Here is a 42,061-nt window from a genome sequence, read left to right on the forward strand (position 1 = left end):
ACGTGCCGCAGGCTCTGCAGCGCTTTGGTGAAGCGAAACACCTTGGTAAGATTGTGATCACGATCGCGCCGCAAGAGCGTCCGCTGGAGTGTTCAACGGTGCCATGAGCAAATTGGGATGGCGCAAGAACCTAACTTTTAAAGGAATGTAGAGAACGGAGGATGCGGGAGCATTCTCCGTTCTTTGCATTCAGGGGTTGAACAACGGCAGGGGGGGGGGAATGCTTTTAAAATAGGCCTGCGGACTCGAGTTCATTCAGGCGCTTATTATCGTGTTCATCGACGATTTCTTTGATATTGGGGAGTTCGACAAGGATCGTGAGGCACATGGCGGGGATTTCGTCGGTGCCGGGGAAACTCGTAGTTTCTATGGCGTGACGGTCTTTGGTGAGGTAGGCCCAGGCAAAGTCTTCCCCGTTGGAAATCCGGAATGAATAACTGGTGTCGGATGCTATTTCTTCAACAGACGTAATGATCTTGGTGGCACCCTCAGCGACATCGGGCAGGACTTGCTCGACCTGGTCGAATCTCCCCAGCCAAAGTCCCACAATGTCGGATATGACGGCCTCGGTCAGGGGATGGGCGAAAATAGCGACGTAACCGCGGTGATCTAAATTTGACATGTCAGATATTCATCCAGATTTAAGAAAAGATTACCAATGTTATTTTGTGGTGGGTCATGACGGGCCATGATCGGCGGAAGCCAGTTTAAATTCATTTTTTAGCCGGACTATACTGTCCGGGAGAATTTTGCAGCCTGGTTTTTCTGGAGGTATTCATCAAAGGGCATGCAGATATTACGGATGAGTAGGCGGCCCATCGGGGTGACGCGCAATTTGTCCTGATCCCAGTCGAGCAGACCATCCGCCCGCATCTCGCCAAGTGCATCAAAAGCTGGGGCGAAATATTTCTGGAAATCGATCCCGAACTCCGCAGAGATCTGTGTAAAGGAAAGTTCATAATGGCACAGGAGATTCATGATGAGGGTATGCCTGAGGTAATCCTCGTCAGTGAGTAAAATACCGCGTTGGGTAGCCATGCCTGTGAGAGCGATTTGTTTTTCGTAATCGTGGATATTCTTGAGGTTTTGTGAATAGGAGCGTCCGATCTGGCTGATGGATGACACCCCGAAAGCGAAGAGGTCACAGCCTTTGTGGGTGGTGTAACCCTGGAAATTCCGGTACAGTGTGCCCGCGTCCTGGGCTAGGCACATGGGATCATCGGGTTTAGCAAAATGATCCATGCCGATATAACGGTATCCGCCTTCTGTAAATTTACCAATCGCCATCCGGAGAATCTCAAGCTTTACCTCGGGCGAGGGGAGGGCCTCCGCTTTGATGGCCTTTTGGTGTTTAATCATCTCGGGCAGGTAAGCGAAGTTAAAGAGTGCAATACGGTCAGGGTCCAGGGTGAGGACTTTGTCCACAGTGGACTCGAAGCTGGAAACACTCTGGTAGGGTAGTCCGTAGATGAGGTCGACGGATACACTTTTAAAGCCACGTTCACGCCCTTCATCGATTACCCGTTTGGTCATGTCGTAGGGCTGGATACGGTTGACGGCCTTTTGGACTGCGGGGTCAAAGTCCTGGAGTCCCATCGAGAGTCGGTTAAATCCCGCTTTGCCCAGGGCGTCCATGTGTGCGGTGCTTGTTTCCCGGGGATCGACCTCGAGCCCGATTTCGGCATTTTCAGAAAAGTTAAAACGTTTCCGGATCCCTTCCCACAGGAAAGCAAGTTGCTCAGGGTCAAAAAAAGTGGGGGTACCACCTCCCCAGTGGAGCTGCTCGACCTTACGTCCCGGCGCAATTTGCGCGGCGATCGTATCCATTTCCTTAAAGAGCCAGTCGATATAAGGGACTGGGCGTTTACGGTCGGCGGTAAAGGTGACATTACACCCGCAGAAAAAGCAGACGGACTCGCAGAAGGGCAGGTGGAAATACAGGGAAAGGGGTTTGTCCGGATGGGCGGCATTTTCACGGGCGATTTCAGACCGGAGCTGGGTTTCGGTAAAGTCCGGGGTGAATTGGGGCGCAGTGGGATAACTGGTGTACCGGGGCCCGGCCTTATCGTATTTCGCGATGATGCCCGCATCTACGATGGGAATAACGGCTTTATTCATAACGCCAAGCTTTGATCGTGTCGATAAATGCCCGGGCATTTTCCACAGGGGTGTCAGGCAGGATCCCATGGCCGAGATTGGCGATGTAACCGGGGTTTTTGTGTTGCAAAAGCATTTTGCGCGTGCGGTCCTGGATAATCGACGGAGGACAATAAAGGATAGACGGATCGAGGTTACCTTGGATCGCGACATGCATACCGGCATTCCTCCGGGCTTCCTGCAAGGGGGTGCGCCAATCGATAGAAAGGACATCGGCCCCGGTGTAGCTGAGGCTTTCGATCAGGTGGTGCGAGTTTTTGACATACAGAATGATGGGAACGGAGTGTTTTTGTTGAACCATGGAGATGGTTTTCTGGATCGAGCCCGCGACATATTGGTCAAAGTCACGGCGGCTGAGAATACCCGCCCAAGTGTCGAAAATCTGAACAGCACCTGCCCCGGCTTCGATCTGGGCGATGAGATGCTCGGCCACGGCCTCCGCGAGGCGGTCGAGGATCCGGGTGAATTCACTGGGTTGCGTGCGCATGAGCTTGCGGATGGCGAGGAATTCACGGCTGGTTTTCCCTTCGATAGCGTAAGCAGCTAGGGTAAAGGGGGCTCCGGCAAACCCGAGCACCGGTATATTACGGGGATTAAGTTCTTTCGTCACCATGCGGATGGATTCACCGACGTAAGAGAGGCTTTCAGCAATTTGCCCGTGGGCGAGGGGCACGAAGTCGGAAGCTTGGTTAATCGTGCGGGACAGGCGTGGGCCGGCGTGCTCCTCGAAAGTGACTTCCAGGCCGAGGGCCTCTAAGACCACGAGAATGTCCGAAAAGATGACGGCGGCGTCTACCCCGAGGATATCGACGGGCTGTAAGGTGACCTCCGCGGCGAGCTCAGGCGTACGGCAGAGGGTGAGGAAGTCCACTTTAGAACGGATTGCCCGGTATTCAGGCAGGTAACGTCCGGCTTGTCTCATCATCCAGACGGGGGGGCGCTCGACCTGCTCGATGCGGCATGCTTTTATAAAAAGAGAATTCTTAATCGATTTATTCACATCACAACGTTATCATTTTCGGCTCAATGGACAATCCACAAATTCAAAAAGCCGTCATAAACCCTGACGGACGCCAATATCCCCTCTGGGCGGAGTCTTGGTGGGTGCAGGAATTCCTTGGCGGACATAAGGAGGTTTATCGCCGGGGATATGATTTCGCGCCCCCGGGATCAGAGGCGGGAGTCACGCCAGAAAAACTTTCGGAAGGCCGCAGTCTTACCCAGCTGCGCGAGCGGGTGGATGGATTAAGCGATCTCTTTACGAAAGAACGGGTGGAAGGTTTTGGACAATATGCCCGTGACCGCAAATTGCTCCAGGCGTATGGTTTATTTTATTTTCCCCAGACATTTATCCGGACCCGGATGGTTTTATCGGAAATAGTAAAATCCGGGAAATGGGTGGCGCCCACGGAGAAGATCTCGATCCTAGATTGTGGGGCGGGAACGGGTGCGGCGGGGCTGTCAGCGGCCGATTTCCTTAATCAAACGGGTGCGCGGGATATTTTCCTCCACGCGATCGATGACTCCATCCAGAGTATGAAACTCATCCAGGAATTCGTCAGCGGTACCCGCAAAGACTGGAGGGGGCCCTCAGTAAAGACGACGGTAGCGGATTTGTCTTTGCCGGAGCAATTTGCGCGGCATGGGCGGCGGAAGTATGATGTGGTGATCGCTAGTTTTGTCATGAATGAGATTTATCAAGGTGGGGAACCTCAAAAGGCGCTGGAATGGTGCCGCAATTTGCTCCGGCTGGTATCCCCAAACGGGGTATTACTCCTGATGGAGCCAGCACTCAAAGAGTCTGCTGAAAGGATCGAATGGATCCGGGATCAATTTGCCCTGGAAGGTGTCGGAATATTAGGGCCCTGCCTGCACCGGGACAAGTGCCCGCTACTCTCCGAGGGGAAATACCACTGTCACGAAGTGAGGACATGGAAACCGCCCGAATCCCTCCAGCTCATTAACCGGAAGCTCAAACGTTCTGTCGAACAAACCCTGAAATTCAGCTTCTTAGCCCTGCAACCCGGGCAAATTGCGCGGGAAAAAGGGGGATTCGAACATTCTTTCCGGATGATTTCTCCTTGGGCACGGGGGAAAGGAAAATGGTTCACGACAGGATGTAATGATCAGGGGGTAAAGGCTATTTACGAAATCCAATCGAGGGATTTACCTGAAAAACCTGAAAAGCAATTTGCTCGTATTGAGCGTGGAGACATTGTTTGCCTCACCGCAGAAGGGGTGGAGCGTAAAGGGGATATCTACAGGATTGAGAATATCGAAGCGATGAAGATCATCAAACCCTGAGCAAAAGGTTCTGGCTCCAAAAAACTAGGGAATATTCTTTTTTTCTATGATATTGATAAAGACTTTTGCCCGGTAATCATCGTTCTTATCCGTGGGCACAACGGCATTTGGGAGATTAATCCAAGTCTCGAAGATATAATCGCCGGGTTTCGTAATCAGCGAAAGGTCGACAGGAACTGTGTCTATGTGTTGGCTACTTTTCCAGGATGAGGTCATGACTTTGATTTTCTTCTTATTCGGTTCAGCTCTCATCAAGGCGATTTCAAACCGGGGATCTAATCCGGATACGAGGGGTTTGACCGGAGCGTCAATGGTTCGTACACGGGCGAGGCGAACCGTGATTTTAGAGGGGTCGAACCATAATACCTGATACTTTGAGGGGAGTCCTGTGATCATATCCGGACTAAGCTCGATAGGGTTACTGCCTTCCTTCATTTTGTCGCCATCGACTTGAATAGCCCACTCACGGTTTTTGGCCAGAACGATATTTCGGGGGGTACGGACCATGAATTCCACAATGGGACTGGTAATATTATCGACGTAGATATTATCTTCGAGGTTGAGGACTTTGACGGATGCTTGTTGGGAAATGATCATCTCCTGTTTACCAAAGAGCCTGTCGCTAATAGTGCCGATATTATATGAGCCGACGGAGGCGAGGATCACGGCTAATATCCATAAGGCAGGGGAGAGGACGGAAATCCGGCGTGAGGACTCGGATTCTTTGGAGATAAAAATCTTAGTGAGGGCGATCCGGAGCTCTTCAACGGTTCCTGACGGGAGAATGTGGCACAGGCCTTCTTTGAACCAAGTGATACTCCCGCGTTCCTCCGAGACGACGAGGACATCGGCGTCGCATCTCTCGGACAAACCTAAGGCGGCCAAATGCCGTGTGCCCCATTCATCATGATCCTGGATCCTGTCAGACAGGGGGAGGACAGCCCCGACATGCATAATGCGGTTTGCAGTCAGGATGATGGCCCCGTCGTGGCGTGGGCTTTCCGGATTAAATAAGGAAACACAAAGGGACTTCGTGAATTTTGCGTCATACATTTCCCCGCCGACGATGAGGTCTTCGAGGGAGTCATTATGGGAGAGCACCATGATGGCCCCTTCCCTGCGGGATTTGAGTTCGATTAAGGAGTGGGTGATCTCTTGGATCAGCTCGGGGGTCTGGGATTTCCCCCGGTGTAAAATATTTTGGATGCTGATCCTCTGGATAATGACTTTTAATTCAGGCAAGGCTTGTATGAGGGATATAATCAGGAAAGGAACGGCGATAGCCATACTGATAAAGGAGGCCAAAGGTAATCCCAAGAGGGTGAAAACAATGACGACGAAAAGCAGTGAGAGAAAGGAAGCCGAAATATAAAGAAACCGTTTATTCGTCACAGCAAGGCCCATCAGTAGTCGCAAGACAACTGTGCAAACAGCGATATCGATGAGATGGAGCCAGAGATTTGACATGATCAGATGCCTTCAGGGAAAGGCTCTTACTTTTGTATCCTATCAAGCACAGGAAAACAATAGGAGTTTCATCCAAAGATCATGTTTTTTTGGGTCTTGGCGGTTGTGTAGGTTTCAGGCAGGTTACACCCTGATGAAATCCCCCATTTTGATTACTTGTGCCGTTCCGGATGAATTAGCCTTTTTTGTCGGGCGTTTAAGCGGTCGTAAACAAATATTAGTAGGTAAAAGAAAGCTGATCCAAGGGCAATTAATAGGGGTCAAGAAAACCTTGGACATCTATATCCTATTCACAGGGATGGGTGGGGAGGTTGCTGGAGAAGCTTTAATCCGAATTTTGCAGGAGATTCAGCCAGGAACCGTGATTATCAGTGGTACAGCCGGGGGATTGACTAAAGGGATCAAGACCGGGGATCTGTTTATTGCCCAAAATTATGGGGAGGAGGGACTTCGGGCTGGATTCAGTAACAGGCTGGACCTTGTCGCATTACCGGGAAAGGTCTGGAGGGAAACTCTCGTGACGGTGGAAACTGTGACATCAGGGAGAGATGCTAAGACAATGCTTCACGAGAAAACGGGCGCGGGCGCTGTCGATATGGAAAGTTCTTTTCTCGCTCGGATAACCGGGGAGCGGGGGATCCCCTCGATTGTTATCCGTGTCATTAGTGATGGATTAAATGATCAAATGCCAGTGCCATTTGGGGAATTCATGAGGGCAGACGGGTTTCTCTCCCTTCCAAGGTTGATTGTCTATGTCTTGATACGCCCTTGGAAAATACCGGCCCTCGTGGTTTTTGGCTGTCGGGTACGGAGGGCCTGCGACCAGCTGGGGGTGGCCCTGGAGAAATTATTACTTTACGAGGCTTGAGCTTTTCACATTCAATGGTTATTGAAGACTCATGAAATTCCGAAGGCGAATCTTTTTGAAATGCGTTTTTTATATCGCCGCATCCGCCCTGATTATCTACTGCGCGGGATTGGTGTTTGTATCCTATATTAAAGCTAACTTCCGGCAGATTGCTAATGACTGGATGATCGACCAGAATATCAAAGCGGAAATCGACTATGAATCGATCCATTTTGGGGGCCTTCACAGTGTGACATTTAAGGGGGTGACGATCTACCCCAAAAACATGAAAGATAAACCGATTATTGAAATTGCCAATCTCCGGTTCAGGTATACGATTTTTAAATTACTCAAAAAGAGGATGGAGTTAATTTCCATTGAGTCTCCGCGTTTCCGGTTGGCAAAGGAAATAGACCAGGTGATCGACCTTCAGCATGATGTGGCTGCCGCAGATCCAGCCGCCCCGAAGATAAAGCCGTGGTTTGTGGAAAAGATGCGCGTGTCGGATGGGAGCATTCATCTGGATGACCTCGGTGACGCTATCCCACCGGTTGTTTTTGATTTTGAGACAAGCATGGATAATGTCTGGCTGGGGGATAATGAGGAGGAAGACGAGCCTATAGCTGTGGCATATATCAGGAGGTTAAAGATTTATTCACCTTGGGATTTATTCACACCCGTTTTGGATTTTCCTGAAATTAAAATCCGCTACAGGGTATCGAACTTATTGAGAAAGAAGCTGGATGGGTTGGATATCCTCACGCCTATCATTTACATTGGGGAAGACCTGTTTTGGTTGTCGAATTACGCCGATAACATGAATAAAAAAAGACCCACCAATCAAAAAAAGAATATCCCTTGGACGATTGGCGAGTTTCGTGTGGTGGATGGGAAGATTGGGCTCCAATATTTCGGAAAAATGCAGTTCATGCTGCCCCTAAAGTTCCAAGCAAATTCGGAGAATATCATGGTGGGCAGTTTTGATAATTTGCAGCTCAAGACATCTTTTGTCTTCGAGAAGTCATCTTTTTATTACCCGGAATACAATCTAAGTATTGAAGATGTGGAAGGAAGCTTAGACTTCTCAATGCCACCAAATGTCGATGCGGATAATATCGTTCAGGTGGTCAAAGTGCGTGGATTCCGCTGGAAGGATTTTACAGCGAAGGATCTTTGGGTGTCCGTGACGTTTGATGCTAAGGGTATTTATTTGGAGTTTGGGGGAAATTCGTATGGAGGGTATTTGAATGGTGCCGGGGATCTGAGTTTAAAGGGTGTGTTGCCTTGGAATGCTTCGCTGGCGGTCTCGAAAATCGATCTGGGCAGTTTGACGAAGTCAGTGGCAGTAGACCGTTTTATTATGACCGGTAAAGCGAATTTGAAAACCGTGGTCAAAGCCGAAGGGAAATATGTGAAAGAGGTCAAAGGCAGTCTGCTTTTGGCAAACTCGGGGAAAATGACTATTCCCGCCTTGGAAGCTTTTTTACCAAAAATCGAACAAGAAAAATGGGATCAGATTAGGAAGGATCTCGCTGAGATTTTTGTGAGAAGTTTTAGTGATTATCACTATACTCACGGGAGTTTATTATTTGATTATACCCCGAAGGGTGGCAAGATTGATCTCAAGATGGATGGTGACGGAGGCAAAAGAAATATCAGCATCATTTTAAAAGAAGACGTGTTTAATCAAAAAATAACAAAGTAACTTATGCCAAAGAATATTTTATTAAAAGGGTTTATCTGCTGTGGATTCGGGCTTTTCCTGACCTCGGGCTGTACGCCGACGGTCCAGCTTGCTGCCCCAAAAGATGCGGTTAAAATCGATGTGAATATGAAGGTGGAGGTAGTTACCCGTAAAGAAGGCGGGGATCCGATTGTTGTCACCACGACATCCTCAAACCAGTCACCCGCCTCGGTGGTTTCGGAGCCGAGCGACGCCCGCAGGGATAGGATATCCGAGTACAAAGCACTTTTGAACCGGGGGGTGGCCGGTGTGAACCGCAAGGGGTTATTAGAGATCCTCCCTGTAGGTAATAAAGCCACTGATAAGCAGTATATTGAGAAGATTATTACTCATGAGAATACAGATCGAATTAATTTGTTGCAGGCTCAGGCAAAAAGTGAAGGTCAACCCTTAGACCGTGTGGAAGGCGAATTTTACAATCGCCAAAAACAGGCCGTCGAAAATGGGTTAAGCCCTGTTTGGGTTGAGGTCAAAAATGATGCGGATCAATGGGCCTGGAAAAAAATTCCTTAGTATCGTGGATTCCCTAAGTTGTTGATATTAAAGACTTATCAGGGGTATTGTTTATTGAGAGCGATTTGTTTTTTCATGCGCTCACCCTATCGAGGATGAGGAGAAAATGACCCGGTTTATGCAGTTAGGGGATAAATAGTCTTTTTCGAAACAGCGAAAATTCCTACTTGGCAAGGTGGCAGTGATCGAATAATGTCCTCCACCTTATGCTTCACACGATATCAGTACTGGTAGAGAATAAGTTCGGCGTGCTCACGCGCGTGACTGGGCTATTCAGTGGCCGTGGTTATAATATAGACTCCCTGAATGTCGGTCCCACCAATGATCCCAAGACATCACGTATGACGATTGTTGTCCGTGGTGATGATAAAGTCTTGGAACAAGTCGTAAAACAACTTTACAAGCTTGTTGATGTTATTGAAGTCAATGATTTTAAGGCTGATGAATACGTTGACCGTGAGCTGGTGCTTGTAAAGATCAAGGTCGACTCAAAGAGCCGGGCTGATGTCATGCAGATTTGTGATATTTTCCGGGCGAAAATCGTGGATGTACAATCAAAGAATTTGACCATTGAGATTACAGGTAGTGTAGGAAAGATTGAGAAATTCCTGGGGCTCATGTCCTCATACGGGATTATTGATTTGACCCGCACGGGCAAAGTAGCCATGCCCAGGAATTAAAAAAAAGACTGCTCAAGAAATTTATAAACATTAAATAAAAAGAGGAAATACTATGCCAGCGAAGGTCTATACGGACAAAGATGCCGACTTGAAAGTGCTCAAAGGAAAGACTTTAGCCGTTCTTGGATTCGGTTCACAGGGCCATGCCCATGCTCTCAATCTTAAAGAGAGTGGATGCAATGTCATCATTGGTCTTTATAAAGGGAGCAAATCGGCCGAGGTCGCCAAGAAAAAGGGATTTAAGGTTTATGAAACCGCGGAAGCCGTTCGTTTGGCTGATGTGATCATGGTTGCTATTCCTGACACAAAACAACCCAAAGCCTACAAACAGGATATTGAACCAAACCTAAAAAAAGGGAAAACCCTTCTTTTCTCACACGGTTTCGCCATTCATTTCAAAACCGTCGTACCACCGAAAAATATTGATGTCATCATGGTCGCTCCTAAAGGGCCCGGACACATTGTCCGCCGTCAATACTTGGAAGGCAAAGGGGTTCCTTCATTGATCGCCATTTATCAGAATCCCAGCAAACAGGCTAAAAAGGTCGCTCTTGCTTGGGCAAAGGGAATCGGTGGCACACGTGGGGGTGTCATTGAGACAACCTTCAAAGAAGAGACAGAAACAGATCTTTTTGGTGAACAAACGGTGCTCTGCGGTGGCGCGAGTGCCCTAGTGCTGGCCGGATATGAAACCCTCGTCGAGGCTGGATACCAACCTGAGATGGCTTATTTCGAATGCCTACATGAACTCAAACTCTTGGTTGATTTGATGAATGAGGCCGGTATTGCCGGTATGCGTTTCTCCATCTCTGAGACCGCAAAGTGGGGTGACGTGACTGTTGGTCCGAAAATTATTGATGCCAGCGTAAAAAATCGCATGAAAGCGGCACTCAAAGATATCCAAACAGGGAAATTCGCCAAGGATTGGGCCAAAGAATACGAGACTGGCTACAAGAAATATAACGCACTACTCAAAAAAGGTGAAAATCATCCCATTGAGAAAACCGGTGCTCGCCTTCGTGGTTTGATGCCCTGGCTCCAAAAGCGTAATCTCAAAGGGGCGCAAGCCGCTTACTAACCAAGCTAAAAAAGCAATTTGTTTTTATTCAGCGGCCTCAAGAATCACTTGAGGCCGCTTTTTTTGTCCCATCAGCGAGTGTACAAGGAGATAAATTCTGGACAGGGGCTCTCCTCGCGATGTAAAAAGAATATTCTCAAAGCTTGATGATCGGCCAATAAATTGGCTAAATAGCCGGAAATGTCTTCAGAAAAGTTTATTTTTCGCGGTCGGTATTGGATTCCTCTCATCCCCCGGTGGGAAAGGGTAATAATTCTTCTGGTTATTGATGCCGCCTTGATATTTTTAGCGTTGAATTTTAGCTTTTTAGTCCGATTGGGATTTCCTATTCCGCAGACTTATTTAGATAATTTTTATGTTAGCCTGCTTCCCTTCTTCTTTATTGTGCGCTTAGGGGTATTTGCCTTGTTCGGTCTATATAATTGGAGTTTTCGTTATGCCAGTGTGCATGAACTCATGAGGGTGGTTTATGCCGTATTGACGGGTACAGTGATACTTTATGGGCTGCAGTTTTTTAAGGCATTCGATGTTTCGCGTATTGTCCTGCTTAATGAAGCAATGCTCTCCGTTGTGCTTGTCGGGGGCATCCGCTTTTCCGGGCGTATTTATCATATTCTTTCCCGGCGTTCGAGTGAAAAGACTACAAAAACCATCATTGCAGGTCCCTACCAGCAGGTTGATCTCTACATCAGGTCGTTGATTACGAATCCAGAGGAAGAAACTTTTGCGGTGGCCGTTGTCGATCTTACTGGGAATAGGATCGGGCAGAAACTCCACGGGGTACGGGTCATCCATGAAAAAATGATTTCCCAACTTATCGCTGAGGGGAAAGCGAATACATTGATTCTGGTGGGGAATCTCACCGGAGAGGAAACCCGAGGGCTTATTGATGTCTGTCGGACTCACTCCATAGCGTTCCGCCGGGCTGAAGTCGTTAGCGACCGAGATACGGGTCAACAGGTGAGTTTGAGGGATATTAATCCCGAAGATTTGCTGGCACGTGCTCCTGTGAATTTTGATATAGTGATGTTGAAAAGTCAGATCGCGGGGAAAAATGTTTTGGTCACGGGGGCTGCCGGTTCGATCGGTTCAGAGCTAGTACGACAAGTGGCCAGACTCCAGCCCGAGACATTGGTCTTGCTGGATTTTAATGAGAATGACCTCTATTTAATGGAGCGGGAGTGCGAGCAGCTTTACCCGGGGGTAAAGATCGTGAGTGAATTTTGCGATTTGAAAGCAGAGGGACGGTTGCGCGAGGTATTTTCTCGACATAAACCTCACATTGTTTTTCACGCGGCAGCACACAAACACGTTCCCATGCTGGAAAGATATCCCGCTGAGGCAGTCCTAAATAATGTTTCAGCATTTCAGATACTCGCGAGCATTTCGATCGAGATGAATGTGGAGCGTGTCGTCTATATTTCCACGGATAAGGCGGTGGATCCGGTGAATAACCTCGGATACAGCAAAAGGTTGGGGGAATTACTCGCTTTGGCCCATGCACGGCAGTCAAAAACGAAATTCTTGGGTGTCCGTTTTGGAAATGTCCTCGGTAGTAACGGCAGTGTTATCCATATATTTTTAAAACAAATTGCCCAAGGTGGCCCGGTGACAGTGACTCACCCGGAGATGACCCGCTTTTTTATGACGATCCGGGAGGCTGTTCAATTGGTGATCCAAGCAGGACTTTTGGGTTCTTCAGGGGAAATTTTTGTTCTGGATATGGGTAAACCGGTGAAACTGGTTGATTTTGCACGGGAACTGATCACGATTTCTGGGCATTTGCCCGACCAAGAAATAGCCATCAGTTTTATGGGATTACGTCCCGGTGAAAAAATGCATGAGGAACTCCATACCGATCATGAACCACTTGAAGCATTTTCTGAGCGGATATCGCGTATTTCCGGTAAGAGGTCTGTCGCGGAAGATTGTATTGAAATCGTAAACCGTCTCACGCAAATTGCCCGGTCGGCTCCCAGCCTTGAAGTCGCCCATGAGCTCCAGAAAGCGGTAAGTACCTGTGAAGGGATGCCTGTATCAGGCGTGCCGGTACAAGATGGAAAAACCAAACAACAAAATATCATTTGAGTCTCGCATGGCATCCAGACTATTAATCACCGGGGGGAGCGGGTTTATCGGGAGTCATTTACTTCCCTTTATCCCCGAGGACTTTGAAACGGTGCTTTTAACCAGTCGTACAGCGGGGGCTTTCCGCCAGTTACCCTCTGGCCATACATTGGTGGTTCACGGGGATATTAGCCGTCAAGGGGCATGGCAGAATGAAATTGGTCCCTGTGACTCCGTGATCCATATGGCCGTTTACCATCATGCCCGCGAGCTTGATGCCGCTGAAATGGCTTATATTGATGCGGTGAATATTTCCGGGATGAATCATTTGATTAAGGCTTTATCGGCCTCGCCACCCAAACGATTTATTTATCTGAGTTCTGTGAAGGTTTCTGAATGGGAGAAGTTAGACGATATTGATAAAAGTAGTTTCTCTTGGACATACGCCCGGAGTAAAGCCCAAGCAGAAAAATCGCTTGAAAAATGGGCTAAAGATAATGGGGTCGAGCTAATTATTCTGAGGGCCGCGCCTGTGTATGGCCGGGGTAATGTCGCCAATCTTGGTGAGCTTTTTGCTCAAGTCGCACAAAAAAAATTCAAATTCATCGGGTCCGGTGAACAGCGTAAATCGCTTTGTTCCGTCGAGAATTTAGTGGCGATTCTTATTTATTTATTACAGGTTCCCGGAGAGGGCGTGGCCGTCCGGAAACTTACTCTCAGTGATGGAGCTGCATATCCAGTCAGCCAAATTGTCCGGTGGATAGCCGCCGCCGCGAGGGTTCGCCCCCCCATGAGGATTCTTAATAACGATTTTTGGTGGGCGATGCTCGGGTTTGGGGAAAAATACTTTTACAATCAAAAGACCAGTCGTTATTTCAGGTTGATTAGGAGTTGGCTTACGGAAACCGTCCATGATCCGGATGAACTCACCGCGATGGGCTTGCAGATGCCCTACACCACTGAAGAGGGCATTAAAAGGGTTTTTGATAAAACAATATGAATCAGGGTGATTACATTATTATCGCCTTATGTTCGATTGTTTGTTCGTTTTTTGCGACACGGGCCAGTATCAGCATTGCTCATTTGGTAAAAATCCATGCCTCGCCGAATGAACGGACAATGCATCAGGGGAGGATTCCCCGTTTAGGTGGCGTTGGTATCGGGTTTGCCGTCTTACTCGCTCTTATGGTGTCATGGTTTTTGAATCAGGATATGAAGATTATTTATTGTATTTCTTCGATCATGGTTTTGGCGGCAGCCGGACTTTTAGATGATTGGATATCCTCAAAGGGTGGTGACAACCATAAGCTTCCAGCCCTTTTGAAGCTCATGGCGCAAATGGCCGTTTCCATTTATGTGGCTATTTACGTATTCCATTTTGATTCGGTCATACTGCCGGGGTTCCTACAGTTCAAAGTCGGATTTTTGGGTATCCCCCTGACATTTTTTTGGTTGGTCGGAATGACGAATTTTTTTAATTTCATGGACGGATCAAATGGCCTTGCTGGAGGTACCGCCGTGATCATCAGTATATTCTCGGGGTTTTGGTGTTTCCAGTCCGGGCAAGTCTGGGCGATTGTCCTATGTCTGATTATCGGGCTTTCTGCATTGGGTTTTCTGCCGTTTAATTTTCCACGGGCAAAAACGTTTATGGGCGATTGTGGTTCCCTCGTTTTAGGTTTTTCACTGGCACTGGTTTCCCTGCCTGCGGCTCAAGGAATGATGGTTGGCCAGCTTAATCCGGTATTATTAATGCTGATTTGGTCCCCTTTTATCATCGATTCAGGCTTCACGCTGGTTAAAAGAGTCCTCAAACGGGAAAATATATTTCACGCCCATAATGCGCATCTATACCAGCGTATGATCAAATCAGGGTATTCCCATGTCGAAGTCGCCTTACTTTACTGGAATCTAGCAGTTTTCTTTAACCTCTTGGCCCTCTGGTTATACCGTTAGTGATTTGTTTTTATTCTTCCTGTCGGGCCAGTCATCGATAGATTATACAAGCCTGTGCAAATTGCTAAACTACTCATCCGCGATTTTCGCTGCCACGGGGAGTTCCTTGTGGACTTGTCCCCGGGGTTTAATATTTTCTTGGGGGCTAATGCTCAAGGTAAAACTTCTATTTTGGAGGCGGTACATTACCTTTCGGTATTTAGCAGCTTTAGGACCTCAAAACCTTTGGAGTTGATCCGGCATGGCTGTCCATCGGCCTTGGTCGCCGCAAAACTGGGGGATCATTCCTTGCGTGTGTCATTTTCAAAGGAAGGACGCACGTGCTTGCTCGACCGGAAAAAAGTCGATGACCGTAGCGCATGGCGCAAATTGCTCCAGACAGTTCCATTTACCACGGAGGATAATCAGATTGCCAAAGCTGGAGGAGTCGTGAGACGGAAATTTCTGGATTCTATCGTCGCTGGTCAACAACCCGGCCATGCGAAGGAGTTACTGGAGTTTAAGAAGCTCCTGCGTTCACGCAATTTGCTCTTAAAAAAGGGCGTTGATAAAATGAATCAAGAACTCTTTTCTACTATTACTGGCCAATTTGCCCATGCATCAGGCAAAATTGCCCGGGCCCGCCAGGAATGGATGCGAAAACTCTCTCCTCTTGCGAGGCTGGCTCACCGGAAAATCTCTGACGGGAAGGAGGATTTGCAATTGGCTTATCTCGATACTGGTGAAGGAGATGTGGGGGCGAAATTTATACGGTTGTCCGGTGAGGAACGTCGTTTCCGCCAGACCCTTGCCGGGGCTCAACTCGATGATATGATTTTAACGCTGGATGGGCGTTCTGTTACCCAGTTTGCCAGTGAAGGCCAGCAGCGGAGTGTTGCTTTGGCGTTGCGGCTTGCCCAAGTGGATTTACTCAAGGGCTTACACGGTTCATGGCCAGTAATCCTTTTGGATGATGTCATGGGTGAGCTTGATGAGGGACGGCGTAATCGCTTGATTGAGCTTGGAAATCAAGGGGCACAGGTTCTCCTGACTGCCACAGAAGAATCTTGGAGTGCTGCTGGAGTAGCTGACATCAAGAAATTCCAGATTATCAAACAATAATTTTTAAAGAAATTTCTCCCTCACTTATTTTTTTGAGAGGGGATTTCGTGAGAGTGTTTCTGTCAGATAATTACCGCGGCGGTAAGCCTCGGCTAGAAGACTCACGGGATGCATGATTTTAGTTTCTTTACCGCATTTGCGCATCCCAGCACTGAGCTGGACATTACATCCGGGGTTCCCCGATGCGACAATTGTGGCTCCAGTGCTTTCTATATGGCGAAGTTTGCGCTCGAGCAGCTTGGCGGACATTTCTGGCTGGGTGATATTATAGACGCCCGCACTTCCGCAACACCAATTCGATTCCGGCAATTCCTTAAGTTCCAGTCCGGGAATACTTTTGAGCAATTTGCGCGGCTGGGCAGTGATTTTTTGTCCATGGCAAAGGTGGCAGGATTCGTGATAAGTCACCGGTCCATCGAGATCCAGGGAGGCGTGGGGGATACGTAAATCGATTTCGACCAACCATTCGCTGATGTCTTTGACTTTACGCGACCATTCCTTGGCTTTTTCCGCATAGGCAGGATCGTCTTCGAGCAAATGGTCGTAATGCTTCAGGTGTGAGCCACACCCACCAGCATTTGTGATGATCGCGTCAAGTTCACCAAGCGGAAAGGAATCGATATTTTTACGGGCAAGTTGTTTGGCGAGTTCCCATTCGCCATTATGGCCATGGAGCGAGCCGCAGCAATGTTGGTCCCGGGGAGTGATCACTTCACAATCATTAGCCAAGAGCACGTCTACGGTATCGCGGTTGATATCGGAGTAGATCAAGTCCTGGACACAACCGGTGAGCATGCCGACTTTATGACGTGTTTTCAGGGGGCGCTCATGCTCATGGATTAAATCATCAGAGAAGGAGGCTTTAATTTCAGGGGTGAGGGGTTCAAGTTCACGCAATTTGCGCGGGGCGAGGGCCATCAGTCCTGTTTTTCGGACAAAGGTTTGTAATCCGGTGACTTGGTAAATCCAGAGGAGGCGTCCTAAAAGCTTGAGTGACCATGGGCGCATGAAGAGGAATTTGACCGTCATGCTACGGACAAAATCACGGATAGGATTATCGAGGACTTTGGTGCGTTCGATCTCCGCGCGGGCCATCTCGAAAAGCTCGGTGTAATTCACCCCGGCCGGGCAGGCTGTCTGGCAGGCGAGGCATCCGAGGCAGAAATACATTTCATCGCCGAAAGCCTCATTGACATCCAGTCGGCCGTCGGCAACAGCGCGCATCAGGGAGATACGACCGCGCGGGCTGTGCTTTTCGAGCAGTGTCGCCTCATAAGTCGGACAAGTCGGCAGGCACATTCCGCAGTGCATACATTGTTGTACGACGGAATAGTCTAAGCCTTTGAGATAATTTTCACTGTGGGCGGCAGACATGGGATGATCTCGTATTAATCGAACATTTTTCCAGGGTTTAATATGTTATTCGGGTCAAAGGCAGCCTTGAGATGTTTCATCACACGGACATTGAGTTCGCCGACGGCATCTTCTAAGAAAGGTTTTTTTGCCAAGCCGACCCCGTGTTCCCCGGTGATTGTCCCACCGAGTTTGACGGCATAATGAAATATCTCGACCATTGCTTTTTCGATTTTTTCCATTTCCTCGTGGTCTTTTTCATCAGTAAGGAAGGTCGGGTGCAAATTGCCATCGCCCATGTGACCGAATGTACCGATCTGGAGGTTGTAACGTTTGGCGATGTCTTGGATGAAATTAACCATTTTGGATAACTCACTCCGGGGGACAGTAGCGTCCTCAAGGATCGTAGTAGGCCTCATCCGGGCTAAGGCACTAAAGGCTGTACGTCGGGCGGCTGTCAGTCTATTGGCTTCATCAGTGTCTTTGGCGAGAATGACCTCTTGAGCCCCCCGGGACTGCGCGATTTGAGTCATTTTCCGGGCTTCATCATCGACAGCGGCAGGATGACCGTCCGTTTCCATGAGTAGGATGGCTTCCGCATTCACCGGGAGCCCGATTTTAGCGTAATCTTCGACACATCGAATCGTGATGTTATCTAAGAACTCCAAGGTGCAAGGAATGATTTTGTTTTCAATGATGGCAGAAACAGTTTCAGCGGCTTGGTCCATCCGATTAAAAACAGCCAGCATAGTTTTTTTCGTCTGGGGTTTTGGAATCAGCTTGAGCAAGACTTTGGTGATGACCCCGAGGGTGCCTTCGCTGCCAATAAAAATATCTTTCAGGGAATAACCAGCGACATCTTTCACGCATTTATTACCCATCCAGATGATTTCCCCAGTGGGGAGGACCACTTCTAAGCCCATCACATAATCCCGGGTCACCCCGTATTTGAGTCCACGCAGGCCACCTGAGTTTTCCGCGACATTCCCCCCGATTGTGGAGATTTTCATGGAACCGGGATCCGGTGGATAAAATAATCCTACTTTGTCTGCTTCTTCGGCTATTTTGAGTGTAATGACCCCTGGCTCGACCATCATCGTGAGGTTTTTAGTGTCTACCTCCAGCACTTGGTTAAATTTAACGGTGCAAAGAACGATACATTCACTCACGGGGATGCTTCCGCCACTTAAACCGGTTCCTGATCCACGTGTGACAACAGGGATTTTTTCGGTATTTGCTAAGGCAAGGATTTCACTGACTTGCGCCCGTGTTGAGGCAAAAACTACACATCCCGGGTATTGGTTGAGTACGGCAGTTCCGTCAAATGAATAGGGGATGAGGTCTTCTTTTTTTGTTAAGACATTTTCGGCACCCAGTATGGTCGAAATTTTCTCAAGGGTAGAGGCATTCATTGGGAGGATTGTAACAATCCATGAAAAGGCAGCAAGCTTAGATATCTCTCTCAATATAGAGTTTAGTACCATTATTCACCTTTTTATCTTTAAGGACAGGGCAGCAATGAAAAAGTTAAAATTTATAATCCATGGTGAAAATAGAAAATAAACCTTGAAGTATTGTTAAATTATGTGAACTTTATCCAAAAATTAACTGACACACATATTATGTTAAAAGAAACAGCTCTGCAGGTTTTACAAATTGAAGGCGAAATTCCGCAAGAAGTGCGCCAAATTTCCCTTTCACTCCTTTTTATTACTCCGGGTTCCTTGGGGAAAATGCACCGTTCAAATGCACATAATATCGATCAATTTTTGAATTTTCCTCCTTCTAACCTTCTTTTACAGCAGGGAATAGGTTTACGCACAGTGTCCGCAATTCTCCATGAAATCCGGACCCTAAGGGACAAGGCTAGTTTATTGAATTATCACTTTAATGACGGGATTATCCCTCAAGATCCAAAGGAATTTGCCAACCAATTAATTAATACCCTAGAGAAGGATGAATCCGAAGTGATGGTTTTCCGTTATGGTTTGGGTATTCCCCGTAAACATACACTGGCCGCCATTGGACAAATCAAAGATATTACCCGCGAACGTGTCCGCCAACGTGAAAATAAGAACCTTCAATATGTATATCGTATTTATGGGCCTTATGTGACCGATTTTATTGAAAAATTAAGACAGCCCGATGCTCCACAATTTGATGATGCCATTGGCCGTTATATTGATTTTATTATGGCAGTCGCAGATAGTCCAAACCAAGATTAAGTTATTCTCCACACAGATCCCGCCTGTAGGCGGGATTTTTTTTAGACTGAAGCCTTTACGGGGGAACTAGAAATTTTTTGATTTCCACTTTGGGTTGGTAAAGGTCCCGTCAGCTTCATATTCAAAGAGCTTGCTCATGAGGAATGTAATCGCTCCAAAAATCCCTCGGACATTGATGCGTGCATCCATTTTGAGATGATCCTGAGGGATGTCGTAGAATCCGCTGCAAATCAGGGCCCACCCACCGCCACTCATATCGAGTTGGTCTGTTTTTACGACCCCATTTTCCATGGTGAAATCACAGGTGGCCTTATTCGCTTGTAAGGAAGCGAAACCGGGGATGACGGCATCGGCTAGGGTGGATAGAGGTCCGAGAAATGGCAGGCTAACCAGGTTTCCATTGGTGACATCCATGTGCCCTTTGCCATCGACTTTTGCCCAATTACCGAGCCCCCCATTGAATTTTCCATGGGCATTCAGCGAGCCGGTGGATTTTCCATAATTAAAAAGGGCCATATTCAAAAGCTGGAAACTCATTGATTTAATTGTCATATCCATGTCAAAGATCGTGTCCTGACCGGGGATAAATTTGAAATTAGCATTTCCCTCTAGAGTACCTTTATAGATATCGCTTTTGAACCCGGTGAGCTGGCATTTTCCTTGGGTGATCCGAAGTTTTGTCTGGATCCGGTCAAATTTTAAAGTTGCTTTTGTCATCGGATAATCGATTTTTTGCCCATTGATCGAAATCAGAACATCCGTTTTGTCACCTGTTACGTAATCGACATAACCATTGACAGTCGCTTGGGGTGGTTGGTGAAAAATATAGGGTTTTACAGCATCAACAGACTTAGGCCCGAGGACTGTAGCGATCGGTAGGGGGTAGAGTTGGGATTTAAAGTTGATGATCTGGAGGAGTTGGTCTTTGAATGTGTAAATTATTTCCCCATTTCCCCGTCCTTCTTTCCTCACCACAAGCGCGTTATAACAACGCAATTTGCCCCCCGAAATATCAAGATCAGTGGAGATTTGTTGGAAGGATTGGTTGACTAAATAGCAATTTTTAATAATAGCAGTTCCCGAAATTTTGAAGCTAGGGTCTTTCTGGGTGGTGCCTGCTGCCTTTACATCGAGTAATAATGGCGTGTTTACCTTTGTGAACATCATGAAGTATTTTTGATAATTTTCAGGCACCAAATTCACAAAATTCAGCGGGTTAATCGCTCCCTGCAGTTCCCCCGTGAGCTCAGTAGATGCGAGATTATAAAGGATTTTCGCCTTGGTTTCACCAAATGAGTCTTTCAGGAAAAACTGGGGGATGAGGAGTTCACCATTCTGCAGTGCAAACGGGATATCTAACTTTTCAAAATAGGTGCCTGCATAAGTAAAAGACGTAAATCCTAAACGGCCATAGACACTCCAATTACCGATTTGACTTCCACTTTGTGTTGCCGTGAGGCTGAATTGAGGGCGTTGGAAAAACTCGAACGAGCTGAGCACCCGTTTGAGGTGAGGATTTAACTCAAAAGAGAACAGAGTAAAATCAAAGTCGCTGACTACGTTTAATTGAGCATAAGGCTCTTCGAGATGTTTATAGCCTGTTGCAGAAAAAGATCCTGAGGATGTCGAAAATGAAAACTTTTCCAATGTAAGGACTGAATCTTGGAGTTTGAGCAGAAAATCAACAGAGTCGATATTGACATTTTGAAGTATTAAATTATTTGCACGCAGGACTGCCTCGGCTTTCCATGAATGGATATTTGATAAATCACCGGAAACAATCACTTTCAGATCCGGTTCATGGTTGAATTTTATCTGTTTAAGTATGCCAAAGATTTTTTTTCGGAGGATTAGACGTGATTTTTTATCTTCTTCAGAGAGAACCTTCTTTTTAAAGGGAAGGGGGTTGAGGATGAGCTTGGCTTCCAGATTGAATCGTACACCGGCGGCGATACCATTGAGTGAATCAATGACTAAGGTGTTTTTACCAGTGAAATGTCCGATAGCATGGGTGTCTGTGATCGAGAAAACCCCTTCAGAGGGATGCTCGGGGTCTATTGGAAAGCTGAGTTCGACATTTTTAGCTTCCAAAGATGTAACGGGGTTCTCTCTTTTTATTAAACGCCAAATGGAAAATGATAATTGAACCTCTGAGACGCTGGTTAAGGTCCTGCCTGTGAGTGGATCCAGAAAGTATACATCTTCTGCGATCAAACCTCTAAGTGGGTTAAGATAAAGCTTGCTGATTCTGGCTTGCATGCCGTGCTCGGCAAGCGCGGACTGGAGTTTATTAGTGATTCCCGGAGGAAATCCGGCAAAATAGAGATAACAAAGGACAAGGATGACGATGATCGATATCAACAATAAAGTTGAACGCGATATCATCATGGTCCCCCGTAATATCAGGGATTTAATAGTCCTTTTGAGTGGCATCGGGTCAGTTTATGTCTTTGTTGTTGTTAGTTCTTTTTCAATGAGTTGGAAAATGCTTTCATCGATATAATAGATATACTTTTGTCCTTCCACAGTCATTGGGCGCCCGAGTTTTTTATCTTGTTTTCCGAATGATAGCTTTATCTTTTTACCGTCATTCAAGGAGATGATGAGTTCCAATGCGGGATTTAAAAGGTCTTTAGGCAGATTTGTATATTTATTGACTGAGATTGCCCGCAGATTTTGTACGGCGCTCAAGAGTGTGGATAACCTTTCATTACTAATGACTCCTTGGTTATTACCTGCCAGAAGCCAACTTTGGCTCGTCGGATCCTTGGAGACAATGGCATAACTTTTCCCGTTTTTAATGACTTCCAATCCGGTGATTGTATCTGGCTCGATACTCACCGCGATATGATTCAGATAAAAACTAGGATCTGGATTCAGGAAATTGATAATATCTGGATTTACCCGGTAAATGAATATTTCATCGGAGCGTTTAACATAAACACCACCTTTATCGGTTTTACCGAAATCAAATCTGATTGTTGCCGGGGAGTTTGTGGGGGCATTATCTGTATTTGCGTTGAGTGACAAACTGTGGAGGGCAGGTTCTAATCCAAAAGTCTTGAGGGATTCAGGGGCATCGGATACATATTGGGAAATTTGCGATTTCATTAAGGTGTCCAGAAGTTGTATGATGATTGCTGTGTCGGCCGGTGACCCTTCTGCATCATCGATCTTCCATTCATTATCTTTTTTGAGCAATACGACCTTCTTGCTGCCAGACTGGATAACTAATGAATTCAATTCATTAGAATATCGGTCAATTAAATGTTTATCACGGTATTCTGCGAGCGGTTTTGTTAATTCCTTAAACAATTCTGCTGTAATGGTAATCACGCTGTTGGAATCTTTGAGTTTCGCGTAATATTTCTGGGGTGTATTGGGAACTGGTTGTCCGATCAAAAGTGTCTGGGGCTTGTCTGATTCTGAAGAGCGGATCGAGACTTCCATATCGGGTTCACTTAATCCATAGTTTTTAAGGTCTGCGGAACCTTCGGCAATAAAATCCATGGCACGGGCATCAGTAAGAAACAACGTCAGGTCAGTGACTTTATCGGTGGCAGCCCGTGCATCGATCGGCTTAGTGATCCGGGGAATATTATTAGTGAAGGTGAATTGAATTTGATAAAGATTTGTAGGAGACAAACTCCTGATATCTACTTGTTGGACGGATTTAGCTTGAAAGGGGAAAATACTCCTGTCCCGCAAATGGCTTAAATCACGGGCAAGAGTTTCCCTTGCATATTGAGGGATAATATAGACATCAGCATTTTCTTCTTTTTGAACAAACAAACCATTACCCATGGGAGTATCAGCACCTAAGCGCAAGGAATACCGTTGATCGGGTGTTGACCAGCTCAGAATATGAGTAGGTTTTTTCAGGTGGTATTCCTTGTCCAATGTATCGGGATTAATATCAGAAAATTTGATTTTTCTTTGAAAATTTATTGAGTTCAGTGATTGGATAATCGTATCAATCTCAAACTGGTCTGCTTTTGTTTCCAGCGGCTCCACAATGCTCCATTGATCCTTTTCCTTTTTGGCGACAATAGCCCCCTCAGCATTGAGAATTACTAACTCGACTACGTTAGTAGGAGTAAAATCATATATCTTCTCGTCAGCATCTGATCGTTGTTGATAAGTGTTCCCATGCCTTTCCTTGAACCAAATAAAACCACCCAGAATGGACAAGACGATTAAAAGTATAAGTGTATTACGAACTTTCATGTGATTACTTTACCTCGATTTTTAAATGGATATTTCAAAGGCAGACTTTGAGTGTTTCAATAGCCTGAATTCCCAGAAAAGATTCCACGACATGGTCTATTTTCCGGGGGAGATCCGTGACAAACAGGGCTGTACGCCCGGGGGTATGATCAGGATTTGATAAATGGAACTTTTCCAACAGTGATACAGTGGCTTTTGCACTTGCTTCAGCTGAATCCACAAGCCGTACTTTTTCGTTCACTACTTGGCTGATCAATGACTTTAACAAAGGATAATGTGTGCATCCTAAAACGAGGGAGTCGATGTTATCCTGTAGCATGGGATCCAGGTATTCTCTGAGTATTTCCAATGTGATTTTGTGTTCCAGCCATCCTTCTTCGACGAGTGGTACCAGTAAAGGACAGGCTTTTGAGCTCACACGGACAAAAGGTGCTTTAGCCCTGATGGCAGCAGTATAGGCACCTGATTCTATTGTCGCAGACGTTCCAATGATACCAATATGTTTTGCCGTTGAATCTTGAAGGGCAGCATCGGCCCCTGAGGAGATCATACCCAAGATAGGGATGGGAAAATCCTTTTCTAGGAGGGGTAAGGAAAGCGCGGAAGCAGTATTACAGGCTACGACAATCATTTTAACATTATGGGAAATTAAGAATCTGCATACCTCGTGCGAAAAACGGGTGACAGTATCCGCCGTTTTATTTCCATAAGGAACACGGGCAGTATCCCCCAGATAAATAAAATCCTCATAGGGCAACACTTCCCTCAAAGCCTTGACGACAGTCAAGCCCCCAATACCAGAGTCAAATACACCAATGGGATTTTTTGCATTCATAATCAGTATGAGCTAATTTCCGGCAGGTTTATCGCCTGTTTTTGCAGGTGGTGAATTTGTAGCCATTTCTAAGAGTTTTGAGACAGATATTTCAGTTGGAATATTTTGTGAGCGTTGACCAGATGTTTCATCGGGCTGAGAGACGATAACAATGTCCTTTTGCTCGATTACAACCACTTCATCTTTAGATGTGGGAGTTTGGGGTGTCAGTGTTTTTACAGGGGGCGTATCCGCTTCTGCAGATGGTACATTGTTTTTGGCTGGAGCGTTGTTTTTTGGTGCCGTTGTTTCCTGGGATTTAGCCGATTTTTCTTTTTGTTTTTTAGGGGGCTCAGGGGTTTCTACCTTTTTGGGTGGGAGCTTGCTTTCTTCTTTTTCCTTTTTGGAAGGGGTAGGATTAGTTTCCTTCTGAGGTTCTGGTGTTTTGACTATCACTTCAGCTTCTAGGGATGGCTCTCGCTCAGTGACTGGTTCGGGTTTGACTGCTTGTTTGGAAGTTAATCCACGCCCCATCTGTTTGTTTGGCGTAGAGTTTTTCTGAGGGGCTTGTTTGGGTTTTTCCTTTGGTTCATCAGGAGATGATTCAGGAGCTACATCAATGACTGGCTTCTTAGATGGTTTCGTTTCTTCGTCATCATTATTTCTTACTGTATCTTGCCTGATTTCAGGCAAGTTATTTCCTCCACCTTCCATAAGACGGTTATAGGCAATAATCCCCTCCGCAATAGATCTTGCAAAGGTTTCACGATAGGATTCACGGCTAATATTTCTGGCTTCTTGAGGATTTGATAGGAATCCGCCTTCTACCAAAATGGCAGGAATGGTGTTATATCTGAGTACCCAGAAACGGGCTCTTTTTACTCCACGGTCAATTGTATTTGTGTTTTTCATTGTCGCGCGATGAACAGCCGTAGCTAAAATGATATTTTGTTCATCAGTACGGTTTCCAGACTGACCCTGAAAATCGGCAACTCTTACTTGATCTGTGCCTGTCGAGGGTGAACCGCGTGGGGCCAAAGCGAATGTTTCAATACCAGATGCACGCGATTGTCCTTTATTAAAGTGGATACTGACAAAAATAGTATTTCCTTTTCCCGCTCCAGCCCGGGTCCTCCTATCCAGAGGGATAAATGTATCGGTTGTCCTCGTCAGATAGGTTCGATATCCCAGTTTTTCAAGTATTCTTTTCAGTCGGAAAGCTGTATCCATAGTGAATTGCTTTTCTGTGCCGATGCGTCCAATGGCACCTGAGTCACTGCCTCCATGCCCGGCATCAATGATCACTGTGGTCGCCCGTTCCTTTCTCCTCACCTTATGGGGCCTCAAAATTGGTTCAAAAAGGGCATTAACGTCAGTCTTCGCAATGATAAAATCATTTCCATTAGAACTAATCGGGAATGAGAGAGTATATTTGACCCCGTTTATTTCCGCATCCTTTGACTCCAAGGATAATTTAATTCGCCCCCTCTGGCCGTGGAGAATAGTCGTGCTTCTTTCGGCAAGTGGTTCGTAACGCAAACCATAGAAATCACAAAAACTTCTCATGGTCACATATTCACGATTTTTGTATTTTACAACTTGCCACTGGGCTAGCGCAGAAACGCTACTCAGGCATAATAAACAAAAGATAATTGTGAAAAGGAACTTGCGACTGAACATTGGTATAGAAAAATTGCCGAAATGGTGATGGTTAGGCAAGGGAAAAGGTCTCATTATTAGATAATAATCGCGACTAGAAGAGTTCGTCGATTTTCCCGGAGATGATATCCTTGCGTAACATAATGCAGGATAAATAGATGGACGTGCAACCTGCTAGGATGCCACTAATGGGAATATAATAACCTAAACGGAATAGGAAATACCCTATTCCAATCAGGAAAAGGAGACAAAAGATGGGAATCGAATGTAGCTCAAGCGGAAAATAGAGTAAAGCAAAGGCCAGTCCCACACTCGTGACAAATCCGAGTAAGTAAATGCCCCAACCCCGTTTTTCAATGAGATAATCCATATTCATAATACTCGAAATAACAGCACCCATTTTTAGAGCACTGTCTCTTGAGACACCCTGAGGGTTGAAAACGATCACTATTTTTTCCATAAGCGCATTCAATTTCGGTGTTTCCAGCCCACTTTCACCCGAAGTGGTATATTCTGTCATGAGCTCATCATACATAACAGTATTGAATTCAACATCTTGCGGAAATCTTTTCAGGTAGAATCCGCCATGCATGTCAATATTTATCTTCCTTGTTTTTTCGAGTGCTATCCAATCAATCTGTGATCCGCTTTGGATGCGTACGAGCCTTTCAAAAATGCGGTCATGGATAATCAGGGCTTCTAGTTCGATTGATGGAACCACCCTATTCTGGCAGTTATAAATCAGATTTACCCGTAATCCATTTTCATTATTTAAGGGGCCAATGCTGTATGTCGCACACTTGATGAATATCGAGGCGGGTGCTTTTTCGATTTTTATTTCAGGTAAATCATGAAGTGCTCCCGTAACATTAACGAAGTGGGGCAAGAATGATGGAAAGCTGTTCGTATTTGTTTGGCCATGGGATTCAAGGGTGGGAGTCAGGGGAACAATCACATTTCCCGCATAATCCATTGCCTCGGCAAGACGAATGTCGAACATCCCGGTATTTTCGTCAGAAGTATTCAAGTCATAGTTTAGGATAGTCAGGCGGGGTGGCCGCCGGGAGAGCGCCCTCATGAGGAGACTGAGATTCAAACGGTTATCCTCCACAGGGATCAGGACAATTTGATCGTTGGCTTTAGCTTTTCCGGAATATGATGCGTAGATTTCTGCCAAGGACAAATCGACTTTTTCCAGCAATCGTGTGTATGTCACGACGCTGGCCACGAGACAGGCGCAGAGCCCAAGGATCAGGGCTATTATCCAACGTTTGGATTTCATTGGGCACTAAACTAAACACCCCCGAGGTGATTGAAAAGACCTTATTAAAACAAAAATTCACTCTTGCCTTGATCGCTTGAGTCACGAATATAGTCCGTCCATGGAAGAAATTTTACAGCCTGAGGTCGTGATCATCGGAGCGGGGGCTGCCGGTTTAATGTGTGCGATAGAAGCAGGCAAACGCGGGAGAAAAGTCCTTGTGCTGGAACACAACCAAAGTGCCGGCAAAAAAATCCTGATTTCTGGTGGAGGCCGGTGTAATTTCACCAATCTTAATGCCGGTCCGGGGAATTATCTCTCCCAAAATCCTGACTTTTGCCGTTCAGCCCTTGCCCGATATACACCCACTGACTTTCTCAAGCTGGTTGAGGCACATGGGATCGGCTACCATGAAAAAAAACTTGGCCAACAATTCTGTGATACGAGCGCACGGGAGATTCTGGATTTACTCCTGAGTGAATGCGCGGAAGCCGGGGTACGAGTGATCTATGGTGTCCATGTTGCGGCGATGAGCAAGGGAGATCGGTTTCGGGTGGATACTTCACGAGGAACGGTTTCTGCTGAAACCTGCGTAATCGCCTGTGGTGGCCTTTCCCTGCCGAAAATCGGTGCCACGGATTTTGCCTACCGGATCGCCGAGCAATTTGGTCACCGGCTGGTCGAAACGAGGGCGGGACTTGTACCGCTGACTTTCCAAGGCCGGATGCGCTCGTTTTGTTCGGGTTTAAGCGGTGTATCCGTGGATGTGGAAGCAAATTGCGCAGGGAAAACCTTCCGGGAGAATCTTCTTTTTACCCACCGAGGATTAAGTGGCCCGTCGATTTTACAAATCTCCTCCTTTTGGCAGACGGGGGAGGAACTTTCGATTGACCTGATGCCGGATCAAAATGCCGTGGATTTACTCGAAGATGCCAAAGCACGTGATATCCGCATGGACAATTTACTTTCACAGAAACTGCCTTCCCGTTTTGCCGGACAATTTGCCTTGGAATTCGGTCCCTTGCGCCCGCTCAAACAGTATAACTCGAAGGAACGCGCACAAATTGCTGCGACCCTGAAAAAATGGCCTGTACGGCCTGATGGCTCAGAGGGTTACGTTACAGCCGAGGTAACCATTGGTGGAGTGGATACCCGTGATATCAACCAGAAAACCTTAGAGTCGCGCAAATTGTCCGGGCTCTTTTTTATCGGCGAATGCGTCGATGTCACCGGTTGGCTTGGTGGATATAATTTCCAGTGGGCATGGTCCAGTGGTTTTTGCGCAGGACAGGTGTGTTAAATTCATTAATTTCCGGTAAACACCCATAAAACAGGAATTAAGAGGACTACATCCGAGAGGACTCGCGCTAGAAGGGGTTTGGCGGGTGCAATTTGCTTTGCAGTTATCCAGAGGCAAAACGCGGTTATACCCACGAGGATAAAAAGAAAATGTGCCGGAAAAAGGAAGGCGCACACCAAAGAGATGGATAGGGGAATAAAACAAATCAGCCATTCGACAAAAGGATAGTGTTTCCTCTCCTCCCAAAGGGTAATGAACAGGCAATTTTCAAAACATAATAAAACAAATAACAGAAATGCCATGAGCGTTTGAATGTCGAGGGTAGTCCTCCAGATTAATGGAAAAAAGGCTGTGCCGCAGGCAAAAAGGACCGCAACTCCGGCCTCTTTTACGCCCAGTGCCGTTTGCGCCCAGCGTCGTTGATGAATGCCGATGAGATATGCTCCCACGATCAAGGAGAAAACTACACCTCCGATGGCGCCTTTTGGACGCAACATCAGTAGACTTGTGACCGTGCAAATAGAAATAGCCAAGAGGCATAGAACGATGATTAATTTCCGGTTGTATCCGGCAAAATCATGGCGTTGTTGCTGGGCAAAACCCTCGGACTCCTTGCTGTTATCTAGAAAGCGGTCCCCCAGGTAAACAGCCCATGTCCCGGTGAAAAGAATGACATAATGGAACCATTGCAGACCGCTACTGAGCAAATTCCCCCAAATCATTTGCCATATCATCGCCACAACAGGAGCGTCGAGGCCAACGAAATGGATATATTTAATAAGCGGTTTCAATGGGGCAATTCTGTCAGAGCATCAATAATTCTTTATAAAAATATTGCCACTCATTAGTTTTATAATAAGAAGGTGAATCGTTGCCCTGTTTTTGGGTGCGAAAAAGTTACATGTAACTTGTTTGACTCTGGGACAGGCATGGTTTTACCTTGGATGTCCAACGGTTAAATCCCCTTAAGGAAAGGTTTTGGTTATGGCAAATCTACTCGAGCAATTAAAACAATTCTCTATCGTAGTCGCTGATACAGGTGACTTTGAATCAATTAAAAGATATACCCCCCGTGATGCGACGACAAATCCCAGTTTGATTGCTAAGGCTGCGACGATGCCCGAATATCAGGATCTGGTGGCTAAAACACTTGCTGATGTTAAACAAGAATGCTCCAGCAGCTCCGAGCAACTTTCCGTGGCGATTGATAAGCTTTTTGTGGCCTTTGGTGGCGAGATACTCAAAATCGTTCCAAATCGTGTTTCTACGGAGGTGGACGCGCGCTTGAGTTTCGATGTGGTCGGTTCAGTCGCAAAAGCAAAAAGTCTCATAGGACGTTATGAAAAGATGGGCATTCCCAAGGAACGTATCCTGATCAAACTTGCCAGCACTTGGGAAGGGATTGAAGCGGCCAAACAACTCAAAAATGACGGGATTCATTGTAATCTGACATTACTTTTTTCTTTTGCCCAAGCTGTCGCTTGTGCGGATGCGGGCGTGCAACTGATCTCCCCGTTTGTCGGACGTATTTTTGATTGGTATAAAAAATCTACTGGTAAAGAATCCTATGCCTCCCACGAAGACCCCGGGGTGTTGTCTGTGACAAGGATTTATAATTATTACAAAAAGTACGGATACAAAACCGAAGTCATGGGGGCCTCCTTCCGCAATCTCGGGGAAATCACCGAGTTAGCCGGATGTGACCTGCTCACGATCAGTCCCCAGCTTTTAGAAGAACTCATGACCGCGCAGGGTACCTTGCCTCTCAAGCTCGACGCTTCCAAGGCTGAAGCAAATTGCACTGAGCCTAAAATCCCGATTGATGAAAAATCTTTCCGCTGGATGCTCAATGAAGATCAGATGGCTACCGAGAAACTCTCGGATGGTATCCGCGCTTTTACCGCCGACCTCTTAAAGTTAGAGAAATTCATCGCTTCAAAACTCTAATCAAATTTTGCTTGGCCCGTGTCCTCACGGGCTAAAGCAAGAACGAATTAATAAAAAGGAGTCACCATGTCCACCCTGACCGCTTCACCCGCTTGGAATGCCCTGGAATCCCATTATGAAAAAGTGCGCAATCTACAGATGCGTGATCTTTTTGCCGAAGATTCGGGTCGTTTTGATAAATTCCATTTAAATTTCGAGGACATTCTCCTCGATTATTCTAAGAACAGGATTACAGAAGAAACCATTACCCTTCTCCGAGCTTTGGCAAAACAAGCCGATATCCAGGGATGGGCACGCAAAATGTTTTCGGGCGAAAAGATTAATACGACGGAACAACGTGCAGTCCTCCATATTGCCCTCCGTAACCGTTCAAATACCCCGATCCTTGTCGATGGTAAAGATATCATGCCAGAGGTTAATGCTGTCCTCGGCCAGATGAAAACTTTTAGTGAAAAGATCAGGAGCGGTGAATGGAAGGGGTATTCCGGAAAAGCCATTACCGATATCGTGAATATCGGCATAGGAGGTTCCGACCTCGGTCCTGTCATGGTGACAGAAGCCCTGAAAGCCTATTCAAAACGGGATTTACACGTGCATTTTGTCAGTAATGTCGATGGGACACACATTGTTGAGACACTGAAATCATGTAACCCCGAGACGACCCTTTTTATTATTGCATCCAAGACTTTCACGACTCAGGAAACCATGACCAACGCGCATTCTGCACGTGATTGGTTCCTCGCTACAGCAAAAGATGAATCACAAGTGGCGAAACATTTTGTGGCCCTTTCTACTCATGAAAAAGCCGTGACCGCTTTCGGCATCGAAAAGGAGAATATGTTCGCTTTTTGGGATTGGGTAGGGGGACGTTACTCTCTTTGGTCTGCCATCGGTCTTTCCATCGTCCTGTCTATCGGGTTCGAGAACTTTGTGGAGCTCCTTACCGGTGCGCACGATATGGACCAGCACTTCCTAAATACACCTGCGGAGAGCAATTTGCCCCTGACCTTGGGTTTGATAGGGGTGTGGTATAATAATTTCTTTGGTTCGCAAACCGTTGCATTACTCCCTTACGACCAATACATGCACAGGTTTCCAGCCTACTTCCAGCAGGGCGACATGGAAAGTAATGGCAAAAGTGTTTCGCGTGATGCCAAACACGTGGACTATTCCACCGGCCCGATTATCTGGGGTGAACCCGGCACGAATGGACAACATTCTTTTTATCAACTTATCCATCAGGGATCCAAGCTTATCCCCGCGGACTTTATCGCACCTGCCCAGTCACAGAATCCTATCGGGGAACATCATCCGATCCTCTTGTCGAATTTCTTTGCTCAGCCAGAAGCCTTGATGAAGGGGAAAACGCTAGAGGAAGTCAAAGCCGAGCTATCCAACGACGGGATGAGTGGTGAAGCATTGGAGCAACTTGCGCCATTTAAAGTATTCGACGGGAATCATCCGACGAATTCAATTCTCTTCCACAAACTCACGCCCCGCACATTAGGACGTTTAATCGCCCTTTACGAGCACAAGATATTTACTCAGGGGATCATCTGGAATATTAACTCTTTCGACCAGTGGGGCGTCGAGCTCGGCAAACAACTTGCTAAAAAGATCCTGCCTGAGCTCAAAGGAACAGAAACAGTCTCTTCACACGATTCCTCTACCAACGGCCTCATTAATTATTGGAAATCACAAAGATAAACGATTTCGGGATTATCTTTAAAAGAAAAAGGGCACATCAATCGATGTGCCCTCTTTTTTAAATTTATAAATAATACCGCCAGTTAATATCGGGGAAGATGTTATCCCGCCATTCGAGGTTACTCAAGAAAGCTTCGTCGATACGGTTGTATTTGATTTGTTCAAAGAGTTTTGTGAAACGCAGGATATGGTCTTTGGTTCGTTTTGCGGCGTAGTGGGGGGCGGTTCCTGTCTTCATGAGGAAGGCCCAGTCGCTCGATTGGGCGAGGAGGAGTTCACGCGCAAGTTGCTTTAAGGCGCGTTCCATCTGCCCGTAGGCATTTGGATACATGCAAGCGGCCTCGGTCATGCGTTGGGCAGCCACATGGAGATGAGGGTATATCCAAGCATTTGGCCCATCGAGCCAGACTTCCCAATAACCTTTCGCTCCCCATGATGATGCGCTCGGGGTGGCGACTTGGTGGGTGTCGAATTGCTTTAGGTAATCAGCGGGGGTCGTGAGTTTATAGGTGCTTTGGTCAAAGACACTTTTACGGATAAAATAATTCAGGAATTCAGGCCCTTCGTACCACCAGTGACCATAGAGCTCCGCATCGTAAGGGGCGATAATAATGGGAGGGGCACCCATGACGCCTTGCAGGTGTTCGACTTGTTTCTCTCGGTTGTGCATGAAGTTGCCAGCATGCATGGCTGCGTGTTCAAGGGCGACATCCGGATCGTAAGGTTGTTTATGATCGGTTTTACCGGTGATTTTGTAATATTTTAGTCCGGTAAATTTACGTTCACCTGTCGGGAGGATATACGGACGTATATAGTCATAATCCAGATCAAAACCAATATCCTTATAAAAATCACGGTAAACAGGGTCTCCAGGGTAACCTTCGATGGAACTCCAGACTTGTTTACTCGACTCGGTGTCGCGTCCAAATGCGGCGGGGCCGCTCCGCGTAAAGATGGGGGCAAATACCCCGTAACGGGGACGTGGATCAGCAAACAGAACCCCATGGGTGTCAGTAAGGAAATAACGAATTTCAGCCTCTTGGAGGACTTTTTCTAGCCCAGGGAAGTAGGCGCATTCAGGCAGCCATATACCGCGGGGCGGCCGTCCAAAACATTGGGTATAATGATCGCGGGCAATCATGATCTGGGCCCGGACAGCTTCTGGATAATCTTGCATCAAGGGCAGGAATCCGTGGGTCGCGCCGCAAGTGATGATTTCTAGATTTCCTACATCTTGGAATTTTTTAAATGCCGTAATCAGGTTCCGGTTATATTGATCTTGGAATACATGGCGGATGCCCAACAGGCGTTTGTGGTAGAACCATGCCAGTTTATGGAAAGACGGATCATGCTTTGTCCGTTCGATTTCCTTCCAGCTTAACTCAAGGAGTTTATTGACGTAACGAACATAACGATCCTGAAGAAGTGGATCCAAAAGCATGTTGGCCAATGGAGGCGTGATGGACATGGTCAGGCGGAAGTCCACCCCGTCGGTCAGCATTCCGTCCATCATCTGAACGAGCGGGACGTATGTTTCCGTAATCGCTTCGTATAACCAGTCTTCTTCGAGAAATTCTTCATGTTCAGGATGCCTGACAAACGGCAAATGTGCATGGAGAACGATTGAAACGTATCCTTTAGTCATATGATTCTTTCAAAAAAAGCATTTTATCACCCCAAAAACCAGAGCAAAGTTCATTTCTGCACTAATATAAAGGATATCTTTACTCCAAACGTCCCAAAGGTTCGACGTATTTCGGGTCTTGAGGATGATTAGTCACTTCACCATCACGGGCAGTGGTTCTGAGAAATGACAAAAGTACTCCGCGTTTCTCGACATTGTCGGGAGAGGTAGCCTCTACAGGAATGTGGAAAATACCATCAGGGAAAGACCAATGATAGGTGAATGTGCCATCTTTGCGGATGTCTATATCTTTGCCGGAGATCCTGAGCTTCGCCGCAGGGTCGGTAGATCCATAGATAATCAGCTCTGCATTCACATTCATCCAAAATTCGCGTTGTCCATATCCACCGGCGGGACTAGACCAGCTGCTGAGTGATTCACTACTGAGCAGGCCGGGAACAAATCCCGATGTTGTATCCCCTAAGAGACGGCGGCGGAGCCATTCGGTGACTTCATGGGAGCCTACACGAATTGTCTGCATCATATCCTCCTCACCAAGGTAGGTAATAAGAGCTTGTTCTTGTTCCTGAGTCCATTCCCCCTTTAGGATGTTAGCTTTAAACGGGAAAGGATGTCCGTGATCCTGTAAACGCGCCAAGGCCTCGGCAAGTTCTTCATTTTCAGACAAGAGTGATTTGATCAATTCCAGAAGGGCACGGAAACTCCACTCGAAAGGAATTGTGGCAAAACGGGCAAAGGTATTTGGTGAAAAGTTATCGCGCGGGGCTGTGGTGGTGCCGGAGCGGGATATTACTTCAAAATGCTGATCACCATGGCGGTAGAACCCGAGTTCTGCAAAAAAAGTCAGGTTTGGTTTTTGCGCGTGGTAATAATAATTCCTCACATGGTCGGAAATCTGGGATTGAAGAACCTCATTCCCATTTTCTTCAAAAATTTTGAGGAAAATCTTACTGTCATGGGCTTTGGCAGCGTATTCGTGGAATTGCTGCCAGCTGAGGTCCCAATAAGCAAAGAGCCAATAGGGATCACGGGCTGAAATAAAAAGTTTTTTGGTGCCGTAAGCTTCCGGCAATTCACCAAGATCCTCAAAATCAATTCTCGGAGTTGAAGGAGTAGTTGAAACCGTAAATTTACGGTTTGAGATTTCAATTTCCGGATCAATGAGATCCGACAGTATTTTTGCCATAGTCCTGCGTTTGACGACAGCTGTTGAACGAACTTTATTTGATTTTTTGGACTGTGAACGAATTGATTCGGGTTTCAGCTTTGCATGACGTTTGACAGGGCTTTGGGAAGATGTCTTAGATTTTACGGGTGTTATGGATTTAACTTTGGATGCGGACCGTTTCGCGGCCGCCGCTGATTTTTTCTTTGCTAGTATAGCCATAAAGTTAATCCTTTCTGTCCCCGAATATGATTTTCAATTAGATTATCTGTCACAAGTCGTAACGACAAGGAACAATCCTGTGACTAAACAATCTCCTTTTCCCCAAACCACTTGGCAATCCAATGACGAGCTTTTCGGTCGGGAATTGGTTGATTCAGGATTTTGATCGCCATTATCTGATCCTGATGACCCAGTCCCGTCAAGGAGCCCCTCACATACGTTTCCACAAGCATAGTCTCATGCTGTGTTGCGTAGCCATGCGGCATTGATTCGTCACCTTATAGCAATCATAATGCCAAGTCGATTACTATTCACTCAATAGAAACATTAAAAAATACCAAGAATCTCCTAATTACGCTCTAAGAACCTTAAAATGAATATCTTAAGTCGTAAAATGAGTTGATTTAAGTTGATGATTTTAGTCTTGTGAGATTTTAAGGAGTATTTTAATGTTTAATTATAAGATAATTTAAACGAGGTTAGAATTCGTCAATAAAAAGTTACTCGATATGAATTTTTTGAAGCTAACAGTTGTAGCATTTTGCAGTTTTCTACTGACAAGTCCTTTGGCTGCATTAACGATTAATTCAAATAATGCCACTTATTCCCGTTTTTCGGGGGGATTTCCTTCAGCTCCAATAGATAACCCAAGTTTTTTTGCAGCAGATTATGACCTGAGCGGGATCGGTTGGAATAATGCGAGTGCAGGACAAAGTTTTGCACTGATTAGTCCTCAGCATGCGGTTTTTGCGACACATTTTTTGCCGGGAATGGGTACGACTATCAAATTTCTCAATGATGATAGCGTATTAGTAAGCAGGACAGTCGCCTCACAAACCCAAATTGCCGGGACGGATCTCTCCCTTTTGACATTCTCTTCCGCATTCACTGAGGCAGATAAAGTAAAGATTAATCCTGTCCTTTCCATGCCGACTTTGGGTGATTATTTGGGGCAAACAGTCTGGATGTATGGGCAAACAGCTCAAATGGGCAGCTCGAATTCTGTTTATACATTTCAAATGATATCGAATATTTCGGGACCTACATTGATGTCTATTTATCTGCGGGATTATACGACTCCGGGTCAGGCAGTCGGTCAAGTAGGTGACTCTGGAAGTCCTTCTTTTATTCCATGGGACGGGGTTTTAAGCCTTATTGGAACTCATTCGGGTATAGATGTAAATGTCGTTATTTCTCCCGGGGTGACCAACGATCTTACCGCCGATGCGTTTATTCCGGCCTATATTTCACAATTGAATGCAGCCATGGGCAGTTACCGTGTTTCCACCATTGATGTTATTCCATCAGGAAATTACACAACACCTGGAACGGGTGATTTGTCGAATTCGGCCGCCCTCTATATTACAAACGGGGCCACATTACTGAATAATTCCGGGACAACTAACGGGGCAGGTTTATATAGTGATAAGAATCGTAAGGCGGTTGTGACGGGAGCTGGTTCCCTCTGGTCAAATACGGGGACATTGACAGTGGGGGTGGTGAATAATAGTAACTCGCTGCAAGTCCTTAATAACGGAGTGGTATATGCCACAAATTTTATCGTTGGGGGTACGGCTTCATCTACCGGGAACACAGTGAGAGTCAATGGGGGGTTGTTAATTATCACAAATGCCGGAGGTACTTCCACCTATGACCTCAGGCGGGGGATCCATCAACAATTTGCAGGAACCACCCTTACTGATAATTTTTATATGACGAATTCCCAAGCGACTCTTGTGATAACAGGGGGAGCTTTTACGGTTAAAAATAGTTCAGCCATTTCAAATTATTCCACCCTCCTTTTATCAGGAGGTGTTTTATCAGGTGGGGCAACATCCATGTCCGTACAGAGTAATGGCGTTTTGATCGTTAATAGCACCTTAAATGCAGCAGGAGGCCTGCAAATTGCTCAGGGGGGATTACTAGAGGGCCATGGGAGTATTAATGGAGTGGTATCCGGTTCGGGGTTAGTCAGCCCTGGAAATAGCCCGGGTATTCTCACTGTCAGTCAGGTAGATCCATCGGCTGGTTTGGACTTTGCATTTGAATTCACAGCCTTGGGAGCCCCCGATTTTTCAAGTCCTGCTGCTTCTACCAATGACTTAATGAGGATTACAAATATGACAGCTTTCACCTCATCATTAAATTCAGGCAATTCAATTGATGTATATTTGAACTTGGCTAGTTTTTCTACTGGTACATATTTAGGAGGGTTTTATTTGGATAGCGGGCTTGATATTGTTTCTTCAATCTCCGCGGCGACACTCAAATATTGGGTTTATGATGCTGTGGGGACAAATTCATTTAACGGATTCACGTATAATGCGCTCAACCTCCCGCTATATTCTATCTCACTTTCTTCTAGTTTACTGCCGGCCGATTTTGGATCCGGCATAATCAATGGTTCAATATTAGGATTTAATATTCAGCCTGTACCGGAACCAAAGACGACTATACTCTTTCTGGTTCTCATTTCAGCAGTGCTCTCGCTGTCATGGTTGTTCAAAAGACCTACAAAATGCGAGTGATTTTGGAGCGTTTAAAGAGAAACCAGCCAGTTAGTCGGAATTTATGTCTCATTTTTGGTTTTAATGCCACCGCCTTTCAGGTGGTTACTCAAATCTTTGAAATTCGGGTTCGAGCTTATGGACGGCTTTCAGCCGGAGCATAATCATTCCACCATCTTTCCAGACGGTGTATTTTGAATTTTATCGGACAAATATCTATTTTTTATGATGGATTAAAAAATGTCACTGTTTTGTCAAAAAACTGACACATAATTGCCATATCTATCAGTCTATATCGCTCCGAACCTTAACCAAAAGAACCTTTTATGATTAAAAAAATACTCGCATCCCTCCTCTTAACAATATCCTTCTGCCTGATAGCCGATGCGGGGGATGGCTCGTACAGCACAACCGGCACCTTTACTGGTGAAATAACCGCTATTGAGGAATCCCGTGACTCTATCACTGTAGTGGCTGATGATGGTCAGGTGCGCATGTTTGCCGCCAGTCATTCTCGTAAAAATAACCTAAGTGTGGGGGATAAGATCCGTGTTGGTTATGTCAACCAATATGAGTGGCCTTTACCTGTTCGTTCTTTGACCGTCCTGCGCGGTGGGTACGGGAAATAACCCCCCCCAGAGTTGTCAGTTTACTCCAGTACCACCGATTTAACGGGTGGTGCTTTTTATTTTTTTGTAGCAAGACAGCCTGAAATATCATTCGCAGGAATATGAAGCAAAATATTCTGATTAGTGGGACGTGATGAAGTAATTCAGCAGGCAGCATACTTCTCTACTTTTGATTGCAGAATAAATAAACCCCATTTAGTGTTTGGGGTGTGAAAAAGCTGGATGTCATTAGCTTACTATTAGCTACGTTATTAATTGTTGCCTGTTCCCAAGACTCAGAGCCGTTGCCACGTGCCCGCGATATTAATGTGCTCATCTTTGCAAATAGCCGTGAGGAAGCCTTTATCCGGGCGCAAATTGAGGATTTTCAAAGATTTAACTGGAATGCCAAAGTCCGGCTGCTTGTTCGCCCCCCCGATTTCTCCGCCTTGGCCGAATTAGAAAGGATGGAATCAAAAGGGCAACCGGTTGATTTATTGTATTTCGAGTCACGAGAGTTATTCCCTTTGGTTGCCAAGGCAAAGCTGGCCCAAATAGGAAAGGATCATGATATCAGGAAAATTTCCGAAGGGATTTTACCCGAGTTGAATAAAAAATTAGCGATTAAGAACGAGCAATATAGTCTCCCTTTTGCTTGGAGTACTGCTGTACTTGTGTTCAATAAGAAGATATTTGACGGAATAGGAATATCCTACCCGTCCGAATATTGGGGATGGCCCGACGTATTGGAGTCCGCCCAAGCGGCGGCAATGGATACTGATCGTGATGGGAAAATAGACCAATATGGGATGGAGATGCAGTCACGGGCGGATGAAGTAATGATGATGTTTTGGCAATTTGAGGGAGAAACACGGACGGATGCTAATTCCCTGACGACATTATTAAACCCTGAAAATAGATTGATCCTAGACCAAACAATCGATTTTTACAGTGATCTCCAAAAGGGAATGAATGTTGCCACGATCAATTCAAAAGGACTCAAAGGAGGTTTATTTGAGTCTGGGCGGGCTGCTGTTACATTTGGTCAATGGAGCGATGTAGAGTCTCTTCTGCAGTCAAATCGTAGAAGCTTGTGGCAAATTGCACCTGCCCCAAGGGGCCGCGATAAGGCTACGGTTCTAGAAGCGAAGCTCTTTGCTGTAGCGCAGGATTCCGTCCATAAAACAGAGGCGATAGCTCTTGCTCAATTCTTCTTACGTTCAGAGGCTCAAAAACTTTTGTTAGAAGAAGGAGTAGGGCTGCCCGTTTTGACTGCGTTGAATGAAAGAACACTCACAGAGGGAAAAGAAATGGGAATAGATATGCAGTCCTTTTATTTGCAGCTGCCTGATGCGCAAATTGCACCCCAAAATATTGTGATGAAAGAAATCCAGAAAGTGCTTGATGACCGTCTTTCATCAGGCCACAAAATCGTGACATCACCTGAAGATAAGCCTTCATTCAGGAGCCGTTTGAAACTCCGCCTGGAATCAGAGAAAAAGTGATGTGATAATTTTCATCCTATAGATTATTTTTTGGATGCCGCTTCTTTATATAACTCGATAATACCATCCACACATTTTTCCCATGTAAACTCTTTTGCTCGTGCTTTTCCCCTTTCAATCATTTCCTGTCGCAGGTTTTTTTCCAATACAATTTGTTTCATCCGGGCGGCGATCTCTTCCGGCTTGAGAGGATCAAAGTAAAGCGCGGCATCCCCACAGACCTCAGGGAGTGACCCCGCCCGCGAAATCAGTGCTGGTGTCCCACAAGCCATAGCCTCCAACGGCGTAAACCCAAACCCCTCGGACAATGATGGATGGATGAGGGCTGTGGCATGACTGTAAAACTCCAATAGCCTTTGATCGTTTAATCCAGACAAAATCATGACTTGCTCACTGAGTCCGCGTGAGCGAATCAACTCTTCAAGTAGTTGCATTTGTCCTTTAAAACTTTTACCGATAATTACAAGCCGGTATTGGCACCCAGATTGTGAGAAAAGGGCTAAAGCCTCGATCAATGCAGGCAGGTTTTTGTGTGGTGATAAATTTCCTACATAGAGGAAGTAGGGTTTGTCTATGGAGTCAGGCCGAGATTCTGTGGGCTGGAAACGGGATTCTATGCCTAAATGAATAATTCTGATTTGAGGGGATACTGATGGATAGTAGTGGACTAGGCAGTCAGCTGTGTATTTTGAGATACAATGTACCAGCTTCGTTCTTTTCAGAAGGATAGGAAGTAGGATTTTGAGGCCGGCAATCCTTTTGTTACGAAAAAATCCGGGATATTGGAATGCAAACATATCGTAGATAGTCAGAACATCTGGACGCCTGGCTAGGATAGGATGATTAAAGTGGGGGGCATGAATGATGGCAGGCTGTCGATAGGCTGTGTGGCCAAGCTGTTCCTTAAGTGTGAAAAGGGCAGTGTCAAATATGCTTATTTTGGCATTGGGATAACTTAGGGTTAAACTGCTAATATCTTTGCTTGAGGCTAGTAGACGAAGGTTTTTTCCTCGGGAATGAAGTTTTCCAACGAGGTTTGTTATAAACCGTCCAATCCCGGAATTCCTGTGCATCCTGAAATCGATAAGAACTTCAGATGACATTTTTTTTCCTTAATACGACAGCACACGTGTCGTAGCCATTATAACCGAAGATATGATAAATCAATTGACATGTGCGATAAAAGTTTTTTTCAAATATGAGCTTGATTCCCGTTGCTACATAATAGGGATCAAGTTTCATTTCAACGATCTCAAACCCATTCAGAGTGAAACATTTCTCGAGCGAATTAAAATTCCAATGACTAAGATGCAGTTCATGTAAAGATATGTCTGACATGATGCGCGGCAGTCCTAAATGGCCGAGGTACTTGAATCTTTTCGGACAATAGACCTTAAGGAAGGGACTTAAAAATCCTTTAAGTTTATTCCTAAATGAATCTTGATCATTTGGTACTGCAACCAATAATATGCCATTTTTATTCAATAACTCTGAACACCGGAGCATTAAATCGAATGGTTTAGTAACGTGTTCAAGGACATGAAATAATGTGATTACGTCATACTTTCGATCAAGGATAATATCTGATATATCACCATTGTATAAATTAATATTATACTTTTCACGTGCGATTTGAAAAGCCCGCCCGGAAAGTTCAGTTCCCTCCCTAATAGGAATAATACCTTCTAACAGGCTTAAGAATTGTCCAATTCCTGCCCCAATATCTAAAATACTTGAGCCGACTAGACAGCTTCTAAATGTTTGAATGCGTCTCTTCCACAGTTTTTCTCTCTCATTTATCTGAGATAACCAATGATCATATTGTTGTGGTTGAGAGTAATAGTCGCGAATACTATCCAAGAGTGGTTGAGGGGTATCAAATATCAGTTCACATTTTTTGCACTGACAAAGGTATGCAACTGTATCAATCTGATTAATTTCAGGACTCAAGCATCCAATACAATTATTATGATTTGATTCATTTATATTATCAGGTAATATC

At 45.9% G+C, this 42,061-nt stretch carries 33 protein-coding genes; 17 read left to right on the forward strand and 16 right to left on the reverse strand.

The features are described 5' to 3' along the window. Nucleotides 1–226: 226 nt before the first annotated feature. The 3 genes from SGI98_10470 to hemE all read right to left on the reverse strand — a co-directional run bounded on the left by SGI98_10470 (nt 227) and on the right by hemE (nt 3,157). The gene (locus SGI98_10470; GenBank protein MDZ4743825.1) at nt 227–622 is read right to left on the reverse strand and encodes a hypothetical protein; all 396 of its coding nucleotides are present in this window, start codon (nt 620–622) and stop codon (nt 227–229) included. A gap of 107 nt (nt 623–729) precedes the next feature. After that, complete coding sequence (hemN, locus tag SGI98_10475) at nt 730–2,118, reverse strand: oxygen-independent coproporphyrinogen III oxidase (protein MDZ4743826.1); 1,389 nt, start codon at nt 2,116–2,118, stop codon at nt 730–732. After that, entirely contained in the window at nt 2,111–3,157 is a 1,047-nt protein-coding gene (gene hemE, locus SGI98_10480) for a uroporphyrinogen decarboxylase (GenBank protein ID MDZ4743827.1), read from the reverse strand. The genes hemN and hemE overlap by 8 nt, the downstream gene beginning before the upstream one ends. Nucleotides 3,158–3,183: 26 nt before the next feature. On the opposite strand from hemE, the gene SGI98_10485 reads away from it, so the two are divergent. Beyond that, nucleotides 3,184–4,461, forward strand: a complete 1,278-nt coding sequence (locus tag SGI98_10485; protein MDZ4743828.1) for a small ribosomal subunit Rsm22 family protein — start codon at nt 3,184–3,186, stop codon at nt 4,459–4,461. Nucleotides 4,462–4,485: 24 nt separating this feature from the next. Here the strand turns inward: SGI98_10485 and SGI98_10490 are convergent, their stop codons facing one another. Beyond that, the gene (locus tag SGI98_10490) at nt 4,486–5,928 is read right to left on the reverse strand and encodes a DNA integrity scanning protein DisA nucleotide-binding domain protein (protein MDZ4743829.1); all 1,443 of its coding nucleotides are present in this window, start codon (nt 5,926–5,928) and stop codon (nt 4,486–4,488) included. Between the two features lie 133 nt (nt 5,929–6,061). Here SGI98_10490 and SGI98_10495 point away from each other — a divergent pair, with 133 nt between their 5' ends. The 9 genes from SGI98_10495 (at nt 6,062) to recF (ending at nt 15,914) form a co-directional block, all read left to right on the forward strand. Further along, nucleotides 6,062–6,796 carry a hypothetical protein gene (locus SGI98_10495; protein MDZ4743830.1) on the forward strand — a complete coding sequence of 245 codons (735 nt, stop codon included), beginning with the start codon at nt 6,062–6,064 and terminating at the stop codon, nt 6,794–6,796. A gap of 55 nt (nt 6,797–6,851) precedes the next feature. Further along, on the forward strand, nt 6,852–8,480 hold the full coding sequence (locus tag SGI98_10500) for a hypothetical protein (GenBank protein MDZ4743831.1): 1,629 nt from the start codon (nt 6,852–6,854) through the stop codon (nt 8,478–8,480). Between the two features lie 3 nt (nt 8,481–8,483). Beyond that, nucleotides 8,484–9,032, forward strand: a complete 549-nt coding sequence (locus SGI98_10505; GenBank protein ID MDZ4743832.1) for a hypothetical protein — start codon at nt 8,484–8,486, stop codon at nt 9,030–9,032. Between the two features lie 206 nt (nt 9,033–9,238). After that, nucleotides 9,239–9,712, forward strand: a complete 474-nt coding sequence (gene ilvN, locus SGI98_10510; protein MDZ4743833.1) for an acetolactate synthase small subunit — start codon at nt 9,239–9,241, stop codon at nt 9,710–9,712. Between the two features lie 52 nt (nt 9,713–9,764). Further along, on the forward strand, nt 9,765–10,790 hold the full coding sequence (gene ilvC, locus SGI98_10515; GenBank protein ID MDZ4743834.1) for a ketol-acid reductoisomerase: 1,026 nt from the start codon (nt 9,765–9,767) through the stop codon (nt 10,788–10,790). A 405-nt stretch (nt 10,791–11,195) separates the two neighbouring features. Beyond that, nucleotides 11,196–12,878: a nucleoside-diphosphate sugar epimerase/dehydratase gene (locus SGI98_10520; protein ID MDZ4743835.1), complete on the forward strand. Its 1,683-nt coding sequence runs from the start codon at nt 11,196–11,198 to the stop codon at nt 12,876–12,878. A 7-nt stretch (nt 12,879–12,885) separates the two neighbouring features. Beyond that, nucleotides 12,886–13,857: an NAD(P)-dependent oxidoreductase gene (locus SGI98_10525; protein ID MDZ4743836.1), complete on the forward strand. Its 972-nt coding sequence runs from the start codon at nt 12,886–12,888 to the stop codon at nt 13,855–13,857. Then, nucleotides 13,854–14,813 carry a hypothetical protein gene (locus SGI98_10530; GenBank protein ID MDZ4743837.1) on the forward strand — a complete coding sequence of 320 codons (960 nt, stop codon included), beginning with the start codon at nt 13,854–13,856 and terminating at the stop codon, nt 14,811–14,813. Before SGI98_10525 ends, SGI98_10530 begins: the two co-directional genes overlap by 4 nt. Before the next feature lie 54 nt (nt 14,814–14,867). After that, nucleotides 14,868–15,914 (forward strand): DNA replication and repair protein RecF, encoded by a 1,047-nt coding sequence (recF, locus tag SGI98_10535; GenBank protein MDZ4743838.1) that lies wholly within the window; start codon nt 14,868–14,870, stop codon nt 15,912–15,914. Nucleotides 15,915–15,938: 24 nt separating this feature from the next. On the opposite strand, the gene SGI98_10540 is transcribed toward recF, so the two are convergent. Together SGI98_10540 and SGI98_10545 are read right to left on the reverse strand one after the other, a co-directional pair. Continuing rightward, the gene (locus SGI98_10540) at nt 15,939–17,288 is read right to left on the reverse strand and encodes a (Fe-S)-binding protein (GenBank protein ID MDZ4743839.1); all 1,350 of its coding nucleotides are present in this window, start codon (nt 17,286–17,288) and stop codon (nt 15,939–15,941) included. Between the two features lie 14 nt (nt 17,289–17,302). Beyond that, the gene (locus SGI98_10545) at nt 17,303–18,679 is read right to left on the reverse strand and encodes an FAD-linked oxidase C-terminal domain-containing protein (GenBank protein MDZ4743840.1); all 1,377 of its coding nucleotides are present in this window, start codon (nt 18,677–18,679) and stop codon (nt 17,303–17,305) included. Nucleotides 18,680–18,889: 210 nt separating this feature from the next. On the opposite strand from SGI98_10545, the gene SGI98_10550 reads away from it, so the two are divergent. Continuing rightward, nucleotides 18,890–19,492, forward strand: coding sequence for a sigma factor-like helix-turn-helix DNA-binding protein (locus SGI98_10550; GenBank protein ID MDZ4743841.1), 603 nt, complete (start codon nt 18,890–18,892; stop codon nt 19,490–19,492). Nucleotides 19,493–19,558: 66 nt separating this feature from the next. On the opposite strand, the gene SGI98_10555 is transcribed toward SGI98_10550, so the two are convergent. Genes SGI98_10555 through SGI98_10575 form a run of 5 tightly spaced genes read right to left on the reverse strand, consistent with a single transcriptional unit; the run spans nt 19,559 to nt 27,474 of the window. Next, entirely contained in the window at nt 19,559–21,880 is a 2,322-nt protein-coding gene (locus tag SGI98_10555) for an AsmA-like C-terminal region-containing protein (protein ID MDZ4743842.1), read from the reverse strand. Nucleotides 21,881–21,934: 54 nt separating this feature from the next. Next, complete coding sequence (locus tag SGI98_10560) at nt 21,935–23,719, reverse strand: DUF4340 domain-containing protein (GenBank protein ID MDZ4743843.1); 1,785 nt, start codon at nt 23,717–23,719, stop codon at nt 21,935–21,937. 34 nt (nt 23,720–23,753) lie between these two features. After that, nucleotides 23,754–24,554 (reverse strand): glutamate racemase, encoded by an 801-nt coding sequence (gene murI, locus SGI98_10565; protein ID MDZ4743844.1) that lies wholly within the window; start codon nt 24,552–24,554, stop codon nt 23,754–23,756. A gap of 12 nt (nt 24,555–24,566) precedes the next feature. Then, complete coding sequence (locus tag SGI98_10570) at nt 24,567–26,267, reverse strand: N-acetylmuramoyl-L-alanine amidase (GenBank protein MDZ4743845.1); 1,701 nt, start codon at nt 26,265–26,267, stop codon at nt 24,567–24,569. Between the two features lie 19 nt (nt 26,268–26,286). Next, nucleotides 26,287–27,474 (reverse strand): hypothetical protein, encoded by a 1,188-nt coding sequence (locus SGI98_10575; GenBank protein ID MDZ4743846.1) that lies wholly within the window; start codon nt 27,472–27,474, stop codon nt 26,287–26,289. A gap of 109 nt (nt 27,475–27,583) precedes the next feature. Here SGI98_10575 and SGI98_10580 point away from each other — a divergent pair, with 109 nt between their 5' ends. Further along, nucleotides 27,584–28,753: an NAD(P)/FAD-dependent oxidoreductase gene (locus SGI98_10580; GenBank protein MDZ4743847.1), complete on the forward strand. Its 1,170-nt coding sequence runs from the start codon at nt 27,584–27,586 to the stop codon at nt 28,751–28,753. Between the two features lie 5 nt (nt 28,754–28,758). Here SGI98_10580 and SGI98_10585 read toward each other — a convergent pair whose 3' ends face one another. Then, entirely contained in the window at nt 28,759–29,544 is a 786-nt protein-coding gene (locus tag SGI98_10585; protein MDZ4743848.1) for a hypothetical protein, read from the reverse strand. A 193-nt stretch (nt 29,545–29,737) separates the two neighbouring features. On the opposite strand from SGI98_10585, the gene tal reads away from it, so the two are divergent. Next, entirely contained in the window at nt 29,738–30,700 is a 963-nt protein-coding gene (tal, locus tag SGI98_10590; GenBank protein MDZ4743849.1) for a transaldolase, read from the forward strand. Between the two features lie 66 nt (nt 30,701–30,766). Further along, a complete protein-coding gene (pgi, locus tag SGI98_10595) occupies nt 30,767–32,407 on the forward strand; it encodes a glucose-6-phosphate isomerase (protein MDZ4743850.1) in 1,641 nt (546 codons plus the stop codon). Between the two features lie 64 nt (nt 32,408–32,471). Here pgi and SGI98_10600 read toward each other — a convergent pair whose 3' ends face one another. Both SGI98_10600 and SGI98_10605 read right to left on the reverse strand, forming a co-directional pair. Continuing rightward, on the reverse strand, nt 32,472–34,052 hold the full coding sequence (locus SGI98_10600) for a 1,4-alpha-glucan branching protein domain-containing protein (protein MDZ4743851.1): 1,581 nt from the start codon (nt 34,050–34,052) through the stop codon (nt 32,472–32,474). Nucleotides 34,053–34,131: 79 nt separating this feature from the next. Then, nucleotides 34,132–35,439, reverse strand: a complete 1,308-nt coding sequence (locus tag SGI98_10605; GenBank protein ID MDZ4743852.1) for a DUF4912 domain-containing protein — start codon at nt 35,437–35,439, stop codon at nt 34,132–34,134. Between the two features lie 509 nt (nt 35,440–35,948). Between SGI98_10605 and SGI98_10610 the strand changes: the two genes are divergently transcribed. From SGI98_10610 to SGI98_10620, 3 genes are all read left to right on the forward strand, one after another. Continuing rightward, nucleotides 35,949–37,967: a hypothetical protein gene (locus tag SGI98_10610; GenBank protein ID MDZ4743853.1), complete on the forward strand. Its 2,019-nt coding sequence runs from the start codon at nt 35,949–35,951 to the stop codon at nt 37,965–37,967. A 305-nt stretch (nt 37,968–38,272) separates the two neighbouring features. Next, the gene (locus SGI98_10615; GenBank protein MDZ4743854.1) at nt 38,273–38,575 is read left to right on the forward strand and encodes a hypothetical protein; all 303 of its coding nucleotides are present in this window, start codon (nt 38,273–38,275) and stop codon (nt 38,573–38,575) included. Nucleotides 38,576–38,784: 209 nt separating this feature from the next. Further along, nucleotides 38,785–40,059, forward strand: a complete 1,275-nt coding sequence (locus SGI98_10620; protein MDZ4743855.1) for an extracellular solute-binding protein — start codon at nt 38,785–38,787, stop codon at nt 40,057–40,059. 23 nt (nt 40,060–40,082) lie between these two features. Here SGI98_10620 and SGI98_10625 read toward each other — a convergent pair whose 3' ends face one another. Together SGI98_10625 and SGI98_10630 are read right to left on the reverse strand one after the other, a co-directional pair. After that, on the reverse strand, nt 40,083–41,162 hold the full coding sequence (locus SGI98_10625; protein MDZ4743856.1) for a glycosyltransferase family 1 protein: 1,080 nt from the start codon (nt 41,160–41,162) through the stop codon (nt 40,083–40,085). Beyond that, the coding region (locus SGI98_10630) for a class I SAM-dependent methyltransferase (protein ID MDZ4743857.1) at nt 41,152–42,061 on the reverse strand (910 nt) is incomplete at its 5' end. The genes SGI98_10630 and SGI98_10625, both read right to left, overlap by 11 nt.

It is taken from the genome of Verrucomicrobiota bacterium, from assembly GCA_034440155.1.
Taxonomy (GTDB): Bacteria; Verrucomicrobiota; Verrucomicrobiia; order JAWXBN01; family JAWXBN01; genus JAWXBN01.

Bases quoted from the DNA above. Each gene is read 5' to 3' on its own strand.
- SGI98_10470 (MDZ4743825.1), bottom strand. From the start codon at position 622: ATGTCAAATTTAGATCACCGCGGTTACGTCGCTATTTTCGCCCATCCC.
- hemN (MDZ4743826.1), bottom strand. From the start codon at position 2,118: ATGAATAAAGCCGTTATTCCCATCGTAGATGCGGGCATCATCGCGAAA.
- SGI98_10485 (MDZ4743828.1), top strand. From the start codon at position 3,184: ATGGACAATCCACAAATTCAAAAAGCCGTCATAAACCCTGACGGACGC.
- SGI98_10490 (MDZ4743829.1), bottom strand. From the start codon at position 5,928: ATGTCAAATCTCTGGCTCCATCTCATCGATATCGCTGTTTGCACAGTT.
- SGI98_10495 (MDZ4743830.1), top strand. From the start codon at position 6,062: ATGAAATCCCCCATTTTGATTACTTGTGCCGTTCCGGATGAATTAGCC.
- SGI98_10505 (MDZ4743832.1), top strand. From the start codon at position 8,484: ATGCCAAAGAATATTTTATTAAAAGGGTTTATCTGCTGTGGATTCGGG.
- ilvN (MDZ4743833.1), top strand. From the start codon at position 9,239: ATGCTTCACACGATATCAGTACTGGTAGAGAATAAGTTCGGCGTGCTC.
- ilvC (MDZ4743834.1), top strand. From the start codon at position 9,765: ATGCCAGCGAAGGTCTATACGGACAAAGATGCCGACTTGAAAGTGCTC.
- SGI98_10525 (MDZ4743836.1), top strand. From the start codon at position 12,886: ATGGCATCCAGACTATTAATCACCGGGGGGAGCGGGTTTATCGGGAGT.
- SGI98_10530 (MDZ4743837.1), top strand. From the start codon at position 13,854: ATGAATCAGGGTGATTACATTATTATCGCCTTATGTTCGATTGTTTGT.
- SGI98_10540 (MDZ4743839.1), bottom strand. From the start codon at position 17,288: ATGTCTGCCGCCCACAGTGAAAATTATCTCAAAGGCTTAGACTATTCC.
- SGI98_10545 (MDZ4743840.1), bottom strand. From the start codon at position 18,679: ATGAATGCCTCTACCCTTGAGAAAATTTCGACCATACTGGGTGCCGAA.
- SGI98_10550 (MDZ4743841.1), top strand. From the start codon at position 18,890: ATGTTAAAAGAAACAGCTCTGCAGGTTTTACAAATTGAAGGCGAAATT.
- SGI98_10555 (MDZ4743842.1), bottom strand. From the start codon at position 21,880: ATGATGATATCGCGTTCAACTTTATTGTTGATATCGATCATCGTCATC.
- SGI98_10560 (MDZ4743843.1), bottom strand. From the start codon at position 23,719: ATGAAAGTTCGTAATACACTTATACTTTTAATCGTCTTGTCCATTCTG.
- murI (MDZ4743844.1), bottom strand. From the start codon at position 24,554: ATGAATGCAAAAAATCCCATTGGTGTATTTGACTCTGGTATTGGGGGC.
- SGI98_10570 (MDZ4743845.1), bottom strand. From the start codon at position 26,267: ATGAGACCTTTTCCCTTGCCTAACCATCACCATTTCGGCAATTTTTCT.
- SGI98_10575 (MDZ4743846.1), bottom strand. From the start codon at position 27,474: ATGAAATCCAAACGTTGGATAATAGCCCTGATCCTTGGGCTCTGCGCC.
- tal (MDZ4743849.1), top strand. From the start codon at position 29,738: ATGGCAAATCTACTCGAGCAATTAAAACAATTCTCTATCGTAGTCGCT.
- pgi (MDZ4743850.1), top strand. From the start codon at position 30,767: ATGTCCACCCTGACCGCTTCACCCGCTTGGAATGCCCTGGAATCCCAT.
- SGI98_10600 (MDZ4743851.1), bottom strand. From the start codon at position 34,052: ATGACTAAAGGATACGTTTCAATCGTTCTCCATGCACATTTGCCGTTT.
- SGI98_10605 (MDZ4743852.1), bottom strand. From the start codon at position 35,439: ATGGCTATACTAGCAAAGAAAAAATCAGCGGCGGCCGCGAAACGGTCC.
- SGI98_10610 (MDZ4743853.1), top strand. From the start codon at position 35,949: ATGAATTTTTTGAAGCTAACAGTTGTAGCATTTTGCAGTTTTCTACTG.
- SGI98_10615 (MDZ4743854.1), top strand. From the start codon at position 38,273: ATGATTAAAAAAATACTCGCATCCCTCCTCTTAACAATATCCTTCTGC.
- SGI98_10625 (MDZ4743856.1), bottom strand. From the start codon at position 41,162: ATGTCATCTGAAGTTCTTATCGATTTCAGGATGCACAGGAATTCCGGG.